General features: G+C 42.5%; 51 protein-coding genes, 2 tRNA genes and 1 pseudogene. 34 read left to right on the top strand and 20 right to left on the bottom strand.

Annotation, left to right across the window (positions count from 1 at the left end):
• The first annotated feature begins 47 nt into the window (after nucleotides 1-47).
• From MHN79_RS14860 to MHN79_RS14885, 6 genes are all read left to right on the top strand, one after another.
• Nucleotides 48-623, top strand: a complete 576-nt coding sequence (locus MHN79_RS14860; RefSeq protein WP_239173520.1) for an ACP phosphodiesterase — start codon at nucleotides 48-50, stop codon at nucleotides 621-623.
• 36 nt (nucleotides 624-659) lie between these two features.
• Nucleotides 660-1,931, top strand: coding sequence for a DEAD/DEAH box helicase (locus MHN79_RS14865; RefSeq protein WP_239173521.1), 1,272 nt, complete (start codon nucleotides 660-662; stop codon nucleotides 1,929-1,931).
• A gap of 33 nt (nucleotides 1,932-1,964) precedes the next feature.
• On the top strand, nucleotides 1,965-2,471 hold the full coding sequence (locus MHN79_RS14870) for a GNAT family N-acetyltransferase (protein WP_239173522.1): 507 nt from the start codon (nucleotides 1,965-1,967) through the stop codon (nucleotides 2,469-2,471).
• Nucleotides 2,472-2,718: 247 nt separating this feature from the next.
• Nucleotides 2,719-3,492 (top strand): ABC transporter substrate-binding protein, encoded by a 774-nt coding sequence (locus MHN79_RS14875; RefSeq protein ID WP_239173523.1) that lies wholly within the window; start codon nucleotides 2,719-2,721, stop codon nucleotides 3,490-3,492.
• Between the two features lie 153 nt (nucleotides 3,493-3,645).
• Nucleotides 3,646-4,974: a hypothetical protein gene (locus MHN79_RS14880; RefSeq protein WP_239173524.1), complete on the top strand. Its 1,329-nt coding sequence runs from the start codon at nucleotides 3,646-3,648 to the stop codon at nucleotides 4,972-4,974.
• 198 nt (nucleotides 4,975-5,172) lie between these two features.
• The gene (locus MHN79_RS14885; protein WP_239173525.1) at nucleotides 5,173-5,739 is read left to right on the top strand and encodes a GNAT family N-acetyltransferase; all 567 of its coding nucleotides are present in this window, start codon (nucleotides 5,173-5,175) and stop codon (nucleotides 5,737-5,739) included.
• 78 nt (nucleotides 5,740-5,817) lie between these two features.
• Here MHN79_RS14885 and MHN79_RS14890 read toward each other — a convergent pair whose 3' ends face one another.
• Nucleotides 5,818-6,711, bottom strand: a complete 894-nt coding sequence (locus MHN79_RS14890; protein WP_239173526.1) for a LysR family transcriptional regulator — start codon at nucleotides 6,709-6,711, stop codon at nucleotides 5,818-5,820.
• 145 nt (nucleotides 6,712-6,856) lie between these two features.
• On the opposite strand from MHN79_RS14890, the gene accD reads away from it, so the two are divergent.
• From accD to MHN79_RS14935, 9 genes are all read left to right on the top strand, one after another.
• Nucleotides 6,857-7,726 carry an acetyl-CoA carboxylase, carboxyltransferase subunit beta gene (accD, locus tag MHN79_RS14895; RefSeq protein WP_239173527.1) on the top strand — a complete coding sequence of 290 codons (870 nt, stop codon included), beginning with the start codon at nucleotides 6,857-6,859 and terminating at the stop codon, nucleotides 7,724-7,726.
• 425 nt (nucleotides 7,727-8,151) lie between these two features.
• A complete protein-coding gene (locus MHN79_RS14900) occupies nucleotides 8,152-8,679 on the top strand; it encodes a hypothetical protein (RefSeq protein ID WP_239173528.1) in 528 nt (175 codons plus the stop codon).
• A gap of 45 nt (nucleotides 8,680-8,724) precedes the next feature.
• Nucleotides 8,725-9,213 (top strand): hypothetical protein, encoded by a 489-nt coding sequence (locus tag MHN79_RS14905; RefSeq protein ID WP_239173529.1) that lies wholly within the window; start codon nucleotides 8,725-8,727, stop codon nucleotides 9,211-9,213.
• A 9-nt stretch (nucleotides 9,214-9,222) separates the two neighbouring features.
• Nucleotides 9,223-10,122, top strand: a complete 900-nt coding sequence (locus MHN79_RS14910; protein WP_239173530.1) for a hypothetical protein — start codon at nucleotides 9,223-9,225, stop codon at nucleotides 10,120-10,122.
• The gene (locus MHN79_RS14915) at nucleotides 10,113-10,460 is read left to right on the top strand and encodes a hypothetical protein (RefSeq protein WP_239173531.1); all 348 of its coding nucleotides are present in this window, start codon (nucleotides 10,113-10,115) and stop codon (nucleotides 10,458-10,460) included. The genes MHN79_RS14910 and MHN79_RS14915 overlap by 10 nt, the downstream gene beginning before the upstream one ends.
• Entirely contained in the window at nucleotides 10,424-11,221 is a 798-nt protein-coding gene (locus MHN79_RS14920) for an OmpA family protein (protein WP_239173532.1), read from the top strand. Before MHN79_RS14915 ends, MHN79_RS14920 begins: the two co-directional genes overlap by 37 nt.
• 84 nt (nucleotides 11,222-11,305) lie before the next feature.
• On the top strand, nucleotides 11,306-11,557 hold the full coding sequence (locus MHN79_RS14925; RefSeq protein WP_114786396.1) for a DUF6482 family protein: 252 nt from the start codon (nucleotides 11,306-11,308) through the stop codon (nucleotides 11,555-11,557).
• A gap of 199 nt (nucleotides 11,558-11,756) precedes the next feature.
• The gene (locus tag MHN79_RS14930; protein ID WP_239173533.1) at nucleotides 11,757-12,464 is read left to right on the top strand and encodes an AraC family transcriptional regulator; all 708 of its coding nucleotides are present in this window, start codon (nucleotides 11,757-11,759) and stop codon (nucleotides 12,462-12,464) included.
• 114 nt (nucleotides 12,465-12,578) lie between these two features.
• Nucleotides 12,579-13,514 (top strand): EamA family transporter, encoded by a 936-nt coding sequence (locus MHN79_RS14935; protein ID WP_239173534.1) that lies wholly within the window; start codon nucleotides 12,579-12,581, stop codon nucleotides 13,512-13,514.
• Here the strand turns inward: MHN79_RS14935 and MHN79_RS14940 are convergent.
• Genes MHN79_RS14940 through MHN79_RS14960 form a run of 5 tightly spaced genes read right to left on the bottom strand, consistent with a single transcriptional unit; the run spans nucleotide 13,494 to nucleotide 18,435 of the window.
• Nucleotides 13,494-14,387 (bottom strand): hydroxymethylglutaryl-CoA lyase, encoded by an 894-nt coding sequence (locus MHN79_RS14940; protein ID WP_239173563.1) that lies wholly within the window; start codon nucleotides 14,385-14,387, stop codon nucleotides 13,494-13,496. The two genes, MHN79_RS14935 and MHN79_RS14940, sit on opposite strands and share 21 nt — an antisense overlap.
• Before the next feature lie 8 nt (nucleotides 14,388-14,395).
• Nucleotides 14,396-15,208, bottom strand: a complete 813-nt coding sequence (locus tag MHN79_RS14945) for an enoyl-CoA hydratase/isomerase family protein (protein ID WP_239173535.1) — start codon at nucleotides 15,206-15,208, stop codon at nucleotides 14,396-14,398.
• A 9-nt stretch (nucleotides 15,209-15,217) separates the two neighbouring features.
• The gene (locus tag MHN79_RS14950) at nucleotides 15,218-16,822 is read right to left on the bottom strand and encodes a carboxyl transferase domain-containing protein (protein ID WP_239173536.1); all 1,605 of its coding nucleotides are present in this window, start codon (nucleotides 16,820-16,822) and stop codon (nucleotides 15,218-15,220) included.
• A 10-nt stretch (nucleotides 16,823-16,832) separates the two neighbouring features.
• Entirely contained in the window at nucleotides 16,833-18,002 is a 1,170-nt protein-coding gene (locus MHN79_RS14955; protein WP_239173537.1) for an isovaleryl-CoA dehydrogenase, read from the bottom strand.
• A gap of 55 nt (nucleotides 18,003-18,057) precedes the next feature.
• Entirely contained in the window at nucleotides 18,058-18,435 is a 378-nt protein-coding gene (locus tag MHN79_RS14960; RefSeq protein WP_114786443.1) for a MerR family DNA-binding transcriptional regulator, read from the bottom strand.
• A gap of 246 nt (nucleotides 18,436-18,681) precedes the next feature.
• Between MHN79_RS14960 and MHN79_RS14965 the strand changes: the two genes are divergently transcribed.
• From MHN79_RS14965 to MHN79_RS14995, 7 genes are read left to right on the top strand one after another with little or no spacing between them, the layout of a single operon-like run.
• Entirely contained in the window at nucleotides 18,682-19,893 is a 1,212-nt protein-coding gene (locus tag MHN79_RS14965; RefSeq protein ID WP_239173538.1) for an acetyl-CoA C-acyltransferase, read from the top strand.
• Between the two features lie 19 nt (nucleotides 19,894-19,912).
• The gene (locus tag MHN79_RS14970) at nucleotides 19,913-21,406 is read left to right on the top strand and encodes a CoA-acylating methylmalonate-semialdehyde dehydrogenase (protein ID WP_239173564.1); all 1,494 of its coding nucleotides are present in this window, start codon (nucleotides 19,913-19,915) and stop codon (nucleotides 21,404-21,406) included.
• An 11-nt stretch (nucleotides 21,407-21,417) separates the two neighbouring features.
• On the top strand, nucleotides 21,418-22,572 hold the full coding sequence (locus tag MHN79_RS14975) for an acyl-CoA dehydrogenase family protein (RefSeq protein ID WP_239173539.1): 1,155 nt from the start codon (nucleotides 21,418-21,420) through the stop codon (nucleotides 22,570-22,572).
• Between the two features lie 18 nt (nucleotides 22,573-22,590).
• Nucleotides 22,591-23,379 (top strand): enoyl-CoA hydratase, encoded by a 789-nt coding sequence (locus MHN79_RS14980; protein WP_239173540.1) that lies wholly within the window; start codon nucleotides 22,591-22,593, stop codon nucleotides 23,377-23,379.
• Nucleotides 23,380-23,387: 8 nt separating this feature from the next.
• Entirely contained in the window at nucleotides 23,388-24,518 is a 1,131-nt protein-coding gene (locus MHN79_RS14985; RefSeq protein ID WP_239173541.1) for an enoyl-CoA hydratase/isomerase family protein, read from the top strand.
• A 17-nt stretch (nucleotides 24,519-24,535) separates the two neighbouring features.
• Nucleotides 24,536-25,438 carry a 3-hydroxyisobutyrate dehydrogenase gene (mmsB, locus tag MHN79_RS14990; protein ID WP_114786408.1) on the top strand — a complete coding sequence of 301 codons (903 nt, stop codon included), beginning with the start codon at nucleotides 24,536-24,538 and terminating at the stop codon, nucleotides 25,436-25,438.
• Between the two features lie 12 nt (nucleotides 25,439-25,450).
• Nucleotides 25,451-26,209 (top strand): SDR family oxidoreductase, encoded by a 759-nt coding sequence (locus MHN79_RS14995; RefSeq protein ID WP_160930931.1) that lies wholly within the window; start codon nucleotides 25,451-25,453, stop codon nucleotides 26,207-26,209.
• A gap of 61 nt (nucleotides 26,210-26,270) precedes the next feature.
• On the opposite strand, the gene MHN79_RS15000 is transcribed toward MHN79_RS14995, so the two are convergent.
• On the bottom strand, nucleotides 26,271-27,938 hold the full coding sequence (locus MHN79_RS15000) for an electron transfer flavoprotein-ubiquinone oxidoreductase (protein WP_239173542.1): 1,668 nt from the start codon (nucleotides 27,936-27,938) through the stop codon (nucleotides 26,271-26,273).
• Between the two features lie 216 nt (nucleotides 27,939-28,154).
• Here MHN79_RS15000 and MHN79_RS15005 point away from each other — a divergent pair, with 216 nt between their 5' ends.
• From MHN79_RS15005 to MHN79_RS15015, 3 genes are all read left to right on the top strand, one after another.
• On the top strand, nucleotides 28,155-28,904 hold the full coding sequence (locus tag MHN79_RS15005) for an electron transfer flavoprotein subunit beta/FixA family protein (RefSeq protein ID WP_239173543.1): 750 nt from the start codon (nucleotides 28,155-28,157) through the stop codon (nucleotides 28,902-28,904).
• A 10-nt stretch (nucleotides 28,905-28,914) separates the two neighbouring features.
• Nucleotides 28,915-29,853, top strand: coding sequence for an FAD-binding protein (locus MHN79_RS15010; RefSeq protein WP_239173544.1), 939 nt, complete (start codon nucleotides 28,915-28,917; stop codon nucleotides 29,851-29,853).
• 166 nt (nucleotides 29,854-30,019) lie between these two features.
• The gene (locus tag MHN79_RS15015) at nucleotides 30,020-31,210 is read left to right on the top strand and encodes a GGDEF domain-containing protein (RefSeq protein WP_239173545.1); all 1,191 of its coding nucleotides are present in this window, start codon (nucleotides 30,020-30,022) and stop codon (nucleotides 31,208-31,210) included.
• Nucleotides 31,211-31,228: 18 nt separating this feature from the next.
• On the opposite strand, the gene MHN79_RS15020 is transcribed toward MHN79_RS15015, so the two are convergent.
• From MHN79_RS15020 to pdhA, 3 genes are read right to left on the bottom strand one after another with little or no spacing between them, the layout of a single operon-like run.
• Nucleotides 31,229-32,365: a dihydrolipoamide acetyltransferase family protein gene (locus MHN79_RS15020; RefSeq protein ID WP_239173546.1), complete on the bottom strand. Its 1,137-nt coding sequence runs from the start codon at nucleotides 32,363-32,365 to the stop codon at nucleotides 31,229-31,231.
• Nucleotides 32,362-33,345: an alpha-ketoacid dehydrogenase subunit beta gene (locus tag MHN79_RS15025; protein WP_160930941.1), complete on the bottom strand. Its 984-nt coding sequence runs from the start codon at nucleotides 33,343-33,345 to the stop codon at nucleotides 32,362-32,364. The genes MHN79_RS15020 and MHN79_RS15025 overlap by 4 nt, the downstream gene beginning before the upstream one ends.
• Entirely contained in the window at nucleotides 33,338-34,432 is a 1,095-nt protein-coding gene (gene pdhA / locus MHN79_RS15030) for a pyruvate dehydrogenase (acetyl-transferring) E1 component subunit alpha (protein WP_160930943.1), read from the bottom strand. The genes MHN79_RS15025 and pdhA overlap by 8 nt, the downstream gene beginning before the upstream one ends.
• A gap of 630 nt (nucleotides 34,433-35,062) precedes the next feature.
• On the opposite strand from pdhA, the gene MHN79_RS15035 reads away from it, so the two are divergent.
• The 4 genes from MHN79_RS15035 (at nucleotide 35,063) to MHN79_RS15050 (ending at nucleotide 39,451) form a co-directional block, all read left to right on the top strand.
• Entirely contained in the window at nucleotides 35,063-37,375 is a 2,313-nt protein-coding gene (locus MHN79_RS15035; protein WP_239173547.1) for a methyl-accepting chemotaxis protein, read from the top strand.
• 202 nt (nucleotides 37,376-37,577) lie between these two features.
• Nucleotides 37,578-37,664, top strand: a tRNA-Leu gene (locus tag MHN79_RS15040).
• 36 nt (nucleotides 37,665-37,700) lie between these two features.
• Nucleotides 37,701-37,774, top strand: a tRNA-Cys gene (locus MHN79_RS15045).
• 300 nt (nucleotides 37,775-38,074) lie between these two features.
• Nucleotides 38,075-39,451 (top strand): cytochrome P450, encoded by a 1,377-nt coding sequence (locus MHN79_RS15050; protein WP_239173548.1) that lies wholly within the window; start codon nucleotides 38,075-38,077, stop codon nucleotides 39,449-39,451.
• Between the two features lie 83 nt (nucleotides 39,452-39,534).
• Here the strand turns inward: MHN79_RS15050 and MHN79_RS15055 are convergent, their stop codons facing one another.
• Together MHN79_RS15055 and MHN79_RS15060 are read right to left on the bottom strand one after the other, a co-directional pair.
• Nucleotides 39,535-40,695: an MFS transporter gene (locus tag MHN79_RS15055; protein ID WP_239173549.1), complete on the bottom strand. Its 1,161-nt coding sequence runs from the start codon at nucleotides 40,693-40,695 to the stop codon at nucleotides 39,535-39,537.
• A 256-nt stretch (nucleotides 40,696-40,951) separates the two neighbouring features.
• Nucleotides 40,952-41,080 (bottom strand): annotated as a pseudogene (locus MHN79_RS15060) (thioredoxin domain-containing protein); the annotation flags it as partial.
• 235 nt (nucleotides 41,081-41,315) lie between these two features.
• Between MHN79_RS15060 and MHN79_RS15065 the strand changes: the two are divergent.
• Entirely contained in the window at nucleotides 41,316-41,801 is a 486-nt protein-coding gene (locus MHN79_RS15065; RefSeq protein ID WP_239173550.1) for a GNAT family N-acetyltransferase, read from the top strand.
• Nucleotides 41,802-41,858: 57 nt separating this feature from the next.
• Here the strand turns inward: MHN79_RS15065 and MHN79_RS15070 are convergent, their stop codons facing one another.
• Nucleotides 41,859-42,038 carry a hypothetical protein gene (locus tag MHN79_RS15070; RefSeq protein WP_239173551.1) on the bottom strand — a complete coding sequence of 60 codons (180 nt, stop codon included), beginning with the start codon at nucleotides 42,036-42,038 and terminating at the stop codon, nucleotides 41,859-41,861.
• A 232-nt stretch (nucleotides 42,039-42,270) separates the two neighbouring features.
• Nucleotides 42,271-42,705, bottom strand: coding sequence for a thioredoxin TrxC (gene trxC / locus MHN79_RS15075; RefSeq protein WP_239173552.1), 435 nt, complete (start codon nucleotides 42,703-42,705; stop codon nucleotides 42,271-42,273).
• Nucleotides 42,706-42,855: 150 nt separating this feature from the next.
• Here trxC and MHN79_RS15080 point away from each other — a divergent pair, with 150 nt between their 5' ends.
• From MHN79_RS15080 to MHN79_RS15090, 3 genes are all read left to right on the top strand, one after another.
• Nucleotides 42,856-43,944 carry a ketoacyl-ACP synthase III gene (locus tag MHN79_RS15080; RefSeq protein ID WP_239173553.1) on the top strand — a complete coding sequence of 363 codons (1,089 nt, stop codon included), beginning with the start codon at nucleotides 42,856-42,858 and terminating at the stop codon, nucleotides 43,942-43,944.
• A gap of 80 nt (nucleotides 43,945-44,024) precedes the next feature.
• A complete protein-coding gene (locus tag MHN79_RS15085; RefSeq protein ID WP_239173554.1) occupies nucleotides 44,025-45,155 on the top strand; it encodes an exonuclease SbcCD subunit D in 1,131 nt (376 codons plus the stop codon).
• A gap of 12 nt (nucleotides 45,156-45,167) precedes the next feature.
• Entirely contained in the window at nucleotides 45,168-48,209 is a 3,042-nt protein-coding gene (locus MHN79_RS15090; RefSeq protein ID WP_239173555.1) for an SMC family ATPase, read from the top strand.
• Between the two features lie 108 nt (nucleotides 48,210-48,317).
• Here the strand turns inward: MHN79_RS15090 and MHN79_RS15095 are convergent, their stop codons facing one another.
• From MHN79_RS15095 to ylqF, 5 genes are all read right to left on the bottom strand, one after another.
• Entirely contained in the window at nucleotides 48,318-48,968 is a 651-nt protein-coding gene (locus tag MHN79_RS15095) for a hypothetical protein (protein ID WP_239173556.1), read from the bottom strand.
• Between the two features lie 96 nt (nucleotides 48,969-49,064).
• Nucleotides 49,065-50,024: a TDT family transporter gene (locus MHN79_RS15100; protein WP_239173557.1), complete on the bottom strand. Its 960-nt coding sequence runs from the start codon at nucleotides 50,022-50,024 to the stop codon at nucleotides 49,065-49,067.
• Between the two features lie 67 nt (nucleotides 50,025-50,091).
• On the bottom strand, nucleotides 50,092-51,495 hold the full coding sequence (gene clcA / locus MHN79_RS15105; protein WP_239173558.1) for a H(+)/Cl(-) exchange transporter ClcA: 1,404 nt from the start codon (nucleotides 51,493-51,495) through the stop codon (nucleotides 50,092-50,094).
• A gap of 433 nt (nucleotides 51,496-51,928) precedes the next feature.
• Nucleotides 51,929-52,900: a GTP-binding protein gene (locus MHN79_RS15110; RefSeq protein WP_239173559.1), complete on the bottom strand. Its 972-nt coding sequence runs from the start codon at nucleotides 52,898-52,900 to the stop codon at nucleotides 51,929-51,931.
• Between the two features lie 45 nt (nucleotides 52,901-52,945).
• A complete protein-coding gene (ylqF, locus tag MHN79_RS15115) occupies nucleotides 52,946-53,890 on the bottom strand; it encodes a ribosome biogenesis GTPase YlqF (protein WP_114786429.1) in 945 nt (314 codons plus the stop codon).
• 306 nt (nucleotides 53,891-54,196) lie between these two features.
• Between ylqF and MHN79_RS15120 the strand changes: the two genes are divergently transcribed.
• The gene (locus MHN79_RS15120; RefSeq protein WP_239173565.1) at nucleotides 54,197-55,759 is read left to right on the top strand and encodes a PAS domain-containing methyl-accepting chemotaxis protein; all 1,563 of its coding nucleotides are present in this window, start codon (nucleotides 54,197-54,199) and stop codon (nucleotides 55,757-55,759) included.
• A 33-nt stretch (nucleotides 55,760-55,792) separates the two neighbouring features.
• On the opposite strand, the gene add is transcribed toward MHN79_RS15120, so the two are convergent.
• Entirely contained in the window at nucleotides 55,793-56,791 is a 999-nt protein-coding gene (gene add, locus MHN79_RS15125; protein WP_239173560.1) for an adenosine deaminase, read from the bottom strand.
• Nucleotides 56,792-57,044: the final 253 nt, after the last annotated feature.

The raw sequence follows: 57,044 nt of genomic DNA on the forward strand, positions 1-57,044 counted from the left end.
TGGCTTTGTGCTTTTATGTTACTTGTCTTTTTATTTTGTAGAAACTGATGAACTATCTTGCCCATTTGCATATCGCATCGTATTGCCATTCAAGTTTACTAGGTAACTTACTTGGTGATTTCGTCAAAGGCGATCCAGCCTCTCGTTTTACCCCTTCGATAGTGCAAGGTATTAAGTTGCATCGTTATGTGGATAGCATGACAGATGCCCATGACCAAGTTAGAAACGCTAAACAATTATTTCTTGGTAAACGTAGGAGATTTTCAGGTATTGCTCTTGATATGTTTTGGGACCATTGTCTTGCATTAGAGTGGCAGCGATACCATCAGAGTAATCTGAGCGATTTTTGCCAAAAGGCAGAATATAAAGTTCGTGAAGAGTGTGACCAAGTTCTACCCGAAAGATTTATGGTTGTCACCGAGGCGATGTGGAAAGGCCGATGGTTAGAATCTTACCAAAGCATAGAAAACATACACTTCGCGTTGCAAAGGATGTCAACACGCTCACCTAGAATGGCAGAGCTAGTTTCCTGTTCTGATACGTTAGATCTGTACTATGACTGCTTGAAAAGCATTTTCCATGTTTTATATCCTGAGATACTAAACGCTTCGAAAAGATTTTGATAGAATACTAGTCCCTGTTTTATCCGGAAATCTAACATGCCTTCATTTGACCAATTAGGCTTATCTCCAACTTTCACCAAAACTCTAAACAAATTGGGGTTTAGCACTCCGACACAGATACAAGAGCAAGCAATTCCTGTTGTTATGCAAGGAAAAGACGTGCTTGCTGGAGCACAAACAGGAACAGGCAAAACAGCAGCTTTCGGGCTGCCAATACTGAATAAAATATTAGACGCTAGTGATGAGCGAGATCGGCAATCTAACGACGTACTGGCTTTGGTTGTTGTTCCGACACGAGAGTTGGCGCAGCAAGTATTCGAGAGTCTTACCGCTTATGCCGAGTCAACAAAGATAGAAATTGTCACCGCATATGGTGGAACCAGTATCAATACGCAAACTCGTAATCTTGAACATGGGTGCGATGTCCTTATTGCAACGCCAGGTCGATTACTCGACCATCTGTACTGCAAAAATATAAGCTTAAAAAAAACTAAATACTTGGTACTCGATGAAGCTGATCGTATGTTGGATATGGGCTTTATGCCTGATGTGCAACGTATTCTTAAACAGATAAATGCTAATCGTCAGACTCTATTTTTTTCAGCAACTTTTGATAAGAAGATTAAAGCTATTGCCTATCGACTGATGAATGAACCTGTTGAAGTGCAAGTCACGCCATCCAATAGCACTGCGGAAACTGTTAAGCAGATGGTATATCCTGTCGATAAAAAGCGAAAAGCTGAATTACTCGCTTATTTGATTGGTTCTCGAAACTGGCATCAGGTGCTCGTCTTTACCAAAACCAAGCAGGGTAGTGATTCTCTGGCTAAGGAACTAAAGCTAGATGGCATTGTTGCCGCATCAATCAATGGAGACAAAAGCCAAGGCGCTCGTCAAAAAGCGCTTGATGATTTTAAATCTGGCAAAGTGAGGGCATTGATAGCGACTGATGTAGCAGCTAGAGGCTTGGATATCAATCAACTAGAGCAAGTTATAAACTATGATATGCCTTATAAAGCAGAAGATTATGTTCACCGTATTGGGCGGACTGGTCGTGCAGGGTATGAAGGCATTGCTATTTCTCTGATGAGTAAAGATGAGGAGTATCTACTTGCCGCAATAGAAAGGCTTTTAGATACTCGTTTGCCGCAAGAATGGCTACAAGGTTTTGAGCCTAGCTTGCAAGACACGGGAGACAATGAGCTGAAACAAACTAAGCGCAGCAAAAGCCGTTCTGCGGAGAAGCGAAAACTTAAGGCTCAAATGAAAATTCATTCTAATAGAGGAAAGAAGAAGCCAAATAAATAAAACGGCTCGTTGTGATACATCAAAGGACTTGATATGCGTTTAGAACTATTGTCAAAAAAGCATGATAAGAAACTACTTGAGTTTGAACTTGAGAATAGAGACTGGTTCGAGTCAATGATCCCTCCTAGAGAGCCTGAGTTCTATTCTTTACAGGGAGTCACAGAGCATATCCAATTATTTCTGTTAGAGCATCAAGTAAGAACTTTAATCCCAATGTTAATTATTGATGATAAAGGGAACTTAGTCGGAAGGATCAATGTATCTAACATAGACAGCAATAAAAATCAGGCACATATTGGTTATCGCGTCGGTCAAGCGTTCACAAATCGTGGAATCGCCAAATATGCGGTGACTAATATGGTGCGAATAGTAGAAAAGTTTGGCCTTAAAGAGCTACTAGCCTATGCCTCAACAGGAAATATTGCATCGCAAAGAGTACTCAAGACCAACGGCTTTAAAGCCCACAAATTGGTATCAAACTACGCTGAATTGCATGGTGTTCCGATTGACTGTATCGAATTTAAGTTATGCCTGAGTTAGTAAAGCAAGCTAGGATATTGGTTTACATTCTAAAAAATTGCATTCCTAGATAGGGCTTTTCTAGGAATTTTTTTTCGCTGTGTTTTAGTGAACTAAAAATAAAAATTTTAAAAATTATAAAGTTACAAAGATTTAATGGGTTTCCATATGCTCTGTGTGGAATTTCTGGTCTTGACTTAACCTAACCATGCACTATTACTTACCGTTAGTATCTATTAATGCTGAAGGAACAGTGTTCGGAGTCACTATGAAAAAAACCTTAGCTCTACTTTGTACAGTTCTAGCCTCTACCTCAGTCTTAGCAAAAACCAATGTTACCGTTTTTGGGGATGACTCTTATCCACCATACTCTTACATTGATAGCGGTCGCATGACTGGTATATACACGGTTATTCTAGAGCGCATTTTCGAAAAAATGCCTGACTACAATGTAACCATAAAAGGTGTTCCGTGGAAACGAGGACTACTTGAGATAGAAGGTGGGAAAAATTTTGCCTTGTATCCTCCCTACAAACGTCCAAAGCAGCGTCCGTATATGGAATACGACATGTCTATATTGGATGAAAAGCTTGTTGTAGTGTGCCAAAAATCTGTTCTTAGCTCCCCAAGACCTAACTGGCCTGGTGACTATATGGGATTGACTATTGGTAATAACTCAGGATTTTCTGCAGGCGGAGATGAATTCAAAGCTGCTGTTAAAGCTGGAAAGATAAAACTCAGTGAGACGAAAGGAACGCCTAAGAACTTACTTAAACTTATTGCTGGGCGTGTGGATTGTTACATGAACGACGCCCTATCGATACAGTGGGAACTCAAAAAGCTTCAGAAGGAAGGCAAGTATAACGGCTCGACTATTGTAGAAGGTGCGACAATTAGTTCAGAGCAAGGCTTCCTAGGATTTGCTACCAAAGGCGATAAATTCCCATTCAAAGATGATTTCAAGTCACAGTACCACAAAATTCTTTCTGAAATGAAAGCGAGTGGTGAAGTGGATAAAATCATTCAGGAATATGTGAAATAGTGTAAGAGTTTGCACAGACAAGCGGGAGTTAATCTCCCGCTTTTTTTACTTAGATTTCTTTATTTTGTTTATTGTTAATAAACCATTCTTACTGACTATTATTCAACTAAACTTTGTATTGAAATTAAATTTTTTCAGTTGTAGGAATTTAATATGATATATAATAAAGACTTAATCCTTCAATCTATAGACCAATATAATAATTCAAATGGGAAGGGGGCTGAAAGAAGCCGAATGAGTGATTGGTTGCATTTTGAAAATCATGGAAAAGTTGGTCAAGTAAGAGCGAATATATTGAAGAGTTATGTAGAGAAGTCCCAGCCTATATATGTTAGTAGTTTGATATCAGAGTATTTGTCCGCTTCTGTAAAACCAGGAACACTGAATAAAATAATAAAAGACAACAGTCAAAAAGATTGCTTTAAACATGCGAAAATTCTCAATGGCGGAAGTAATAACTCTGCTTCCTTAAGAACATACGTAAAATCTGCGCATAACAAAATAACTTCTGGAGATGCACAATATACCAAACCATATCAGAATAAGTTGCTTGAAGGAAACTCTGTACCACCAGAAAGAATGATTACCAGCGGGTTTAGTATATTTAAAAGTGATTTGAACAAGGTAAAAGACTTAAATTCGTCGGCACATACAGTTACTATGTATCAGCATAAAAGTACAAACGACATGTACTTTGGAAAGTCTTTAACTGATGGTAGTGAAGAAAAAATCAATGCTTTATCAGAAATTTTGTACTCTCTAATATGGCAAAAATTTATTGGTGATCGCTCTTCTAAGTCACTTATCATGCTTGATGATAGTAATCAGATTTGTGGCATTTGTTCAAAGGGGCTAAACCAGTTCAGTGAACTAAAAACGCAGCTAGGAAAAAATGGTTACCCTTCTAAACTAGGTTTACTCTCTATTGCTGTATTATCATACTTGCTTGTTGAGGATGATTTGCATACAAAAAATGTTGGTACATTTAATTATCATGGTGAGACGGTTTTTGGAAAAATAGATCATGATTATATCGTTTCAAAATTTAAAACTCATCAGTCTCATTTTAACAATGACTTCGATCTGGAGTTATTAATTGGATATCTAATGACACAGGATGTTAATTTACTTAAATTAATACTGAAAAGCCTTAGATTTTCTCCTGGTACAAAAAATAGTGCGATGCTTAATTTTGGTCATTATTTAAGAGGGATAAATGGCGGAGCAAATACAACACTGGGAAGAAAAGCAACTCGTGATTTTTATTCAAATTATGTAACCATTCATAACAAGTCTGAATGTGAGTTTTTGAAAAATAAAATAAAAACTTTGAATATCAGAGAAATGGATAAAGACTATGATAGCATTATAAAATTCGCAGCAAGATACAGTATTGTAGGTATAGATAAAATTAATGAGGTTTATTTCTTCATTAAGAACAGGATTTTAATTGCTAAGAATGAGTTATCAAGCCTAAGTTAGAGTTGTAAATAATATAGTTAATCATTACATAATGATAGACTTTCTTTTTCCGAATCGTAGATCAAAATATTGACGTTGAATTTTCGCTATGATCTGGTGCAAGGCGCTATAATCTGACTAAACTTGTCAGGTCGTACACTTTGTGTGCTTAACTGTTTCAGCCTTAATGGATTATGGACAACTTACAGGGTTTTACAGATGGAATTCAAAGTCGCTGCATATGAAGATTATGAACGTTTGGCTTCACTGCAGGCACAAAGTTGGAAAATGTTTTACCGGGGTGCTATGGAATCTAGATATTTAGATCTTGATGTTCTCGCTGAGCGCCGAGCTGTTTGGCAAACTCGCCTCATCAACCCTCCCTATAATCAACATGTTCTAATGCTTGAAGAAGGTGGATTACTTTGCGGGTTTATATGTGCATTCGGTAACCATGACTATGAAAAAGGAACAATTATTGATGCATTACACATCGATGATTATTACTTAGGAAAAGGGTTGGGCGTTAAATTAGTTGGTCATGTATCACAGTGGGTTAAGAAGCACTTCCCTAATAATGGTATTTATGTGAATGTTGTAAAAAGTAATCGCAGAGCGATTACTTTTTGTGAGCGGTTGGGGGGGCATTTTAAACAGGAAAGAACTTGGAATACACCTTGTGGTTCCCAAGTCCCAGAGCTGATTTATTCTTGGAACTCGCCCGAGGAGTTACTTGAATCAACTTCCCAACTCCAGAACAGCGCGCTTAATTTGGTTAAAGAGTAGTCTATTGTCATCGAGACTAAGTGTCTTATGTGCTAGTGAACACTGATTAGAGATCTTAGTTTGGGCTGGCACACCGCTTTAGCGATGAACATATTTCTGGAGGTGTTCGATAAATGCTCCAACTTTTTTGGCTAGATGTTTTCTTGATGAATAAAAGGCGTATAACACGAGATCTTCCGGTTCATGCTCCAAACGCAGTTCAGTGAGTAGGCCAGCATCTATTTCAGTTTGGCAAAATTCTAACGGTAATATCGCAGCACCCAAACCTGAAATTGCACCTTGCTTAGCAAGCTTACCACTGTTGACTCGAAAATTAGACTGGACTCTCTGGGTGACAGTTTGCCCTTTTTGATATTTAAAGACCCAAGGTGTGCCATTTAATACAGAAAATGTACTAATACATGGAAAATGGTTTAAGTCACTTAACTTCTTTGGTTTTCGATAAGTCTGTAAGAGTTTAGGTGCTGCAACCACAGTACTAGTCCAGCAATTAATCTCTCTTGCTATCCAACTACTGTCTGGCAAGCTGCCCCTATGGAAACTGAGGAAAACATCGAACCCGTTCAGCAAATCTTGGTTAGGGGCTAAGTTTGTGTCACAGCACAGTGAAATTGATGGGTTTTCAGCGCAAAAAGATACCACAGCTTCTGCCAATTGAGGCGAATCTGGCATGAGTACTCTTAGCTGACCGAATGCATCATGGCTGTGCTCAGTCACCTTGGTTAATGCATCACTAAGCTGCAAGAGCAAGGGTTGAGTTTGTTCGTATAACTGATCTCCCGCAGGAGTGGGTGAGGTTTTACGAGTGGTTCTATTAAATAGTCGCGTGTGAAGCGTGTTTTCAAGTAAACCAATATGACGGCTAACATTAGATGTCGGTAATCCAAGAAACTCAGAGGCTTTTTTAAAACTATTGTTCTCATAAACACAGTGAAAGCTTTTTAGCCACTGCTGTTCAACCTTTTCTATCATCTCTAATTGTCCCATTTTTTGAGATTATAAATTTAAAAATAGCGACTTTATTACTTAAATTTGCTCGATACAATCCTTTTACCATGTCTGCGTGCCAAGAAGATACTGGCAGTTATTAACTGAAAATAGATGAGCGAAGATAACAATGAGCTGGTTAGAGAAATTAATACCAAGTAATAATATAATTAAAGGACGCAAGGCCGAGATACCAGACGGTGTATGGATGCAATGTCCCAACTGTGCTAAGACATTATATAAAGCGTTTGTTGAACAAAATTTGTATGTATGCCCAGAGTGTACACACCATATGAGGATGCCTGCTCGTGAGCGATTGACATCTTTCTTAGATCAAGGCGAATTAATGGAAATGGGAGGTGATATAAAGCCCAGAGATATCGTTGGATTTAAAGATGTTAAGCCGTACAAAGAGCGTCTAAAAGTCGCCCAAAAACAGACCGGCGAGAAGGATGCACTGATCGTATTAAAAGGTGAGTTGTATGGGTTACCTATTGTCACTTGTGCTTTTGAATTTTCATTTATGGCGGGATCAATGGGGTCGGTGGTAGGGGCTCGGTTTGTTGCCGCTGTTGAAACAGCAATAGCCGAGAAGTGTGGACTGGTATGTTTTTCAGCGTGTGGCGGGGCACGAATGCAAGAGTCTTTGATGTCACTACTACAAATGTCAAAAACCAGTGCGGCTTTGGGGCGCTTATCTGATTTGAGGCTGCCTTATATATCGGTTTTAACAGACCAGACCTTTGGTGGGGTATCGGCAAGTCTAGCCATGTTAGGAGACGTTAATATTGCCGAGCCAAAGGCAAGAATTGGATTCGCTGGCCGGCGGGTTATTGAGCAAACGGTTCGCCAGCAATTGCCCGATGAATTCCAGCGCAGTGAGTTTTTATTAGAACATGGCGCTATCGATATGATTGTGGACAGGCGAGAGATGCGAGAAAAGGTCGCGAGTCTACTATCTAAGCTAATCAATCAGCCACTTGTAAAGCGCCAACAATAAAGAAAATTTATTGGCGACTTACCAAATTTATTTATCTAGTAAATAATGCTATTAGCGATCACTTTATTTTCATAACCCATCAAACATAACCGTGTAAATAATTGATTGTATAATAACCGGCTTAAGTTCAATTTTTACACGCGAGCTGACCATTCAAATTAGTTAACATGCTTAAATTTTGGCACTTGACTACTCTAAGTTAAAAACTTGGCAATCTATTTTAAATTGCTTGTAATTTTAAGTTATTGATAGTATTGTATTTTTAGTTTTTTTTATATAAATCATATTAGATCATGAATGTTTTTTTTGAAAAATTAATATATGGGCCTATCATCTGCGCGGTTCAGGGGATTGACATAACGCTTTTTAGCATAAGCCGTTTTCAATCCCCTCTTTATTTAGAGTAAAAATTCTTTGGAGTATCAATGAAACTCACAAAATTAAGTGTGTTATTTTCGTCGTTGTATTTTGGTTTAGTGGGGAGTAGTTACTCTTCTGATTCGGCAGTTATGACATTTACCGAGACCGTTAATCCTGTTTGTGGGTTTGAAGTTGATAGTACAGCAGCTGGTTCGATCCTTTTTAAAGGCGAAGAGGAATCACGTGAAGATGAAGATTTTGTTACTTTTACGCCGTACAGCAACAACAGTGGACAACAAACTCTCGAACTAACCTTAGATAGACTTGTTTCTACTAATCTGAGCGTCACATCAGGTTCAGGCTCAGCGTCAGCCATAGGTGATAGTCTTAAACTTTGGATTGGAGAAGCTGTTTCCGCAGAATCTACCGCAGCTTTTGGACATGATGGTGCAAAGAGGCAAGGTGAAAAAATTACTGTAGTTCACGGAACATCAATGTCTGCTATTGCGGCTGTTGACCATAAAAGTTCAGAAATTGAGCACACAGGTTCCAATGCGACAGTGACTGCAACTATTCGTCTAGCATGTAAGTAGAACATTCCTGAATAGCTAATTAATCAGAAATTGGATAGTTGTAAAATGTCGCTTAATCCTTTGCTAAAACTAAGTTTGGCTTTAGTATTATTATTGAACTTTTCTAATTTAAGCTATGCACAGTCATTAAGTGGTGGATTATTAGAAAATATATTTTTTAGCAAGAGTGAACGTTTGCAAGTTACTTTCGGTAATTTAAATAAATACTCTGAAAATTATAGAGTGTCTGTTAGCAAGCTGAATTTTAAACCTAGCGATGTCAATAGTCTTGTTAATAAGATCGATAAAGATAATAGCGATAAGCAACTATCCAAGTTTTTTAGTGACGTAAAACCTGAAAGTACGACTAAAAAAAAACTGAATAAAAAAATTAAATTACCTGCAGGAAAAACACGTAAAGTTAAAGTCCCAGTATTTAATCTAGAAAAAAATAAACTGAACTTTTATCGTATTTGTAGTGAGTCTGAACCTAAAGGTGGTTATGTATACGAGGTGTGCACGCACTCTGTTATATACTACTCTTATCCAAACTGATTCTGATATATGAAATACTTGATTTTCGTTTTTTTAATTATGTTTTCAAACTTATCCTTGGCTGATCGATGTTATGATAAGGTTGTTAGAAATACTGTTAACGATAGATACCTAACAGAGGGTACTCGTTATGTTGATATGACTATTTGTACTTATCTAGTTGATGGTAAATCAGAGGGAGATAGTCCCGTACTCATATTTGCTATGAAGCTAAACGAAGCTGATCATGTAAAGTTTAAGCATCGAGTCAGGGTGATTGCTTCTGGAGCTGCGTCTAATCCATGTATTATCGGTAGAAGAGGTGAGTACAGTTCAGCCATCAACTATAATCCTACTGAAAGTGAATGTAACTCAAGTAATAATTACGTCTCTATGAGGTTTAATTTTCGCCCTGAAGGACATGATAATGACTCTAGCGAAACCCCCATGTTGATTATATTCAAGATGGATGCATCGCAAGCAACAAACGATAGATTTGTTGATTTAAAGATAGGAAATGAAATTATACTAGATCAAGTGCTTTATTTTGAGTATGAACCAGAAAAGATTGAAAATGCTCCAGACTCCTGCAGTATAGAAGTTTATGGAAACACTGGTGGAATGATTTTTAATGACACTGATGATATTAACAGTAAATATTTGGACGCCAGGTTGTATTCTTCAGGTGGAAGTTTTAAGTTAACACATAAAAGTAACAATGATCAGTTAAAACAAAGTTTTTTAGGTTATTATGGTTACTTTTATGATTATAATGAAAATAAATTTGTCGATACAAGATGGGTGATGAAAAATGATGATCATCGTCTTGTTGGTAATAATGATATTAGAATCGCCCCAAAATATAATATTAATAGAAGTGATTTATTACCTGGTGAATATATAACCACATTGGAAATCGTGTGCGAGTAATATTTCTAATCGTTAGTTTATTATCATTTCATACTCTGGCACATATGCAAGGCCCAAGAGAATTAAATCAAGTGGTGTATAGTCAATTTCCTCAAGTTGAATTAACACTAGGAAATTTATATGACATCGATAAAGTCTATTCCCTAGAGGTGAATGGATATTTAGTAGAGGAAGCTATTCGTCTGAAAGGAAATCAAGTTACGAAACAGTTAATACAGCTGCCGAAAGTTGAGCCAAATAAAGTGAATCGTTTTAGAGTTTGCTCTATGACTGCAGCGACACAAGAGGTAAGAAGTAAAATATGTTCAAGAGTCAATGTTTATTATCCGCAGCGATAATTCTCACTCTTTGGTTAGATGTTGTTTCGGCGGCAGGCTTTAGTATTCCCGGTGCGTCAGTGCCTGGAGGGTACGATCGCGTAACCACTTCTGATGGCGTGACCTGTGAATCAACCATAGCCAGTAGCTCTTATGTTCAAGCAGGCTTGATGGGTGTCACTGAAGACAGTGACTACAACCGTGTTACCACCCCAAACTATTCGGCCAATATCGAAAATAAGGATGAGGTTGGTGCGTATGTTCAAGTGGTGATCCCCTTTGGTGGCGGAAAGCGTGAACGTTTAAACTGTAATCGCCTTTACAATATTGAAATCGATAGGCTAAAAGCACAGATTGAAAAACTCAAAGCGGAAGCCAGCCTAGGTGACATTTGGGCGCAGGCGAGTGAAGAACAGGAGAAAAGCATTCCTGAGATGATCACAGTTGATGAAACACGCGGGACTGCACTTTTCGATGTCGATGGCTACTCGCTGAACTCATCGTTTACTCATAAGTTTAACGATGTGGTTTTTACACTTCTTGATAACGATCAAGCGAAAGTTAAGGTTATCGTACACACTGACTCTGGTTTACCAGAGAGTGAAGAGCTGGATCTTGCCGAGCAACGAGCAGACTCTATCGCAAAGTATCTAGAGAGTAGAGGCATTGAGAAAAGCCGGATAAAAGTACTCGCAAGAGGTAACCTTTACCCCGTAGAGTCGAGTGATACCCAAGAAGGCCGAAACGCAAATACTAGGGTTGAATTTATCATTAGTAAGTAAGCTGACGACGACAAATCGGGTTTAAGTAATCTATTTTCTGATTCACAACGTACAAAACCATAGACTCACAGTGGAGAAGACAAAATGGAATTGCAAATCGAATCATTGGAAGGTGGCATTTATTTAGCTTACTCGGTGGACGGTGACGAGAAGATGTTACTGCGTGATGGCAATCATGACCCGCTTAAATTCTCGAGCTTATGTCAAGCGAAGGAGCATTTTAAAGACCAGCAGTACCACAGTGCTTGCCTGGTTCACCTCAGCGCTTATGACGAGATGTGTGGTGAAAATATCGCAGCGGGTATCCCTCTCAAAACAGACCTTCAATGGTACTAAGCGACTCCTACCAAAGCTTATTAGGCCAGCACTCTTGCGGTGTTGGCTTTCTTTATATTAGTATCCCACAAACACGATTATTAAAATAGTCGTCCCCCTAAATGTGTATGCTCAGCAAGGTGTATTATTCATAATGCATTTGTCTTTTTTAAATTTTTATTGATTACTCTATTTCAGCATCAAGGAATGTGATTCGATCGTGAAAAATAGCCTCTCTATACGAGCGTATACCCGTCAAAAGCATGGTCACAAACATGACTACCATCAATTGGTACTGCCTGTAGCTGGCGTAATCGATATTGAACTGGAGAGTTACGTAGGAAGCGTTTCTGTTGGCGAATGTATTGTCATTCCTGCGGGAATCTGTCACCACTTTCGCGCCCATGAATCCGCTCGTTTTGTAGTTGCCGACTTAAACGAGTTACCACCAAATTTACTTGATACGGCAAGTTTGGTATTTCCCATATCGGCGCCTCTCTTATCCTACTTATCGTTTGTCGAGTCTCAGCTGCAACATAGGGTCGAAGATACTCTTGAAGAGTCTATGATGTTTATGTTCATTCAACTTATGCTTCAACAATCTTGTGACATGAAGATAGATCGTAGAATTCGACTAGCAATACAAGTTATAGACAAGGATCTCAGTGATGAAATTAGCATTGACTCATTAGCTGCAAAGGCTTGCCTTAGTCCAACACAATTTAAGAAGTTGTTTAAGCTTTCTACAGGCCAAAGCGTGATGCAATATGTTGTCAAGCAGCGTATGGAAAAAGCGAAAGCTTTATTAACTCACACTGATATCCCAGTTCAACTAATCTCGGAAGCGGTTGGGTATTCCGACCTGTCGGCATTTAGTCGGCGGTTTTCTCTGTTTTTTGGTCTTTCACCCAAAGCAATGCGTGGTTGAATGTTTGATTAATTGTTGAGTCTTTAAAGCCAACTTTAGTGTCTTATCTGCAAAGTGTGTCTAATCTTTTTTCATTATCATTTGTGCATTAACCGCATACAAAAGAAAATGGTAATGAAACTCACGATACATCAAAAACAGAGAAAAGTTGGCATAGGTTTGATTTTATTCTCGTCTTTGCTTTGGGGAACAACAGGAACGGCTGCTTCATTGATCCCCAATGTAAGTCCTTTGGCGATTGGCGGATTTTCTATGGGCTTAGGCGGTTTATTATTAGCATTGCTAGCGCGAAAAACAATCATTAGCGATAGGATGATATTGAATGAAAACAGGTGGTTAGTTTGTATTGGAGCCTTAGCCTTAGCGGTTTATCCTCTCGCTTTTTATACCTCGATGAAGATGGCTGGAGTGGCTATCGGTACGGTCGTGTCTATATCTAGTGCGCCATTGTTTGTTGCTATCATAGAACGTCTTTATAGCAAAAATAATACAGTGGATTTACTTTGGACCTTCAGTCTTCTTATCGGCACATTAGGCATAAGTTTACTGGTCTTTTCAGACTCATCTGTCGCTATAGAATCGTCTGAGATAGATCATCATATTGGTATTAGCCTAGGGTTGTTAGCCGGTTTGACTTACGCGATTTATGCATGGGTGGCGAGAGATCTGATTACTAAAGGGGCGCATTCAAAATCTGCGATGGGAAGTGTTTTTGGTTTAGGTGCTGTATTTCTTATCCCTTCACTTATTTTTACTGGCGATGGGCTATTTGACACACAATTAAGCACTTCAGTTGCTTTATATATGGCGTTAGTCCCAATGTTTCTAGGGTATGTCTGCTTTGGGTATGGTTTAAAAGTGGTGTCAGCAAGTCAGGCAAGCTTACTTACGCTTTTTGAACCTGTTGTTGCGACTGTATTTGCAGTAAGTATAGTTGGTGAGCGTATCGAAGCGTCTGGGTGGGTAGGTATAGGGCTGATCATGATATGTTTACTACTGCAATCACATCAGCCCAAGAGCCAGTCTGATCTAGCGTTGCAAGGCGAGTGATACTTTGGATGTTGGCTTTCTACCCAGCGTATCACTGATATCCCAACCAGCTTGAGCAAGCAGGTGTAGATCGATTCCAGTATCTATACCTAAGCCATGGCACAGGTAAACGACATCCTCTGTGGAGACATTACCGGAAGCTCCAGCAGCATATGGGCAACCGCCAAGTCCAGCAACACTGCTGTCTATCACTCTAATACCCATTTGCAGGGATTGGTAAATATTAGCTAATGCCTGCCCATAGGTGTCATGAAAGTGAACGGCGATGCGCTCAAGAGGAACTTCTTTACTCACAGCTTCTATGACTCTAGCTGTTCGCATCGGCGTACCTGTGCCTATGGTGTCGCCGAGAGATACTTCATAGCAACCCAGATCAATGAGGGAGCGAGCTACTTTTGCAACCTCGTTTGGATCAGTTGGTCCATCATAGGGGCAATCAAGGATACAAGATAAATAACCCCTAACAGGAATATCCAGTTGTCGGGCTTGTTCTATTAAGGGTCTAAACCTTTCCAAACTTTCTTCAATGGAGCAATTGATGTTTTTTTGGCAAAACCCTTCAGAGGCCGAAGTAAATACTGCGACCTCATCTGCTTTGGCCGCTATTGCGGTTTCTAATCCCTTTAAATTAGGGGCTAGGGCACTGTAGCAAATATTAGGTTGACGCTTAATTTGCTGCATTACCTCCAATGAGTCCGCCATCTGTGGCACCCATTTGGGTGACACAAATGCGCCCGCTTCAATAAATTTAAGCCCGCAGGATGAAAGCTGATCAATGAGCTTTACTTTAGCTTCTGTTGATACTGCTTTCTCATTTTGCAGGCCATCACGAGGTCCAACTTCAACAATTTTTACTGACTGAGGCAGATCTATTTTTGGGATCATGGTTGCCCCTCACTTACCCAGCTCGCAGAGCGCTTCTCAAAAAATGCGCTCAGCCCTTCTTTCCCCTGTTCTGATACCCTAACTTTTGCAATAAGCTCACTAGTATAATCAATCAGCTCATGCGTCAATGGTTTAGACTCGCATTGTTGAATAAGGAGCTTAGTCTTTGTCATTGCCACAGGGCTGTTAACAAGTAGGTGGGAAAGAATGTGCTCTCGGCGTTCGCTGATTTGCTCTGAAGAGACGACTTCATGAATCAGCCCCATATGCAGGGCTTGCATCGCATCAAATCGCTCAGCCGTCAACATGTAGCGTCTTGATTGGCGAGCACCAATACTACGATTCACGTAGGGGCCAATGGTTGCAGGCACTAAGCCTAATTTTACTTCGCTGAGACAAAAGAGTGCGCTGTCATCTGCCAACGCAATATCACAGCAACAGATTAGCCCTAATGCTCCGCCAAAGGCGCAGCCGTGGACAAGAGCAAGAGTCGGATGCGGGAAATTGTCTAAACATTGCATCAAAAACGCTAACCTAGATGCGTCTTGGCGGTTTTCTTGCTCAGTTTTACTTGCCATAGATTTCATCCATGCCAAATCAGCACCGGCAGAAAAATGTTTGCCGTTTCCTTGCAGTACTAGACATCGAACTGACTCATCATGAGCCAGTGATTCGATGGATTCAATTAATGCTTCGATGACTTCGGCATTAAAAGCATTGTGTTTTTCAATGCGATTTAGCGTCAAGGTTGCAATGCCACGTGAATCAATATGGCAGTCTAGGTATGTCCTATCCTTGGTGTTGTTCATACCGTTTCCTTACATTCTGAAGATGCCAAATTGACTATCAGGAATAGGCGCTTGAGCCGCCGCTTTGAGTGCTTGTGCTAATATGTCACGGGTCTGTTTCGGATCGATAATTCCATCGTCCCACAGTCTTGCACTGGCATAGTATGGGTGGCCTTGCTGCTCATACAATTCGACAATTCCTTTCTTGAATTGATTTTCTTGAATGTCAGACCATGGCTCACCTTGGCGCTTCAACACCTCGCGTTTGACTTGGGTTAGAACCCCAGCTGCCTGTTCACCGCCCATCACAGATATTCTGGCATTGGGCCACATCCACATTAGAGTAGGGTCATATGCTCGGCCACACATTCCATAATTACCTGCGCCGTATGAGCCGCCGATAATAATGGTAAACTTAGGCACATCAGCGCAGGCGACTGCCATAACGAGCTTAGCGCCATGTTTGGCAATACCGCCTTCTTCAACTTTTTTCCCAACCATGAAACCGGTTATGTTTTGCAAAAATAACAGAGGGATCTTACGTTTTGCGCACAGCTCGATAAAGTGAGCACCTTTCTGTGCGGATTCAGCAAACAAAATGCCATTGTTGGCGACGATCCCGATCAGCCTGCCTTCAATTCGAGCAAATCCACAAACGAGCGTTGTACCAAATAAGGCTTTAAACTCATCAAAGTCTGAGTCATCGACGATACGTGCAATTACTTCTCGAACATCGAAAGACAGGCGTAGGTCTGAATTGACGATGCCATATATTTCTTCAGCTGGCAGTCTTGGGGGGAGAGCTGTGTCGACAGGAGCCTGATTTGCCACTTGATTACAGCTTGATAGTGCTTCACGAGCCATGTGCATCGCTTGTTGCTCATTTTCTGCGTAGTAATCGGCAACACCAGATTTCCTACAGTGAACATCGGCACCGCCAAGCTCTTCATCTGTCACAATCTCACCAGTGGCTGCTTTGACAAGCGGAGGACCTGCCAAGAAAATCGTGCCTTGTTTTTTGACGATTACAGACACATCTGCCATGGCAGGTATATAGGCGCCCCCCGCAGTACAAGGACCTAACACAACCGCAATTTGTGGTATGCCCTTGGCTGACATACGCGCCTGATTAAAGAATATCCGCCCAAAATGATCTTTGTCAGGAAACACTTCGGCTTGATGTGGGAGGTTAGCACCGCCAGAGTCGACCAAGTAGACGCAAGGTAGATTGCATCGTTCCGCTATTTCTTGTGCTCTAAGGTGTTTTTTGACGGTGAGCGGGTAGTAAGTTCCACCTTTAACAGAAGGGTCGTTTGCAAGAACCATACAAGGTACACCCTTGATTTGGCCAATTCCTGCCACGACGCCAGCACATGGGACGGACTCTTCGTATACCTCCCATGCCGCAAATTGGCCCACTTCTAAGAAATCTGATCCTGGATCAAGCAGAAGATCGATACGTTCGCGAACAGGCAATTTTCCTTTCTTGCGCTGTCTTTCAACGGCTTTTGGGCCTCCACCTTGTTTAAGGCTCTCTAGATCTGCACTGAGTTTTTCTACAAGCCCTGTCATTGCTTGCTGGTTTTTAACAAACAATGGGGAATCGGTTTTTATTTTAGTTTTAATGACTGCCATAACATCCTCGTTAGCGTGACTCTTCAAACAGCTCACGCCCAATAAGCATCCTGCGAATTTCTGACGTTCCTGCACCAATTTCATAAAGTTTTGCGTCTCTTAATAAACGCCCGGCAGGGAATTCATTGATATAGCCGTTGCCACCAAGTAACTGGATAGCATCTAGGGCAATTTGAGTGGCCATTTCCGCGCTGTATAAGATAGCTCCAGCTGCGTCTTTTCTGGTTGTTTCTCCTCGGTCACATGCGCTTGCTACGGCGTAAACATAAGAGCGCGCGGCATTAGCTCGGGTGTACATATCTGCAACCTTTGCTTGGATTAACTGAAACTCGCCAATAGAACGACCAAATTGCTTGCGGTCATGGACATAAGGAACCACGAGATCAAGACAGGCTTGCATAATGCCAAGTGGGCCTGCTGCAAGTACGACACGTTCATAATCCAATCCGCTCATAAGAACTCTTACGCCTTGATTTACCTCGCCAAGGACATTTTCAACCGGCACTTTACAGTTATTGAATACCAGCTCACAGGTATTCGATCCCCTCATCCCAAGTTTGTCTAGCTTTTGAGCATGACTAAAGCCTTCAAAATCCCTTTCGATGATAAAAGCAGTAATCCCTTTCGATGCTGCGGAAGGGTCAGTTTTTGCGTACACAACAAGAACATGAGCATCTGGACCATTAGTGATCCACATCTTGTTACCATTAAGTACATAGTGATCACCTTTAAGCTCGGCCTTAAGTTGCATGCTTACCACGTCAGAACCAGCATTGGGTTCACTCATAGCCAAAGCACCAATGTGCTCACCACTAATTAGTTTCGGTAGATATTTTTCTCGTTGGGCAGCATTGCCATTGCGAAATATTTGGTTCACACATAAATTTGAGTGGGCACCATAGCTCAAAGCGACGGAGGCTGAAGCTCGGCTAATTTCCTCCATCGCCACCACATGAGCAAGATAGCCCATACCAGCACCACCAAACTCTTCATCAACTGTGACACCAAGCAATCCCATTGCTCCCATTTCAGCCCAAAGATGGTTGGGAAACTGGTTTTCTTCGTCCACTTTAGCCGCTATAGGGGCTATCTGCTCTCGAGCAAAAGCATTGACGTGCTCTCTCAACATGTTGATTGACTCGTCGAGTCCGAAATTGAGAGGGGTGTATTGAGATATCATATCGCCTCCGATTGGCTGATTTTCTGTTAAGCACAACATCCATATTGATGACAGTTCAACTTGCTTTAGAACGCTCTAAAGCCTCTTCACATCGTTTTCGAGCAGTATTCAAATCTTCTAAGACTATCGTGATGTCTTCCAACTGACGTTTGAGTACGGCTTCCTTGTCGTCGATGATTTTGAGCATTTTTATTAATTGAGTATCCAGCTGATTTGTATCGTAAAGCTCCAACAAGTCACGGATCTCGGCGAGCGAAAAACCCAGCCGTTTTCCTCGTAAAATCAGTTTGAGACGAACTTTGTCTCTACGTTGATAGACGCGCATACTTCCTTTGCGTTCAGGTTGAATAAGGCCCATATCTTCGTAAAAGCGGATACTTCTTGTTGTGATATCAAACTCTTTTGCGAGCTCGCTGATTTTGTAGGTTCCCACCAGGTGAAACTCCCCAAGTTTGGTGATAGACAATCACACTGTCCGCTACGACGGTAAAAAAGATTTTACAGTTTGCGAATGTGTTTGTTTACGTTAACGTAAATGTTAGTGCTATGCTTACGTAAACGTCAAGGAATAAACGTGCAAAAATTTAATGGCCTAACGAGTAAAAGTGATGCTTAAGACAGTCGCAACGCAATTGCTTGATGGGCTGAGCCGTTTTTAAACCGTCATGAGGAGTAGGGAATGGAACAGAAAGAGATTTGGATCGTAGCGGCGAAGAGAACCCCAATGGGTCGTTTTCAAGGCATGCTATCTGAATATTCTTCGCCTCAGCTAGGGGCTATGGCAATCAAAGCTGCTGTTGAAGAGCACCCGGAAGTTGCTGGATTGATAAACGAAGTGTACATGGGGTGCGTGTTACCAGCAGGAACAGGTCAAGCGCCAGCAAGACAAGCCGCGCTAGGGGCAGGTTTGGATGAAGCTGTCGGTTGTACGACGGTCAACAAAGTGTGCGGGTCAGGAATGAAATCCGTGATGCTGGCACATGATCTTATCCGAGCTGGAAGTGCTAACTGTGTCCTTGCTGGTGGTATGGAAAGTATGACCAATGCCCCTTATCTTCTCAAAGAAGCACGGTCTGGGATGCGCATGGGGCACAAATCCAGCTACGATCACATGTTCCTTGATGGTCTTCAGGATGCTTATCAAGGTGAGTTGATGGGCGTATTTGGTCAACAAATTGCGGATAAGTTGGAGTTTACGCGCCAGAACATGGATGAGTGGGCATCACTTTCTGTTGGCAGAGCGATGCAAGCGCAGCAGCAAAAGTTATTCGACGATGAAATGGTCTCTGTATCTTTGCGAAATGGTGAAGTACTGGATTATGACGAGCAACCGCCATCTATAAAACCAGAGAAAATTCAACAACTTAAACCTACATTTGCTAAAGATGGAACTATCACAGCGGCAAACTCTAGTGCCATTTCTGACGGGGCTGCAGCGCTTGTCGTGATGGATGGACAGTTAGCTCAGCAGAAAGGCTTGAAACCACTAGCAATAATCAAGGGGCATGCTACTCATGCTCGTCAACCATCTGAATTTACTATTGCACCAGTGCACGCTATTGAGCATTTGCTCTCCCAGCTTGATTGGGATATTGATGAAGTAGATCTGTGGGAAATCAATGAAGCCTTCGCCGTCGTAACTCAGATTGCCGTTAAGCAACTTGGTCTTGATAGTGAAAAAGTGAACGTAAAAGGCGGAGCTTGTGCACTAGGTCACCCGATTGGTGCAAGCGGTGCAAGAATTATCGTGACTTTGATTCATAGCTTGCGTCAGCTTCAAAAATTAAGTGGTGATGGCAGTTCGAAAGAAAAACGTGTGATGAAGGGTATCGCATCACTGTGTATTGGTGGTGGTGAAGCAACCGCTATTGGAATAGAAATACCATTATAATAAACAAGGATAATCAATGATGATTCAGTCAGTTCCCTTATTCATTGGTGGAGAATTCTGCCAGTCTCAAACAACCGAGTGGGTTGAGGTCACAAATCCAGCCACAAGCGAAGTGATTGCTAAGGTTCCATGTGCAACAGAACAAGAAATGGAACATGCAATAAAAAATGCTGCAGAGACCTTTAAATCATGGAAGGACGTGGCGATATCAGAGCGCGCACGTGTCATGCTTCGTTATCAGCATTTACTTAAAGAGCATCATGATGAGCTTGCAGAGCTACTTTCAAAAGAAACAGGCAAAATTTTAATTGATGCGAAAGGTGATGTTTGGCGAGGGATTGAAGTCGTTGAACAAGCAGCCAATATTGCCAGTAACATGATGGGTGAGACAGTTGAAAATGTTGCAACAGATATCGATTCTTACTCAATGATTCAACCGCTTGGTGTTTGCTGTGGTATTACGCCGTTTAACTTTCCAGCCATGATCCCTTTGTGGATGTTCCCACTAGCCATTGCAGCCGGAAATACCTTTGTTCTTAAGCCATCAGAGCAGGTGCCTCTTACCGCGATGAGGTTAGCAGAACTATTTGAACAAGCCGGCGCCCCTAAAGGTGTGTTGCAAGTCGTTCATGGCAGAAAAGAGCAAGTTGATACTTTGCTAAAGCATCCTACCATCCGAGCTGTTTCTTTTGTCGGGTCTGTTCCCGTCGCTCAATACATTTACAAAACGGGTACAGACTATAACAAACGAGTTCAAGCTTTTGCAGGCGCAAAGAACCATATGGTCGTTATGCCTGATGCGAATAAGGCACAGGTAATCAACAACTTGGTTGGCAGCTCAGTCGGTGCAGCTGGACAGCGCTGTATGGCGATTTCAGTGGCTGTATTTGTGGGTAGCACAAAAGAATGGATCGAAGACCTGAAAACAGAGATGGCTAAGATGCAGCCTGGTGCGTGGAATGACGATAAAGCTGCATATGGTCCGCTTATCAGCAGAGAAGCGAAAAACCGCGTGGTAGCGCTCATTGAGGAAGGTAAAGCTCAAGGCGCTGTATGCCAGTTAGATGGAACTCAATGCAATGTTGAGGGAATGCCACAAGGAAATTGGTTAGGTCCGACGCTGTTTACAGGTGCTACGACAGATATGTCCATCTACGAGCAGGAAATTTTTGGACCTGTGTTAGTGTGTATGGAAGTCGATACCCTAGATGAGGCCATCGAGCTAATCAATAACAACCCATATGGGAATGGTACGTCGATATTTACTGCCAATGGTGCAGCAGCACGCAAATATCAGCATGAAATCCAAGTTGGACAAGTGGGAATCAACGTACCTATTCCTGTTCCACTGCCTTTCTTCTCATTTACAGGGTGGCGTGGCAGTTTTTATGGCGATTTACATGCATATGGAAAGCAAGCCGTTAGATTCTATACGGAAACCAAGACGGTTACTTCACGTTGGTTTGATGACGATATCCCGACCGGGCCAAATCTAACCATTCAGTTGCGATAGCGGGAGGCGAAATGGATTTTGAATTAAATGAAGACCAGCGCGCGTTCGCAGAAACGGCGCAGCAGTTCGCCATGGGGCAACTTGCTCCCATGGCGGCAGAATGGGATGAAAAGCAAGTATTTCCTAAGGATGTCATTAAAGCCGCCGGAGAACTGGGTTTTCTAAGTTTGTATACACCGGAAGATGAAGGTGGACTGCAATTAAGCCGATTAGATTCTTCGATTATCTTTGAACAACTTGCCATGGGCTGCACCTCAACCACGGCATTTATGACCATTCATAATATGGTGACATGGATGATTGCGAGCTTTGCTTCTAAAGAGGCCAAACAGTCTTTTTGTCCAAACCTGATTTCTGGGGAATGGCTAGGATCCTACTGTTTAACTGAGCCGAATGCGGGTTCAGATGCAGCATCGCTGACGACAAGCGCAAAAAAACAAGCTGATACTTACGTTATAAACGGTGGTAAAGCCTTTATCTCTGGCGCAGGCGATACGGATGTTCTTGTTGTGATGGCGCGTACAGGAGACCAATCGGCAAAAGGCATTTCAGCGTTTATTGTTCCTGCCGATGCTGATGGAATAAGTTACGGACGTAAAGAGCCTAAAATGGGGTGGAACAGTCAGCCTACTCGCGCGATTACCTTTGATAATGTTGTGGTGCCGGAGTACTTCCGCCTAGGTGAAGAGGGGGAAGGGTTCTCGATTGCGATGAAAGGCTTAGATGGTGGACGCATAAACATCGCGACTTGTTCTATTGGTACAGCGCAACAAGCTCTTAATGAGGCTCTGCAATACGTCAAAGAAAGAAAGCAGTTTGGTAAAGAGCTGGCTCACTTTCAAGGTTTGCAGTTTAAATTGGCTGACATGGTCACCGAGTTGGTTGCGGCCAGACAAATGGTGCGTTTAGCGGCGAGTAAATTAGATAATAAGGACTCGGAAGCTACGGCATATTGTGCGATGGCGAAACGGTTTGCGACAGATGTTGGATTTAAAATTTGCGATCAGGCTTTACAGCTCTACGGCGGGTATGGGTACATTAAAGAGTATCCTATGGAACGCCATTTTAGGGATGTTCGAGTTCATCAAATTCTCGAAGGAACCAATGAAATCATGCGTTTGATTATTGCTCGCCGTGTGCTATCAGAAGGCTCTCAGCTACTTTAATTTTAGGGACAGATTACAATGAATATTTCAGAGAGCGGTGCCATTGAGCACACTATCCAAAATCATGTGGCAATTGTCACCATGAATAATCCACCAGCTAACACCTGGACAGCGGAAAGCCTTACAGAGCTTAAACAGCTGGTTTTAGCGTTGAACGAGAATAAAGACGTTTATGCGTTAGTTTTAACTGGGCAGGGGGAGAAGTTTTTCTCTGCTGGAGCCGATTTAAAACTTTTTGCCAGTGGTGATAAAGCAGTAGCGGTTGATATGTCTCGTCTTTTTGGTGCGGCATTTGAAGCTTTATCGAGTTTTAGAGGCGTCTCCATTGCTGCAATTAATGGGTATGCCATGGGAGGGGGACTAGAAGTTGCACTTGCTTGTGATATTCGTATCGCCGAAGAGCAAGCCGTTATGGCGCTCCCAGAGGCGAAAGTTGGCCTGCTTCCATGTGCTGGGGGAACACAAAACTTAACAGCTTTGGTGGGTGAAGGTTGGGCGAAACGCATGATTTTGTGCGGAGAGCAAGTCACAGCAGAGCACGCTCTAAATATTAAATTGGTCGAGGAAGTTGTCAGTAAAGGCAATGTGCTAGATGCGGCAATAAGTCTTGCAGAAATGGTTGCTAATCAATCTCCATCTTCGGTGAAGGCCTGTAAATCTTTGATTCAAAATACCAGAACCAATCCCTTGGCTCATGGATTAGTCAGAGAACGTGAATTGTTTATCCAATTATTTGATACAGAGGATCAGACGGAAGGCGTGAATGCCTTTTTGGAGAAGCGTCCACCTCAATGGAAAAATAGATAGGGGGAGGTATGACAGCATTGGTTCGTTTTGAAGAGCTAAAGTGTAAAGAAGGAAATGCAAAGATTGGTGTCGCAACGCTTGATAATGCACCTTCGTTAAATGCTCTCAACTATGACATGTTGATGCAGCTTAAAACTCAGCTAGAGGTCTGGCATGAAGACGATAACATAGTTTGTGTTTTCCTTGAGGGGCAGGGAGAGAAAGCTTTTTGTGCTGGTGGTGATGTTCGCACTATGCACGATAAGATGAGTGGTGGTTCTTCTGATGAGATTGCATCGTATTGTACGTCTTTCTTTAAACTTGAATATGAATGCGATTACTTGATCCATACCTACTGCAAACCCATGATTGCTTGGGGACAGGGTATTGTGATGGGCGGAGGAATGGGACTCTTTATGGGGGCTAGCCATAAGGTGGTTACTCCAGAAAGTCGCCTCGCTATGCCGGAGATCAGTATCGGGCTTTACCCAGATGTTGGGGCCACATGGTTCTTGAATAAGTTAGATCCCGGAATTGGACTATTTCTTGGTATGACAGGGGTTATGGTCAACGCCACTGACGCATTGGGTATCGGGCTTGCCGATCACATTGTTCGTGTTGATGACAAAGCGGATTTACTCTCTTGTCTTAAAGACACGCCTTGGTCAGACATTGAAGATGTATATCAAGAAGTGAGCGTACTTCTCAATCAATTGAATGATAGAGTTAATGGACATCAGCCTGACCCACAAATGCTGCCTTTTATAGATGAAATAAAACAAGCATGCAATGCAGAAAATGTTACTCAAGTAAGTGAAAATATTCTCGGGTTGTCTGGAGAGACGAAATGGATGGAAATCGCTAAAAGCAATCATGCTTTGGGCAGTCCGATTACAGCGCATGTTTGTCATCGCCAATTGACACAATATCGTGATTTGTCGTTGGCAGATTGTTTTCGCCTTGAGCTCAGCTTGTCTGTTCGTAGCTGTTTGCTCGGCGAGTTCCGTGAGGGTGTGCGAGCCCGTCTAATTGATAAAGATAACCAGCCTAAATGGCGATATAGTCGAGTCGACAATGTTGATACAGGTACGATCAACAACTTGTTTAGCTCATTATGGGATGAAAATGACCACCCATTAGCGTCACTTGGTCACTACTAAAAATAAGGAAATTACTCATGAACACCATTGCGTTTATCGGTTTAGGTAATATGGGTGGACCCATGGCGGAGAATTTGTTGTCGGCAGGGTTTAATGTGCGAGTGTTTGATCTGATGCCAGAAGCGGTAAAAGTTTTAGAGTCAGCAGGCGCCTACGCAGCATCTTCTATCGCGGATGCAGTAAAAGACGCCGAATCAATCATTACTATGCTCCCCGCTAGCCAGCATGTAAAAGATGTATACCTCGGTGATAATAAAGGCTCGAAAGGGTTATTGGATTTGGTTGAAGATGGGGCATTTCTGATTGATTCATCAACCATTGATCCTCATTCAGCGAAAATGGTTGCTGAGAGCGCTGCACAAAAGGGCCTTGATTTTGTTGATGCTCCAGTATCTGGCGGTGTGGCTGGAGCTAAAGCTGGAACATTAACATTCATTGTTGGTGGCTCCGAGGCTGCTTTTTCTAAAGCTGAGAATGTGCTCAAACATATGGGTAAGAATATTTTCCATGCAGGTAAAGCGGGCGACGGACAAATGGGTAAAATATGTAACAATCTGATGTTAGGTATTTTAATGTCTGGTACTTGCGAAGCGCTGAATCTTGGCATTGATAATGGGCTTGATCCAAAAGTCTTATCTAACATTATGCTGCAGAGTTCTGGTCGCAATTGGGCTTTGGAACTTTATAATCCCTGTCCTGGTGTTATGGAGACTTCGCCAGCAAGTAATGACTATCGTCCAGGATTTATGAGTAAGCTGATGCTCAAAGACTTAGGACTTGGGTTAGATGCGGCTTCAATGAGCCAATCTTCGGTCCCAATGGGATCTCTCGCACGAAATCTGTATGCTTTTCATAACGCAAATGGTAATGAGGAGCTAGACTTTTCAAGTTTGTTCGAGTTTTATCAATCAGAAAAGTAATGGGGTACGCGAATGGAACTAAAACATAGTGTTATAGCTATTACTGGGGCCGGACAAGGTTTAGGTCAGATGATGGCGACAACATTGGCAAAAGCGGGAGCTGAATTAGCTTTACTCGATGTAAATGATGAAGCCTTGCTAAATACCAAGGAACAGTGCAATGTGTTGGGAGTGAAAGCATTGACCTATAAGGTTAATGTCACAAACGAGCAGCAAGTTGAGCAGGTATTTAGTGACATTGTGAGAGATTTCGGTCAACTGGACGGTTTGATTAATAATGCAGGTATCCTTCGAGATGGCCTATTGATCAAGGTGAAAGACGATGAAATGACCAAGATGTCTCTTGAGCAATTTAACTCAGTAATCGATGTAAACCTTAATGGCACCTTTCTCTGTGGCCGAGAAGCCGCTGCGCAGATGATCAATACCCAACGAAACGGAGTGATCATTAATATTTCCAGTGTTGCAAGAGCTGGGAATATTGGTCAGAGTAATTACGCTGCGTCGAAAGCTGCGGTAGCAACACTGGCGACCACGTGGGGTAAAGAGCTTGCTCGCTATGGAATTAGGGCCGCCGCCATTGCACCTGGTGTGATAGAAACATCGATGACGGGAGGAATGAAACCAGAAGCTCGTGAGCGTCTGGAGAAGATGGTTCCTGTTGGTCGTATGGGCTCCCCTGAAGAAATTGCTCAAACCGCCAAGTTCATTTTTGAGAATGATTACGTCAATGCTCGTGTATTCGAGGTTGATGGCGGAATCTTTATGTAAACAAACGTATTTTCGTCGAATAAAAGGCACGCTATGTAGTAGCGTGCCTTACTGTTTTTTACTACATATTTTGGTAGTTGGGGCCACCCCCACCTTCTGGTGGTATCCAAGTGATGTTTTGCGAAGGGTCTTTAATATCGCATGTTTTGCAGTGCAGGCAATTGGCTGCATTGATTTGAAGCTTAGGGTTATTATCGACGGTGATAATTTCATATACTCCAGCCGGACAATAGCGTTGGCTTGGCTCGTCAAACCTTGGTAAATGATTCTCAATGGGTATATTTACGTTTTTAATCACCAAGTGGCAGGGTTGATCTTCCTCGTGTTGTGTGCCAGATAGATAGACAGATGACGGTCGGTCAAAACTCAGCTTACCATCAGGTTTTGGATAGTTTACGTTTGAGCACTCAGAGATTTCTTTCATTCCAAGATGATCTGGCTTGGTGTCTGAGATATTCCATGGAGCCGGTCGTTTAAATAGCTTATGCCAAACATTTTGTTCCAATGTTGCAAGAGCACCGCCAGCAATGGCACCGTATTTGTGAATTGATGAGGCAAAATTTCGACTTAATTGGAGCTCAGTATAAAGCCAAGATTGTTCAAAATCACTTTTATAGTCAGGTGTGGTTTGACTGTTTTCTACTCTTAACTGTGAGAAGACGGCTTCAGCAGCCAACATACCTGACTTCATAGCCGTATGGCTTCCCTTGATTTTGCCTGAGTTAAGGGTGCCCGCATCACAGCCTATTAGCAGGCCACCAGGAAACTGTTGCTTTGGCAGAGAGTGAAGCCCACCCTTGGCGATTGCCCGAGCACCATAAGCTATCCTTTCTCCGCCCTTAAGATACTGACTTATCAAAGGATGGTGTTTGTAACGCTGAAACTCGTCAAATGGACTGAGATGAGGGTTAGAATAGTTTAAATCAACAATAAGCCCCACAACGATTTGATTATTATCTAAGTGATACAGAAAGCTACCGCCGTTTGAATTAGTTTCATTCAGCGGCCAGCCCGCACCATGTAGGACACGACCAGCTCGGTATTTAGGGTGATCATCAGGGACTTGCCATATTTCCTTGAGTCCTAGGGCGTAGTGTTGAGGTTCGCACTCATTGGCGAGCTGGAATTTTTCGATTAGCTCTTTGCCTAGATGTCCTCGCGCTCCTTCCGCGAAAATAGTGTATTTTGCTTTTAGCTCGATACCTGCTTCAAATGAGGACTTTTGCTCCCCCGTCTTATTGAGTCCCATGTCAGAGGTGTTGATACCAATCACTGCTCCACTTGAATCATAATTTATGCTTGTCGCAGCGAATCCAGGATAAACTTCAATCTCAAGTTCTTCGGCTTTTTGACCCAACCAACGACATAGGTTAGCCAAGCTAATAACATGATTTTTATCGCTATTATGCATAAGGTTGGGGGTCAAAAAAGACGGTATATTCACATGATTGTGTTGTGATGTCATGTAGACAAACTCATCCAAGCTCACTGGGTTATTAACCGGAGCTTCTAAATCTTTCCAGTCAGGAAATAATTCATCTAAGGCTTTTGTCTCAAATAGTGCACCAGAAAGAATATGAGCACCAACTTCAGCGCCTTTCTCCACAACGCAAATAGATACAGGCATGTCATTGATTTTACTAAGCTGTGCAAGTTTTATTGCGCTTGATAACCCTGCAGGACCTGCACCTACTACGACAACATCAAACTCCATACATTCTCTTTCCATTGGTGTAAACCTACCTTTCCAACTTTTGAACACTAATCAATATAGTCTAGTTGACGTAAACGTAAACTTTACTAAGCTATGTATATGACAGAATCGGTGACCAATTGTGTTTAATGTGAAGCCGATCGGCAAAATATAATCGAGAAACTCAGTATAAACATTCTGAATATCAGCCTGTTACTGTTGTGTAGTTACTTTTAGCACCAAGGAGGAGATGTGAAAGTACTAGTAGCCATAAAACGTGTGATCGACCCATATGTAAAAGTTAGGGTGAAGAGTGATGGCAGCGGTGTTGAAACGAATAACGTTAAGATGTCCATGAACCCATTTTGTGAAATTGCAGTAGAAGAAGCGGTTCGTTTAAAAGAGTCTGGCAAAGCGAATGAAGTGGTCGTCGTGTCGATAGGAGATGCTGCGAGTCAAGAAAACCTTAGAGGAGCACTTGCATTAGGAGCTGATAGGGCAATACATATCAAACATGATGTATCTCCTGAGCCTCTCGCCGTTGCAAAATTGTTGAAAGCGGTCATGGACAAAGAGAATCCAGCGCTTGTTCTTCTTGGTAAGCAGTCAATTGATACAGATAACAATCAAGTCGCTCAGATGTTAGCGGCGCTAACCAACCGCCCTCAAGGTACTTTCGCCTCTGATGTTAGTTTAGACAATGATCATGTCAGCGTGACTCGAGAAGTCGATGGCGGACTTGAGACCGTAAAACTTCAGTTGCCTGCGATCATTAGTACCGATTTAAGGCTCAATGAACCACGCTATGCATCCTTGCCAAATATCATGAGAGCGAAAAAGAAACCACTGGAGGTTATTACCGCAGATGACTTAGGTGTAGAAGTGGTATCAACTCATGAAATCATTGAGGTAATGGCACCAAAGGCGCGGACGGCAGGGGAAATGGTAGCCAATGTCAGTGAGTTGATATCTAAGCTTAAAAATGACGCTAAGGTCTTATAGGGAGATGGGAATGAATTCAAAAACGTTAGTCATTGTTGAGCATGATAACCAAGATCTAAGTAGTGATACCCTAAAAACGATTTCTGCCGCTACAGCGCTTAATCAATCAATAAGCGCAATTGTTGTTGGTTGTGATTGTCAGAATGTTGTGGATGCTGTCGCTCGTGTTGAAGGCATCTCAGAAGTGCTAGTGGCAGATTCGGAGATTTATCAAAAGCAGCTCGCAGAGAATACGGCGCCATTGATTCAGCAAGTCGCGGCGTGTTATTCACATCTTTTTGCTCCTGCGACAACGTTTGGCAAGAACTTGATGCCTAGGGTTGCGGCTTTGCTTGGTGTAGGTCAACTATCGGATGTTATCAAAATCGAATCTGAGGACACAGTCATTCGTCCTATCTATGCTGGTAACGCGCTGGCCAAAGTAAAGTCATTAGATAAAGTTAAAGTGATGACAATCCGAAGCTCGGCGTTTGATAATGCAGCGGTCACTGATAATGTGAAAGCTGAAATCAAGGTTGTCGACATTAATATCGGTAACGACATGTCTGATTTAATTGAACGTCAAAAAACGCAAAGTGCTCGTCCAGACTTACCTGCTGCGAGAGTAGTTGTATCAGGTGGTCGAGGAGTAGGCAGTAAGGAAAATTTTGCTTTAATCGAGCAATTAGCGGACAAGCTTGATGCTGCTATTGGCGCCTCTCGTGCCGCAGTGGATGCCGGCTTTGTCTCTAATGATTTACAAGTGGGCCAGACAGGGAAAATAGTTGCACCTGAGCTTTATATCGCGGTTGGAATATCTGGCGCTATTCAACACCTTGCTGGTATGAAAGATTCGAAAGTGATTGTTGCTATCAATAGTGATCCGGAAGCGCCAATCTTTGAGGTGGCCGACTATGGTTTAGTGGGAGATCTGTTTGAAATACTGCCAGAGCTAACACAAGCTGTTTAGCACATAACTGAAAACTGTCACTAAAACTCCGATAATTGCTTTTTTAAATTATCGGAGGTTTTCAATTTAAGCTAATTCAACTTGGACCAAATACACGTAAAAGACTGATGAGTCTGGTTAGATTTCCTAAACTTATCCTATTGGGTAAGTTTAGGACGTCCTATCAATGACAATACATTTAGATATTGCCACTTTATCAATTATTTGTGTGTTACTTTCCGTATGTTACTGCATAGGGCTTTTTTTAATTCAGAGACTTCAGCCAAGCGTATGTGGCATCAATACCATAGCGACTTCTTTACTATTACTTTCTCTTAGCTTCTTTTTTCTTAGTTTCGGCAATAATGTGACTCTTTGGATATCCAAAATCCTAGCGAATTCTTTAATGGCATTTAGCTATATTTTGTTGCTCATGGGAATTTGTCAGTTTAGAGGCTTTAGCGTGAAGCTCGCTAATGTCGGATTCTACAGCTTTCCTGTCCTTGTTGTTGGATTAACATATTTTACTTTTTTCATGCCTTCGACTAACGCGAGGGTGATTTTGATGTCGATTTACATCTCGACCATGTGCTTTGTCTCTATTATTGCCAATCACAAGGGCAAAAGCATTGACATATCGCCTTCGACAGTTTTACTTTCTGTTGGGCTCGCGATTCAGTCTAGTTATAACTTGTTTCGTTTTGGCTGGAGTCTATTTGAAGGTGTGATCGATGACTTTATGCGTGCAGGAACTGTGCATCAATTAGCCTTTGTTAGTACTCTCCTCATGATTATCCTAATCTTTTTTTCAGTGACTTGGATGCTGACAGGGCGCTTAGTGGCGACACTGCATGATACTGCGATTAAAGATGAACTAACTCAACTATATAACCGCCGTGCACTTGAGGAGTTGATTCCAACAGAGGTCGCTAGAGCTCTTAGGCATGGTCAACCTTTATCGATAGTCTTACTTGATATCGACCATTTCAAACAAGTGAACGATACTTATGGCCATCAGATAGGGGATAAGGTACTACGAACAACCGGCCGTATACTCAAATTACACACTCGTAGAGATGATCTGAGTTTTCGCTATGGTGGGGAAGAGTTCATGGTATTACTACCCAATACCGACATCGAGAAAGCACTGATTGTGGCAGAAAAATTAAGGGAGGAGATAGAACACTCTCGAATGTTGCCAAGTAAAAAAGATCGCTGTACAGCAAGTTTTGGGGTTACACAGTTACGTGATGAAGAGTGGCAAAGCGCTGTAGAGCGTGCCGATGTTGCACTCTACAACGCCAAAGAAAACGGCCGTAACCAAGTTGTTGAAGGGAGAGTTAATCTTGTCTCGACTGTTGATGGAGAAGAAAGTTAACGCCCCCTTTTACTTATGTTATTTAAGCTTCATTTCCAAATGTTCGACCATGAATTTAGTAAAGCGTGCTGCTTCACCACCAGTACAAGCCCTGTGATCAAAAGTCACTGATAGTGGCATCGCTTTCACTGCAACAGCCTCATTGTTTCTCATCACCACCTTTTCTATGATGCGTCCTGCACCAACGATAGCCACCTGAGGGGGAGATACGACAGGAGTGGCATATAGCCCTGCTATTGCACCAAAGTTAGATAGGGTAATGGTTGCGTGCTGTAACTGTTCACGGCCGATTTTACGGTCACGTATTCCAGCGACGGTGTCATTAAGCCATGAGCGAATATCGGCTGTTTTCACTTCGTGTGCGTTGCGAAGCACAGGAACATACAGCCCGTGACTACTGTCTACAGCGATGCCAATATTCACTGCGCTGTGTACACAACGCGTCATTGTTTCAGCATCAAACCATGCATTAAGAGCAGGCTCTTTTTGACAGGCATGAACGACAGCCTGAATCAAACGTCCCGAAATATCTTCACCCCTCACCCAATTTTCTAAAAGTGCTTCTTCCGTAATAGTTACAGATGCCACATTATGATGAGACTCAGACATGGTGCCAACCATGGTTCGGCGAGCACCTTTAAGCACCTCAGTTCCGGGCTGCTGTTTTCCAGCCTCTTCATAGATATCGGCGTCGGTGATCATGCCGTCGTGTCCGCTGCCTTTAATTTTAAGTAAATCGACTCCTAACTTCTTAGCCAGAAGCCTTGCAGAGGGCATAGCGGTGATCGGTGAGTCATCATCAGTATTGCGAGAGGCACCGATCCAAAAATCATCAACATCGACTTTATGGGTTTGATTAGAAACGTTACCTACAACGGTTGCAGCGTCTTTTTGTTTCTCCTTACTGCTTTCAGTAGCACCTTCTTCTTCGATTTCTAGTAAAAGGCTACCAATGTTGATCACATCACCTTCTTCGCCATGGCGGCTAACTATTTTACCACTATATGGAGCGGGAACATCGACCACAGCTTTGGCTGTCTCAACCGTCAAAATAATTTGGTCTAACTTGACCATATCTCCTACATTAACATGCCATTGCACAATTTCTGACTCGGCAAGTCCTTCACCAAGATCTGGTAGTAAAAACGATCTCATTTCCAATCCTCCATGAGTTCTTTCGCTGCAATAACAATGTCTTCTTCTTGAATCATAAAATAATCTTCATTTCGGTAATATGGCATTACCGTATCCATACCTGTCACTCGTTTCGGTGGCGCTTTCAGCTTGCACATAGACTGTTCGGCAACACGTGTAATGATTTCGGCGCCAACACCACAGCTTCTACTTGCTTCATGAACGACGAGCAAACGCCCAGTTTTGCTGAGTGATTTGAAGATAGTGTCCATATCAATCGGCTTTATACTTGCTAAATCAATTACTTCTGCCTCTATGCCTTGTTCTGATAGTCGTTGAGCCGCTTGCAACGATTCGACAACAGATGCTCCCCAAGTAACAAGTGTGAGGTCTCTACCTTTTCGCAGTGTAAAACATGTATCTATAGGTAGGGCTTCACCATTATCAATCACATTCGATTTTACTGTTCGGTAGATCCTTTTGGGTTCGAAGAACATCACAGGATCATTGCTTCGAATTGCGCCAAGAAGTAAACCGTATGCACGCTGAGGCGATGAAGGGATAACGACTCTAAAGCCAGGAATGTGAGCAAATATTGCTTCAACGCTTTCTGAGTGGTGCTCTGGCGCATGAATACCGCCACCAAATGGTGCTCGGAACACGGCAGGGCATGTTAATCGTCCACGTGTTCTATTACGCATTCTTGCCGCATGACAAATGAGGTGTTCTAAAGCTGGAAATACGAATCCTTGGAATTGGAACTCAGCAACAGGTCTTAGCCCTTGTGTTGCCATACCGACACTTACACCACCAATCAGCGCTTCCGCCAATGGTGTATCAATAACACGTTTAAAGCCAAATTTATCTTTAAGCCCAACGGTGGCTCTGAATACGCCGCCGTTATCACCAACATCTTCGCCTAACACTATAACATTGTTGTCTTTTGACATTTCATGGTGCAGAGCAAGGTTGACCGCTTCAACAAGTGTAATCTCAGACATGTTTGCCTCCCTGCATACGCATTGCTTTAGTTATGAGTTCGTCACGTTGTTTGTTTAGCTCTGAAACAGGCGACTCATAGAGGTAATCAAATGCGGCTTCAGGTGCCTGAGGGGGAAGGTTCAGATAACGCTCTACAGCTTTTTCAACTTCGACTTTTGCGCTTTCTAGTAGGGTTTGCTCGTCTTCTTCAGACCAATGCCCTTGCTCCGTCAAATACGTTTTGAGCCTTTTAATTGGTTCATATTGCCAAGCTTGGTTTAATTCATCTTTACTTCTATAGCGCGTTGCATCGTCGGCTGTTGTATGGTCGCTTAGACGGTAACTGACGGCTTCAATTAGGGTCGCCCCTTTACCTTTTCTTGCTCTGTGCAAAGCGGTTTGAACTGCATCGTACATAGCAACAACGTCGTTACCATCCACTGTGATACCAGGGATACCTGCGCCTTTTGCTTTCTCCGATAGAAAATCAGCAGCACATTGCAGTGCTCTTGGAACTGAGATCGCCCATTGGTTGTTATTGACAACAAATACCAGAGGTATGTTCCAAGTCCCAGCACAGTTGATGGATTCAAGGAAATCACCTTTTGAAGTAGCACCATCACCGCATGTCACTAGTGCTGCGTTGTGGTCTCCAGCAATCTTAAGAGCAGACGCAACGCCTACAGCATGAGTACACTGAGTAGCAATAGGGACACAATAAGGTAAATCGCGACACTCTATTTCACTATTTTCAAAAGTAAAGTCACTGCCTCGCTCATCGCCACCCCAGTACTGAAGGTTTTTTTCCATACCGATTCCTCGAACCCACATAGCAGGCATATCTCGATAGTATGGGATGAATACATCCTGGGGCTTCATTGCGTGACCTATGGCAATACCAAAGGCTTCGGCGCCAAGATGAGAAGGGTAGGTACCTAGCTTTCCGGTTCGTTGTAATGCGACAGCTTTGTTGTCGTAGGTGCGTGCGACTACCATGTCGCGATAGAACTTTTTCAGTGTTGTAACATCGGCCCACTCAGGAAGTGGTTTGACGACTTGGCCATGTTGGTCGATAAATCGATTCATGGGTAATGCCTGAACGTTCATCTCAAGCTCCTTATTGTGCTGCATTTTTTGGCAGCAATTGATTAACATCCTCCTGATGTGGCCATTTTAAATATTCTGAGTTTTTTCTCAAATTGAAATACTATTCTGAATAGCCGGATAAAGTTGTTGTTAAGTACTGATATATTGTTCTTATCCAGTTTTGAATGTTGGCGACATCAGTTGGCTTAAGTGTAACCAAATTGTTAAATAATTGCCTACTGTAGAATGGATGATGAGAGTAAACTAATCCTTACAAAGTTTAAAAAACAGATGAAAGTGCTGGTTTTTTTATCGCTCACAGACTGGATACGAAAAGATCCACTAATGATGAAGCAAAAAAAAATAGAATATTATCTGGTTTTTTTGTAAAAAACGCCAAGAAAAGTTATGTAATGTAGAAAAATTAGAGTCATAGCGGCGTTAGGTATCATTGTTTAGCACGAGTATAAAGTATGGTATCCGTGGTTTAATAAAGAGATAACCGCTGGGCACTAGCTTAAAGATACTATGTATAAACTTAGATAATGCAAGGTTGTTAAGTTATAATATTGTCATTGAAATGTTTAACGTCACTTGGTCTGGGCCCATCATAAAAAACAGCGGAGACGGACTACCGCATAAGGGCTTACTATGAAAATTGCTACCAAGATAGTTATTGCTTCGACTTTATTATGCAGTGTGGCGGTTGTAGCCACGGGTGCATTTGTTGGATGGAGAGCGTCGACCTTATCAGAACAAGCTTTATATCAGAGAGCGATGAGTCAATTGACCTCCATTCGTGAGAACAAAAAAAGTGAAATAGAAAACTACTTCCAACAGATCAGAGGTCAGATGGTGACAGTTGCCAACTCCATCGGTGTTAGAGATGCGATGGTGGCGTTTTCTGATACCTTTGAACGATATCCTGTAGAGCTCGTGAGCCCCTCTGATATTAGCCAACTTTCAAGTTACTATTCGTCGGGTTTCGGTGAGACATATCGTGGAGCTAATGGTGGTCAATCGGCCAATGAGCAAAATGTTTTGTCGAGTTTATCTGACAAAGCGAAAGCCCTACAGGCGAGGTATATTGGCGTCAATCCGAACCCCCTAGGTGAAAAGCATCAGCTTATGGCTGATACTCTGGGCACTGAGTATGATGATGTCCATAGAAAGTATCACCCGAGTATAAAAGGCTTTTTAGAAGAGTTTGGTTACTATGACATTTTTCTTGTCGATACAAGTGGCAATATTGTTTATTCAGTTTTCAAAGAATTGGATTATGCGACAAATTTAAACACTGGCCCCTATTCATCCACAGGTATCGCCAAGGCATATAAACAAGCCTTAAATATAAGCCCTTCTCAATATTACTTAGAAGATTTTGCTCCTTATTTCCCATCATATGAGGCGGCGGCTTCATTCATCGCTACCCCTATTGTTGTGGAAGGGCGGTCAATAGGTGTGCTTATTTTTCAAATGCCGGTTGATAAAATAAATAGCATTATGACGTTCGGACAGAACTGGAGCTATGCAGGCTTGGGTCAAACCGGTGAGACTTATTTAGTCGGTCCAGATAAGTTACTCAGAAGTGAATCTCGCTTTTTACTCGAAGAGCCGGAAAAATACTTCTTAGAACTAAAAACACTTGGTGTTCCAGTCGAGACAATACAACAAATCGAGGGAAAATCATCAGCGATTGGCCGCTATAAAGTGAGTAGTGATAGTGTCAATGCTGCTTTGTCGGGTCAAAGTGGTACAGACGTTGTTGTGGGGAAAAGGGGAGTTGAGGTGCTGTCTGTATACGCGCCCCTTGATGCGGCAGGTCTGAAGTGGGCGATTGTTACGGAAATAGATAAAAATGAAGCCTTATCCGATTTACAAGCACTGATTCGTTCGAAATTTACCACAGTGGTTGTCAGTATTGTGGTTGGGGTAATTGTAGCGGTATGCGTATCTTACTTTCTCGGAAGAAGTATTGCCAAACCTATCAGTCGGGCAAGTAATAAAATCCAAAACATCAGTAAAGACAATGATCTTACCGAACGTCTTGATGAGGATGGAAAAGATGAAATGACCGAATTAGCCGTTTCTCTCAACTCTTTGTTTGCTCATCTTCAAGATATCATCCGTAAGTTCGCCCAAGCAACAGATGACCTGAACAATAATATTCATAGTATGAGTGGTAGCATGCATAGTACGCGTTTAGCCGTTACAGATCAGAATGAACGTGCTGAGTCTGTTGCTGCAGCAATCAATCAGATGGGTAGTTCAATTTCTGAAGTTGCCGAGTTCGCCAGCCGAGCAGCCGAGTTTGTTAAAAATGCAAACGACACTGGTAGCCAAGGTGTCAGTGTTGGTAGAAACTTGGGAGGAGAGATATCTCAACTCAACGAAGAGATGCAAACAGCTGTGGATGCGATTAGCCGTCTAGACAATGAGAGTAATTCCATTGCTGAAGTTTTGGATGTGATACAAGGAATTGCAGAGCAAACGAATTTGTTAGCACTCAATGCTGCTATTGAGGCCGCTCGAGCCGGTGAGCAGGGCCGAGGTTTTGCAGTAGTGGCTGATGAAGTGCGTAATCTTGCTGGAAGAACTCAGTCTTCTACAGAAGAAATCAGAGAGAAAATCGAATCTTTGCAAAAAGAAACCGGTGATGTCTCGACGAGTATAACTAATGCCAACGAAACGGTATCAAAAGGGGTTGAAACGTGTGACACAAACGCCCAGATGCTTGAGCAAATAGTGACTATGTTGAATGACCTTAATGAAATGAATGTGCAAATAGCTGCTGCGACTGATGAACAACAGTCTGTAACAAGTAAAATCACCAGCAGTATTACGTCAATTGCGGACTCGTCATCACAAGTGTCTAGCCAAGTTCAAGATGTTGATGAGGTACTGAAAGGCCTTTCTTCTCAAGCTGAGCAGCTAAACTCGGAAGTTTCACAGTTTAAGTATTAGGGCGGCGAGTCGGTAACTTGCTTTCTCGCCTTTGACGAAATTTCACCCCGTTTGGTTGCCAAACACGCTCCCGAGGCGGGTTTTTAACCATCTGAATAAAAAAGATAAAAATTTTGTTGACCTGACATCACAATAGGTTAAAGTACGCCTCGTTCCAGCGGCACAGCCCGCTGAGATGGTGTTACCATCGCATAATTGCGTTGCCCTGGTGGTGGAATTGGTAGACACAAGGGATTTAAAATCCCTCGGCGTTCGCGCTGTGCCGGTTCAAGTCCGGCCCGGGGCACCATCTAAATTTTCCTTGTGGAAAAGAGACATAATGTAAGGCGCGTTGGCAGAGTGGCTATGCAGCGGATTGCAAATCCGTGGACCTCGGTTCGACTCCGGGACGCGCCTCCATTTAACTTCAGCATCAAAGCCATAATCCTCTTGATTTTACATCACAAAGTCCCATAACAAGAAAACTTATCTTATTGCTCACTTTACAAAGGTCCCCAAAACAAACCGAATTCAACCTTTATGCTCGTTCTGTAAATCTCATAGATCCAGTTTTTATTCCTAGTCTTATTCTAAATAGATAAATTATTTAATGGCATTTCTATCATTATTTTTTCATGATTTTTATAAATTTGTTACTGAATGTATTGGGTATAATTGTGGCCAGGTTAGTAATATCTTGATGAGACAAAGGAAATTGAGATGCAAAAAGTTGGGCAACTACCAATGCCACCCACAGCGGGTATTTTTGGACACGTTAGCTATTTAAAGAAAACCAATGTACATCAGCAGATGTTGGCGTGGATACAAGAATACGGCGCTCAGTTTCGTTTAAAACTAGGCCTAAAAGATGTTTTGGTCTTGTCTGATCCTGTTCAAATTAAGTCGATATTAAAATCTCGGCCGAGCGAGTTTCGCCGTTTAAAAAGTATTGAAAGTGTGTTTGATGAAGTTGGCCTGAACGGTATCTTCTCTTCTGAAGGTGAAAAGTGGAAACACCATCGAAAGCTGACAGAACCAATGTTTCAGCCTAGTCATCTGAAGCACTTTTACCCTCACTTACGCATGATTACAGAACGTTTACGAAAGCGCTTTGAAGCCTTGTCTAAATCTGGAGAGGTTATTGAATTAGTAAATGAATTTAAAAAGTATACCGTGGACGTCACTTCACTCTTAGCTTTCGGTGAAGATTTCAACTCGATTGAGAGAGGAGATACATCAGTTAGAGATTGTATTCAGCGTGTTTTCCCTGTGGTAAATCTACGATGTAAGTCTCCTATACCTTTATGGCGTTTTTTTAAAACCAGTAAAGATAAGGAGTTTGATGCCAGTGTAGACGAGATCAGGCAGTTTGTCTCCGAATGCATAGGGAAGCAACGTGTTCGTTTGAGAGAAGAACCTGATCTTAAAGATTCACCAGAAAATATGCTGCAAATTATGTTATTGGAGCAGCAACAGGACGCGTCCTTAACTGATGAAGATATCATCGCGAATGCGATCACTGTCTTGCTAGCTGGTGAGGACACTACTGCGAACACGCTCGCGTGGATGGCATTTTTAGTCAGCAACGATAATGATAGCGAGATTGCTCTGCATAATGAACTTGAACAGACAGGTAATACTAAGGTACTAGACTGGCCAATTGCACGGCTACCTTATGTAACCGCGATCATGTACGAAGCAATGCGTTTGAAGCCTGTTGCACCACAGCTTTATTTAGAGCCTAACCGTGATACTGATATTGATGGATTAGAGGTTAAAGAGGGCACAGCCATTTTTGCTATGCTTCATGCTAGTGGTTTTGACCCTGAGTTATTTGAAGACCCTAGCTCGTTTAATCCTAGTCGTTGGATAGAAAAGACAGGCGCTTCTTTTTCGAATCTGCAACCATTTGGTGGAGGCTCCAGACTATGCCCAGGGCGATCATTAGCGATTATGGAAATGAAGTTAGCCTTTCATGCATTATTTAAAGAATTTAGCGTTGAGCCACAGCAAAAGCCGGAAAGTGTTACTGAGCAATTTGCTTTCACTATGTCACCTGTTGGGTTTAAAGTGAAAATAAAGAAAGCTAACGAGTAATGCACGAGTTGCTGAGCAATGATTCATCGAAAATTTACTGATGAATCATTGCTCCATTTTAGAGTAGAAGGAGATAGTTCAACTTATTCTCCGGCTACCACATGATTTTTGAACTTTAAGCTTGCAGCAAGCATGTACAAACAGGTTGCAAGCAAAATTGAGAACAAATATCCCAGTAAAGTATGTTCTTGAGACATATACTGGTCAGCAATAACAGGGCCTAATACTGAGCCTATGCTGTAGCTAAACAACATGACTTGAGTTGCTGATACTATGTATTCTGCGTCTAAATTGTCACAGCCAAGGTTGATGGCGATTGGATACAAAGCAAATGCTGCCATACCAAGCAAAAATAGCCCTAATGCCATTAAGCGCAGATCGTCATCAAACATAACTAAGCTAACCGCTAGAGTGCCTAGTAGGCAGAAAAACGCCATCAATAGTGTACGACCTAAATATTTCGACATCCAAGGCACTACGGGTTGCACCAACATACCGCCGAGTATGATAAGCGCCATCAGCGAGCCTATATCGGAGTTTTCAATTCCCTGTTCGGCAAGCTCAAGTGGCATCATGCCATAAACAGCGCCTATAACAAGCCCAGATACTATGCTGCCAATAATGGCGGCATGATTTAGCTTGAAAATTTGCTTAGCTGTTAAATGTGCAATGGACTCGGACTGAGGCTGATCACATCGTCCAAATAAAACAACAGCAATAGATGAGCAAACCAAGACGCCAATGATGAGAAAAGGCAAATACCCACCGATACCCACATAGCTTATCCCCAGTTGTCCAATTGCGCTGCCACCATAAAGCGCTGCCATATATAACCCGAGACGTTTAGCTCTAGCCTTTGGAGAGCCTTGCAGTAACCAAGATTCTACGACGACAAAGATACCCGCAACAGAGAAGCCAGCCACAAGACGAGCGACCAACCAGACCGATGAATGTGTCAAGATCGGCAGAACTAGACTTGTAATGGAAAATACTGCCAGACATAGGGCGAGTGTATACTTATGGCCCAATCGACTCACTATAGGCTCAATAATGATCGCACCTAGCAAAAGCCCGACATAAAACACACTTGCTAGCCAACTCGCTAATGAGCTGTCTAGCCCATAGTAAGGTAGCATCAGTGGGATCAGGCTCATTAAATAGCCTGATGCTACCGCATAAAGAGCCAGCGCAATAACAGGGGTTGAAATGCGAGCTTTTGCTGCAGGAGCAAGAATGTTTTCCAATGTCGTAGCCTCTTAATATAAGTCATAGTTAATAAATTTGGCGCGACTATGAGGTTATTTGTGCTTTGGGTAAAACGAAAAATTTTGGTCGTTTCGATAAAAATTTTTTTTCGAAGCGTTTTATGATTCAAAACAAAGAAAAGACCGTATAAATTAAACTTTATTTGACCCTCTCTAGGATAAATTATGGTATTTTTAACTTCTTGAAATCCGCGATAAGCCATTGCTCATATTGATTTTTAGGCAGTACAGCATTTTAAGGGTTGACTCTTTTCCCACGTTTGAACAGCATTATTGTTGGAATGCTTCTAATCTTGTGTCTAGATGCTAGGTTTCTCTGACTTTCAGTATCTATTTTTACAAATCGAACGTTTTTTGCTCGCTCGTTGTAATATTAGACATATTAGATGATGTGACTCGTATCAAAAACGTCAAAACTATTTATAAATCAGGTGCTTTAACTATTGGTTTGATAATTTTAACCCCCACTATACTCCTGAGAGTTTGTCTTGTTTTCAAGCGCCTCGATGTATCGGCATCTGCTGGATGGACAAACAATAGATAGGGCTAGGCCGCGTTGCTCGCACTTTAATGCGGCGTGATATTATCGGAGAAAATTCATGATTAGAGAAATAACAAAAGCCGACTTTGAGTCATTTTGGCCAACATTTTCAGCGGTAATTCAGTCTCAAGAGACCTATGCCTTTGACCCAGATATGACGCTAGAACAAGCATTCGCTCTATGGTGCGAATCCCCATTAAAAGCTTATGTTTTTATTGAAAATGATGTTGTTCTTGGCTCTTACTACATTAAGTCAAATGCTATGGGGCCAAGTAGTCATATATGTAATTGTGGATACATGGTTTCACGCGAAGCTAGAGGTAAGGGTATTGCACGCCTTATGTGTGAACATTCGCAGAAAACCGCTTTAGAACTTGGTTTTGACGCCATGCAATTTAACAGTGTGGTATCGACCAATAAAGTCGCGGTGAATCTATGGCAGAGGCTAGGTTTTCACATCATAGGCACAATTCCTAAGGCATATAAGCATGCTCATCTAGGGTTAGTTGATAGCTATGTTATGTACAAGTGGCTAAGAGCATAACGAATAGTTCTATAGTGACTGTCAACGCTCACGCTCTATATTCGGGTAGTTTTAAATTTAGCGCTTGTGGTGATTACCCTTTAATTCGTCGTTAGGCCCAGGACAATCCCCCACATTCGTAACATCGCATGCTTTACAACAACCTCCGCCTTTAATTGGCTTGCGAGAAAACATCACACCAATGGCGAGCATCGCAATACAGCTCAGGAAAATAAGAACGGTAAGAACTAAAGTCATAACACCACCTCCTGTCAATCGCTATGGTGGTATCTTTCTCCAATTTTACAATCAAAGCAATGGTTGTTTTGTAACCAATTGTTGATAATGCCAATAGCCAGGTCAATGTGTGTGGTGATAGCTTATGAGATACAAATAACAAAAACATTGGGGATTTTTGGTCACCTTGCAGATTACAAGGCCATATCAGTTAAACTCATTATGGCCTTACTTGGGATGACGGCGGGTATTTTTACTTCTGTAAAGCTTCGCTAAGCCATTGCTTAAATTGACTTTTAGGCAGTGCACCATTTAAAGAATCGACTCTTTTACCATTTTTAAACAGCATTATTGTCGGAATGCTTCGAATTTGATACCTAGCTGCTAGGTTGGTTTGGCTTTCAGTATCTATTTTTACAAATCGAACCTTTTCTGCGTACTCCAGTGCAACATCTGCAAAAATGGGAGCAAAGCCTACACAAGGATTACACCACGGGGCCCAGAAATCGACAACCACGGGTTGATCACTGTTTAAAATCGCGTCGAAGTTGGAATCCGTTCCTTCTATTGGAAAACCATCAAGCAGTGTGCTTGAACATTTCCCGCATTTAGGGCTTTCAGATACTCTGTCCGTTGGGATTCGATTCATACTCTGGCAAGAAGGGCAGCGTGTATTAAATGTCGGCATTATTTATTTCTCGTTTAGTTTTCTGCACAAGTGTGACGTTGATTTTATCAATGAGGTGACACAGAAGATAGTCGCTCGTTATACTTTGAAAATATAAATATTCCAACCGACTATGTTGGCTATCTAACACAATAAAAATAAAGGTTTCGAATGACTACAACATACGCAGAAATTACCGGCTGGGGTAAGTGCCTTCCGCCCTCCATACTCTCCAACCAAGATTTAGGCACTTTTCTTGATACCTCAGATGAGTGGATTCGAACCAGAACAGGGATTGAGAATCGTAGAATTAGTCATGTCGATACTTCAGAGCTTGCCACGGTTGCGGCAAAACATGCCGTCGCATGTGCTGGTTTGGAAGTGAGCGATATCGATCTTCTTATTATCGCAACCTGTTCACCAGACTCTCTTATTCCTAATATGGCATCTAAGGTGTCACAAAACTTAGGTATGGAAGGGACAATGGCGTTTGATCTAAACGCAGCGTGTACCGGCTTTCTTTATGGTTTAGAAACCGCAACTAGGATGATGCAATCGGGAAGTTACCGTCATGCCTTGGTGATTGGTGCAGAGCGCCTGTCTTTTTTTATTGATTGGTCGATGAGAGATACAGCGGTTCTATTTGGTGATGGTGCAGGGGCAGTAGTACTGAGTCAATCAGAAAGCGCAGTGGGTTTACAAAATGCGCAGCTAGGCTGTGACTCTCAAGGTAGAGACATACTGTCGGTGCCTAAATTTGGCAGTTCGATGGACCGTTTTGCCGCTGATAATGGATACTGGGAATTCAATTTCGTCGGTAAAGACATCTTTAAGCGAGCCGTTAAAGGCATGGGGGCAGCAGCCCATAATGTGTTAGAAAGAAGCCAGTTATCGACAAAAGACGTAGACTTGGTTATTCCTCATCAGGCGAATATACGTATTATTCAAACCCTGTGTGACTTATCTGGTATTGGGCAAGACAAGGCATTTATCAACATCCAAAAGTATGGCAACACATCAGCTGCGACCATTCCCATTGCCTTATGCGAAGCGCTAGAGCAAGGGCGCATTAAAGCCGATGACAATATGTTGCTGGCAGCTTTTGGCGCAGGGTTAACTTGGGGAGCCGCACATGTAAAATGGGGGAATCGTGTTACGCCAATAAGTGTCAGTGATGCGGCATTGCCAGAGTGTGATAAGCCAGTGCTTGAGTTGATCGATGAGGCGGTTAAATTCTGCAAGAAACATACTATTTACTGATCACCTAACCCTTACTAGTGAATTGGCGTGTCGAGATGATATGATGCGCCCTGAGCTATTTAAATGAATCTAGGAACAAAATGAAGTTTCTTCACACCTCTGACTGGCATCTCGGACGTCAGTTTCACAGTGTTTCTCTCCTTGATGACCAAAAGGCGGTATTGGCTCAGTTAGTTGAGTATTTGCGAGAAAACCCAGTTGATGCGCTTATTATTGCGGGCGATATTTATGACCGTTCGGTTCCGCCAACTGCTGCAATTGAGCTAATGAATAATTTTGTTAGTCAGGTTTGTGATGAACTTAAAGTGCCTATCATTCTTATCCCAGGAAATCACGATGGTGCACAAAGGCTCGGTTTTGGCTCGTCGCAAATGAAAGGAGCTGGACTACATATCTTATCGAGTTTTGAGGACATGTGTCGACCCGTTGTGATTGATACAGATGTTGGAGAAGTGGCCTTTTACGGCATGCCATATAATGATCCTGAAATGGTACGCCACTATTTCAAGCAATCCGTTTCAACGTTTGATGATGCGCACAAATTCTTGGCTGATGAAATTAAGTCTAGATTTAGCCCAAAACAGAAAAATGTATTGATCAGCCATTGTTTTGTGGATGGGGCGATAGAATCTGAGTCGGAAAGACCACTTTGTATAGGTGGATCAGAGCGAGTTAGTCACGAGCATTTTGTCGACTTTGATTATGTGGCACTCGGGCATCTCCACCAACCACAAAAAAAAGGTCAAGAGTTCATCCGGTATTCCGGCTCTCTAATGAAGTACAGTTTTTCTGAACAACATCAGAAAAAGGGCGTGACCTTAGTTGAATTTGATAATAATGGCTTTAAGTCAGCGACACACATTGATCTAAAGGCGCCGCATCAGATGCGAATTATCGAAGGTGAACTGAATAATATCATTGAGCAAGCTAAAGAAGATCCTAATCATGATGACTATTTATTGGTTCGTTTAATGGATACTCACGCCACTCTAAACCCGATGGAAAAGCTTCGCTGTGTATACCCCAACGTATTACATATTGAGAAACCGGGCATGTTAATTGGTGTAGAGAAAGAATTGGCGGCCGCTACACTGTCACGCAGTGAAGTTGATATGTTTCGTGACTTTTTTAAAGAAACGCAGAGTGTTGATTTAAGCCACGAGCAAGATGAGGCGATTTCGGACCTGATCATGCAGTTAAGCCGTCAATAACAGGGGAAACGAATGAAACCACTATTGTTAACCCTGCAGGCCTTTGGTCCCTTTGCAACGACGCAATCTATTGATTTTCGACTATTAGGCAGCAATCCTCTTTTTTTAATTAATGGTGCAACAGGGTCGGGTAAAACCTCAATTTTGGATGCGATTTGTTTTGCCTTGTATGGAGAGACGACAGGCAATGAGAGACAAGCAACTCATATGCGGTGTGATTTGGCCGATCTCTCGACACCAACAGAGATAACATTTGAGTTCTCGCTCCATGACAAACGTTACCGCGTAACTCGACTGCCAGAGCAGCAAGTACCTAAGTCGCGTGGAGAGGGTACAACAACACGCAAACATACAGCGTCGCTCTATGAAATCACCGAAAGTGACCGATTAATTACCAGCAAAACGGCTCAAGTGAAGGTGGAAGTGACTAGTCTACTTGGTTTAAATGAAAGTCAGTTTCGTCAGGTAATGGTGCTACCGCAAGGAAAATTTCGTGAATTATTGCTTGCAAGCTCAAAAGACAGAGAAGCGATTTTTGGTCAGCTGTTTCAAACCGATATCTACAAAAAAATCGAATTCGCTTTAAAAGACAAAGCCTCGTCTATTGTTACCGCTAAAGAAGAGTTTGATAACCAAATACAGGGCGCGCTGAAAGTTGCTGAAGTGTCTTCAGAGCAAGAATTGAATATTCAAATCGAAGACATCACTCAACAACTGGCTAAAGCTAAGCAAGCGGAACAGTCCAGCTTGGAACGCCTTAATCAAGCGAAAATTAAACTTGAGCAGTCGAAGATGCTTGCTGGTCAATTTTCTAAGCGAGAGCACAGCCAAAAGAGCCTAAACCTTCACTTAGAACAGCAAGATAAAATAATAGACATGACTTCGTTACTTGAGCTTGCTGTAAGCGCGGAAAAGCTCAATGTGCCGTATCAACATTGGCAATCATGTCTTAATCAAGTGAAAGCGCTCGAAAATAAAGTCTCGACTTTAAATATTGAAAGGCAACAAGCTCAAACTCACTTAACTTTGTGTGAGCAAGGATTACAAAAAGCCATATTAAACGCAGAGCAACTACCCAAATTAAACGAACAACTGTTTCATTTAGAGCAAAGTAAAGAAAAACTAAAAGAGATAAACTCGCAGCAAACTAACCTAAAAATGCTTGAATCCCAAGGTAAAGAGTATGTTCACACCATGGCAAAGTACCAAGCGTTAAAAGCTCAGCTTTTCGAAGAGTTACAGACAAGTGAACGCAATTTAGATAATGCAAGGAAAGGGACTGCGGAGAAAGCCTCTCTTGAAGCTGATATAGCGAAAACCCAGCGTTTATTGGCCGACTTGAGTAAGTTGAGATCTTTGCTCACTGAGCAGGTACAGCTTACCAACCAAACCGGTGCTATTCGTATAACTAAGCAGCAGTTAGAGAAAGAGTTAGCAGAGAAACGCCAACATGCGGACAAGTTGGAAATGCATTGGCATAGTGCTCAGGCAGCGGTACTGGCTAAACGACTTAAATCGAACCAACCTTGCCCAGTTTGTGGCAGTTGTGAGCACCCGAGCCCAGCTGAATTTGAAGGTAAGGAAGTATATAAGCAGGATGTGCAACAAGCTCGTCAAGTTGAAACGGTGGCATTAGAGCAATTTAATACGGCACTAAACGAATTGGAGCGTCATCACTCCTTGTGTGAGCAGCAGGAAAAACTGATTCAGTCATACAAACTTGAATTGGGTAATGATGCTGTTCTCAATATTGAATCGACAGAGCAAAAACTTTTGCAGTTAAATGCAAGATACCATGAACTTGATGCCATTGATGTACCTAAGTTAGAAAGTGTCGCTGCGGAACTTAAGCAAAGGTGTGAAAACGGCGAGGCGAAAATAAACGCTCTTCGAGAAGAAATATCAGCCAATGACGCAAAACTTGAGGCACAGAACAAACAGTTGAACCAGCTCCGTGCCTCAATCTCTGGCTCATATGAATCAATCGCCCAAATTGATGCAGTGTACCTAGATCTCCAACAGAATATTGAGCGGCTTAATGTAGCATTAAAAGGTGCTCAGGCCTCACTGCATAACGCCACAGTAAGCTATTCCAATATTGAGTCTCAGATCTCTTCTCACCAAGAATTACTGGCTGTAGCGCGGAGCAATACGCAATTGGCTGAGACAGAGTGGGATTGTGCTTTAAAGGCCACTTCCTTTTCCTCATTGGAGCATTTCTTGGAATGCCGTTCTAGTTCAGAACAAATACAACAATGGCGTGAGCAAATAGAGCAATATAGTTCGACCAAGTTAAAACTAGAGCAAACCATTCATGATATTGAGCAAGAACTTGCCAACACTTCTCGGCCAAATCTAGAAGAAGAGCAACTTAATGTTACGCTTCTTGAGTCAGAACACGTTAAGTGTCGAGGTGAACTTGATGCTGCTCAATCGCTTTTCCATCGCTTGGAAAAGGTCGCTGCGGACATTGCCCAATTACGGTCTAAAAACAGCAAACTCGATGACGAATACAAAGTTTATGGCACACTTTACGATGTCGCGAGCGGAAAAACGGGCAGTAGAATTAGTTTACATCGCTTTGTGTTGGGTGTGTTACTTGATGATGTATTGATTCAAGCTTCTCAAAGGTTGAGAGTGATGAGTCAGGGGCGTTATCAACTGGTACGCAAAACCGAGGGCTTTAAAGGTGTCGCTGGCCGAGGGTTGGACTTATCGGTAGAAGATGGACACACAGGTAAAACGCGTGATGTAGCCACATTGTCAGGTGGAGAATCTTTTATGGCGGCACTGGCACTCGCACTGGGTCTGTCGGATGTTGTTCAGTCATACAGTGGTGGGATAAGACTTGATACCTTGTTTATCGATGAAGGCTTTGGCAGTTTAGATCCTGAGTCATTAGATTTGGCTATGCAAATTCTAGTAGAGCTTCAGCAAACTGGGCGTATGATTGGCGTCATATCTCACGTGTCAGAGCTCAAAGAGCAGATGCCGCTGCGGCTGGATGTGAACTCATCAAGATCGGGAAGCAAGATCTCGCTTGTTGGCGCATAACAATTAACTAGAGGCTGTCACAAGCAGTATATCATAGGCTTAATACCTGAAATTGCCTCAGTGTGCGCTTCTTGTAATCAAAGACTTGGCTAGTAAAAATACGGCGTTTTAAACGCCGTAATCTACATCGACTTTTTCAATATCTGAATAGCTTGCGCGCTGTTTTATGATAGTAGGCAGGCGTGTGACAAAACGATGCTCTGTTTGTAACCCTTTCCAAAGCTGATCCAGACAATAATGGTGGTTAACAAATTTACCTAATTTTGGCGGCAGCGTTAAGGTATGTTCTAGCCCTAATGCGGACTCGAAAAAATTGCTCATTAGCTTGACGGCAAATGATCGTTTTACGATATAACCAGATGAAGTCTGTGAGTTTATTACCCGTGAAAAGCCCTGTTCAGCATCGATAAGACTGATGGGAATCGGACCACTACACCCGAGAAGAAACACATCCCATTCGTTAGAGCAATCCAAAATTCTCTCTAAGTTTGAGAGAAACAGGTCATATTCTTGGACTTCAAAGTCGTCTTCCAGTACTAGTAAGTACGGACTGGAAGAGTGAGATAAATAGTGGGCAATTAAGTTACCATGGCTCAGGCTGCAGCCTAACGCACCACATTCTGGTTTATAGTAAGCTTCAAAGAATGACTCATCATCAATAGTAATACCGCATTTTTTTAATTCAGATATGCTTTCTGCTTTGCGGTCTGTTCTATGAGTTAAATTGATGATTTGTAGTTGGACTTTGTCATTAAACATTGTAAGCACCTTAAGAACCTAGATCCCGATATGCTACGCATCATCAGCACAGATAGCTATAAAGTCCGGTTTGAATTCCGTTTAATTCAGATTACTTCAAGCTGATTTTATAAGTTTTAATTCAGGCCAGTACATCTTGATATATCTGAGGGTAACCCAAATGACCAAACCTGTAGCGATAGTCAGTTCGAAAAAACCAAACTTATGTAGCCAATGCCAATGTGGATGATATTGCTCGAAAAAGCTGGTTAATCGATGCATGGCAATCGCGCTAATTACGGATGGGAAAGTTACAGCGGCAATAGAGGGCTGGAACTTAAGCCGAATGAGACGGAAGTAACATAGGTATATGGTTAATGTCATGGTAATGGCTATACCCGCCAAGGCTCCTGTGAGAATGGGATCTGGTTGGCGAAAGTTTACCAAGTATGCCGCAAGTGATAGGTTGATTGGCGCCGCCATGATAGCGAGAGTCGGCCGCGCTCTTCTTGGCAATCTGCCTAAAAACATCAGTCTGTAGAGAACGACAGGCAACATGACAAAATAGGTTGCTATACAGATATTGACTAAAGATTCAGAAAACACGGTGTGGCCAAATTTAGTGCCAGCTAATGAACTACTGATAAGACCGACAGGGTACAAAAACCAACTCGGCACAATATTAGCAAGCTTAAAGTTTTTAGCTTGGAAAAAGAAGAACAGAACCATCATAGTAAGGTGTAGCGACAATGCAGCAAACCATAATGGATAGGCGATAAAGGGAGAAATCACCGCCAAATAATCACATAGTACCAGCAGTGCCATACTCATGGGCGCAAGTAAACTTCCGTTAAGAGGATTACGCAGATCGTTTAAAAATAGTCGATAGTTACTCAGGTACCTAATTAATACCGGAATAAGTAATAAGGCACCGATTGCAGCAAGGTAGGGCCGGATAAAAATACCCACTTCAGGAATATACAGCGCCCAAGCATGCCCCAAGCCAATGATGCCCAGCGACAATGCTGCTTGAGATGGAGGGACATTATGAAACTTAAGAAAGCGTCGCCAGTTCAACTGCGTAAATCCTAAATAAAATCTGATTAGCCTAATAATGATATCAATTCAGTTGCTTAATTAGCAACTATGATTTGTTCTCACAAGGGAGATCTTCTTGTCGTAATTTTTCATTTTTTAACGTTCGATGTAGAAGCTGGCTATAAATAGGTTGGCCTCCCAGGAGTTGAGCCACAATGACAGCGCCAAGACACGTGATAATAAGAGGCAAAATTAGGTAGTAATTATTCGTCATTTCAATAACTAATAATATCCCTGTGATAGGCGCTCTTACTGTGGCGGCAAACAGCGCTCCCATACCTGCAATTGCGAACATGCCTGGAGAGATTAAAAGCTCTGGAAACAAAGTTTGTACGATAAGACCAAATGCGTAGCCAAATAGCGTCCCAAGCGCCAGCATAGGAGCAAAAATGCCACCTGGCGCACCAGAAGCAAAGCAAAGTAGGGTAGTTAAAATACGAGCGATAAAGAGAATGATTAAAACCCCAGCACCATAACCTCCATTGGTAATGGTAGGGATGAGACTGATCCCCCCTCCGGTTATTTCGGGCAAGTAAAGCAGCATAAGACCGAAAAAACCGCCCAAACAGCTGCCTGTAATCAAATATCGCTTACGATCATTTCGGTGCAGCTTTACAAACAGATCCTGAGAAAGATTGATCAAACGATTAAATGCGACACCAAATACACCAAACATTGCGCCAAGCAACAAGAAAAGCCATAGCGCTGCCAATTCAGGTCGTTGATATTGAGGCATAGTGATGACGGCATCCTGCCCATTAATGTATCGAAAGACGATGTTGGCAGAAATTGCCGAAATAATAACGGCGCGGATTGAAATAAGCGAATAACGAAACTGAGGTCGCATTTCTTCGACCACAAACATAATACCTGCCAGTGGCGCATTAAAGGCGGCGGCCAGTCCTCCTGCGGCGCCAGATGCTAGTAATGAGTGCTGTGTATCATCATTTTTGACCTTAAATATGTCAGTAACCATACGGCCAATCGCACCACCCATTTGCACAGTAGGGCCTTCTCTACCCAATACCATACCCGAGCCCAATGCGCCCATTCCGCCAAAAAACTTAACGGGTAGAACTCGCCACCAACGAACTGGTCGTATTCCATCCATGGCACCTTCAATTTCAGGTATGCCTGAACCTGCGGCTTCGGGAGCAAAACGATGAACTAAGTAATATCCTATAAAAGCGAGTGCAGCACTAATCAGAATTGCTGCGAGCCAAAGCGGTAACAAACGACCAATTGCTTGTTTTAACCAATCAGTTCTTGTGTCTGAAACAAAGTGAACCGCCATCTCAAATAGGGTGCCTACAAGGCCAGATAATATTCCTACTATCAAAGAAAGGGCGAGAACAGAGAGAGGTGTTTTGTCTTTCGAGAGAAATTGATTAATCGCATCCTTTGGTACCTTAGATAAAAAGGATTGCTTGATCTTCTCTCTGGTGTTCATTTGTATTTTGGTCCCTGTTATGAGTGAGTATCAGTGCTGCGCCCGATATTCAAGCAAATTCTTGCTTGGGATGTTAGGGATCAGTGGGCTGATTATACGCTTGATAAGGACAATCTTTATCTATCAAAAATGAAAATTTGAATTTCAAATATGTAATAAAATTGTATGCATTAAGTTTCATTTTGTTGGCAGAGGATCACACTTGTTTTCTTGATCTCTGAGCGATATAAACCACAATTAAAGGGCAAGGAAATCTGAACTATTCGCATAGAGAAAGTTAACCTTGCACACAATATGGAAAGTTTTACCCAAATATGCAGAAATCCTCGTATTAATATCAGAATGTCGAAGATGAAGGCACTGATTCGCAAGCTCACGATTGAGTCACGAGGGACAAGGCGCACTGATTTGTGCGCCTTTTGTTGTTTAGAGTTTATGAAAGGCCAGCGAGCTGCTGAAGGATGGCATCGAGTTGCTCCCAAGGTAGTTGCTGGCTATCGATGACTTCGATTCGACTTTCCTTGGCTGACATTGACGCTTCTGATACCGATACAACACCATAAGAGATATTCAGCGTCATAACCCCTTTATCCGTTTTCATTACCCCTTTGATACGCTCAGCTGATAGATCAGATAACATTGACAGCAATTCATCAAAGCAAAATTCCACCTGTTCACTAAATAGCCAACCACAACTGTAATAGCCTTGGCCGCTATTTTCTCGCATAAGAACATGCTGCCCAGCATCTAGTGTTAGAGGGGGAGCCATATCTTGGTCATGAGTATGTAAATTAGCCGCCTTAGGTGAAACATTACCTCTAATGTTGTCGAGGGTTTCAATCGGGAACTGGCCATCTTTGACAAGGTGTGCATTGATCTTTGGCGGGTCTTGCTTAGCTATCCAATCATTGAAGGCGTTTATGTCTTCCGTAGTACATAGGTCTACCTTGTTTCCTATTACTACGTCAGCAATACCGAGCTGTTCAATAAAATTATCATTAGAAAGATATTTTGGATTGGAAAGATTACGCGGGTCGACCAAGGCAAGAGTTGCCTTTAAGTCAATATGCTCGCGAAACTGTTCAGACATAAGAGTAGCGAGGATCTTGTCTGCGTGCCCCAATCCTGTCGGTTCTATGATCAACCTGTCCGGCTTACTGCGTAACAATGAGGTGATAGCGACAGAAGTCGGCACGCCAGCCGCGCAGCACATACAGCCGCCTGGCACCTGTTTTACGAGCGTTCCTTGCTGTGTGAGTATCGCGCCATCAATGCCGATTTCACCAAATTCATTGACCAGCACAGCCCAATTTTCATTGGCAGGCTTGTTTTTGAGCAAGTTAAGTATGGCGGTTGTTTTACCTGAACCTAAAAAGCCTGTGATTATGTTTGTTGGTGTTTGCATATCAATTGTTCGTCAGTCCATTTCTAAATCTATTCAAGAATTCGATCAGCGCTTGTTTTTCAAATAGCGTTTACGACGTTCTTCTTTCTTTTGTGCTTTAAGCTCGGCTTTACGCGTTGCTTCGATTTCGACTTCAACCAACTCTTTAGTAATCATTTCAGGACGTTCAAGCGTGACTTGCCCCAAGGTGCCATTACGAAGCTCATGGAGCAAAATCTCTGAACATTTGTGCAAATCGACACGGCCACCTGATCGCAATGCGCCGCGCTTACGACCAATTTCTTCCATCAACTCAATGTCGCTTTGCGGTAACTCTTCGATTTGGTAACGCTCTTTCAAGCGTTCTGGATAGGCTTGGGCTAAGTATTCTACCGTATAGAAAGCCACTTCTTCATATTCCATCGCAGTGTCTTTTACTGCGCCTGTGGCTGCAAGGCGAAATCCGCTGTGTGGGTTTTCTACTTTCGGCCACAAAATCCCCGGCGTGTCAGAAAGCACAATACCATTTTGTAAGTTGATCCTTTGCTGACGGCGAGTGACAGCGGGCTGGTTTCCCGTTACTGCGATAGTTCGGCCTGCAAGCGTATTGATGATGGTTGATTTGCCCACATTTGGGATGCCCATGATCATGGTGCGAATATTTTTGCCAATTTCTTCGCGATGGGGAGCAAGCTTGCGGCAAAGGTCCAAAATCTTATTCACTTCTTGCGGATTAGACGTGGTAATTGCCATCGCTTTGACATCTTGCTCTTTTTCGAAATGGTCTATCCATAATTGAGTTAACTCAGGATCAGCAAGGTCTCTCTTGTTTAGAACTTTTACAACCGGCTTGCCAGCGCGGATTTCAGAGATCATCGGATTTTCACTGCTAAATGGAATGCGAGCATCCAATACTTCGATGATGACATCAATTTGTGGAATGGCTTCTTCGATCTCTTTACGGGCTTTGTGCATGTGGCCCGGAAACCATTGGATTGTGTTGTTAACCATGTGAATATTTGGCCTTTGTAAATAGGGATGGCTGGCGGCATAACGCTAATCGTGATGGTTGATACCCACGATAACGCTCAGTTGCCGTAAAGCACTAAGTTATAGCTAATCTTAACATTGAGTTTGAGTTTCTCATAACTTAGTCATTGGTTTTTTCAAAAAGGCCTAAACCACAATAAGGCTCTGATATACAGTGAAAGTTATGATAATTAAAAAGTGTTAAATGAAACTGATTTAATACTTTGCCTTAGCTGTGTTTGTTGTTTATATTTCGTGTTTCATATGGATAATTCGAAAAATAAGTCTATGGCAGCTACCCAACATTCCCAAGAACATGAAACCTTATTGGAAACCAATGAACAGCTCGTTTCCACTACCGATTTAAGTGGTGTTATTACCTATAGTAATGAAGCCTTTTGCCGCATTGCAGAATTTAGCCAAGATGAATTGCTTGGGCAGCATCACAACATTGTCCGTCACGATTCTATGCCCAAAGCGGCATTCGCTGATATGTGGGCGCATTTGAAAAACGGTCAGGCGTGGCGTGGTATTGTTAAAAATAGGACCAAATCGGGTGGCTTTTACTGGGTAGATGCTTATGTGACGCCCATTTATGATAATGGCGAGATGGTTGGTTACCAATCAGTTCGGGTTAAACCCAAAAGAGAATGGGTAAATGTTGCCGATAAGGCATACAAAAAATTGCGAAAAGCGGAAAAATCAGGACGTCGCCAATTACTTCCTCGTTTCGATGCGCTGCGCTACGTCATTGTGTTTGGTGCCCTCATTGCGCCGCTACTAGCAAAAACGTTTGCCGTTGAAGGCGCGCTTAGCTGGATTTTGAATCTGCTTCCACTCGCTGGCTTGATGCTCTTTAAACAAGAGCTTGTCGATACACCAAGACAGCTAAAGCATTTAAGAACAGTTTATGACAGCATCAGTCGTTTGATTTACTCTGGTCAAGGACAGTTTTCTGTTGCGGATTTTCATATTAAGTTGCTTTCAGCGCGTATTCGCACAGTCTTAGGACGAATGACAGACTCTGCAAAGCCGCTTTTGAGTCTATCAGACAGTTTAAGCGCGACGACCAATGAGGTGTCGCAAGCGCTTGAACAACAAACCCGTGATATTCGCCAAGTGCGAGTGGCATCAGAAGAGGTGGAATTGACGGCTAATGAAGTTTCAACCAGCACTCATGAAGCCCATGAACTGATCGATGATACGCTTAATACTTGTTTATTAGCCAAAGAGACGATAGATAAAACACATGCCAACCTTGAGCAGTTAAGTCTTCAAGCAGAGCAGGCCACGCAAGCCACTTTTCAACTGAGCGAACAAGCGCAAAATGTCAGTCAAATGATGGAAGAAATCGGCGGGATCGCAGAACAAACCAATTTACTGGCACTTAACGCAGCAATTGAGGCTGCAAGAGCCGGAGAGCAAGGAAGAGGGTTTGCGGTTGTCTCAGATGAAGTTCGAGCGCTTTCAGGTCGCACTGCTAATGCCACTGTGCAAATTAAAGACAGCATCGGCACTATGTTAGAGACAATTGAAAAGTGGCAGAAAGATATTATTGAAAATCGCGAGCAAACCAATGCCTGTGGTGAAGTGGCTCAAGAAAGCGCAAAACGTCTATCAGATGTTGAAGCTATGATGCATTCGATGGACAACTTGATGAAAGTGGTCGAGGATGCCTCGATGAAGCAGCGCCGATTATCAGAGGATGTGAATTTGCATATCCAGTCGATTGCGTCAGCGGCGGAGAAAAATCTGATAGCAACTCAATCAGTTAACCAACATTCCCATGAACTGCGTAATCAAGTGAACGAGTTTTATCATCTTGCGCAGCGGTTTGAAGAAAAACAATAGCCGAGAAATATCGGCTATTGTGGCTAGACAGCTCTACGCAGGTATAAAGCTGCGTAGGTGTTGTTTAACCTGCTCAGAAGTAAACGCAGACTCAACACTGTATGAGTAAATCTTGAAGTAATCATCAAGTGTTAGCGCAAATTCTTGCATGACTTTTTCCACTTCTGCCGTCATTGTCGTATTCGACACAGTGCGATTATCGGTATTGATTGTAATGGCGATACCATCTTTTAAAAATACCTTTGCAGGGTGGTTAGATAAGGCAGTAACTGCCTTAGTCTGAACGTTACTGCTTGGGCATGTTTCTAAAGCGATATGCTGATCTTTGACCATGTCATAGGCAGCTTGATGGCCGGTAATGTGAATACCATGACCAATACGTTCAGCACTTAGTAAGGTGATTGCATCATAAACGTTTTGCCCAACACCTTGCTCGCCAGCATGAATCGTGACGTGATAACCTTTATCTCTAGCGTACTCGGCATATGGGACAAACTCGGCGCAAAATCCAGCGGCTTCTCCACCGGCGAGATCAAAGGCAGCAATACCATTGCCTAAATACGGCTGACCAACATCTAATACTTCTTTGATTCTGTCTTTTGGTGCATGGCGAAGAATCGAAAGGATGTAGTTTCCTTTAATATCGTAAAGCGATTCTGCGCGTTTCATGCCGTTGACAACGCTTGATAGCACTTGCTCAAGTGTTAATCCGCTTTCAAGATGTAATAGAGGGCCGAAACGTACTTCAAGGTATTTGACGTTCTCTTTTGCCGCATCTTCATAAAGTTCGAAAGAAATTCTCTCGAGTGCGTCAGCGGTTTGCATCACAGATAGGGGCAAGTCAAAACGCTTTAAGTATTCATCAAGGTTTGGGCAAGTTTCAGGTGCGATCATCAGCTCGCGTATCTGCTCAATATCTTGAGTCGGGAGGCTAATACCTTGCTGATTGGCAAGATCAAGAATCGTTTCTGGGCGCACACTGCCATCAAGGTGGCAATGTAAATCAATTTTAGGAAGATCAATAAATTGCATCAGTCTCTACCTTTATTGAAAGGTTAAAGTATCGTTATTCATTCAAAAAAGCCCCGCATCGCGAGGCTTTGTTAAGCGCAAGAAGAATTAGTCGAGTAATTCTTTGGCTGTGTTTACCACATTTTCAGTGGTAAAGCCGAACATCTTAAATAGTTCGCCTGCTGGTGCTGATTCACCAAAGGTTGTCATACCTATGATGCGGCCGTCAAAGCCAACATACTTGTACCAGAAGTCAGCAATACCCGCTTCAATA

The sequence above is a fragment of the Vibrio sp. Of14-4 genome (genome assembly GCF_022347625.1).
Classification (GTDB): Bacteria; Pseudomonadota; Gammaproteobacteria; order Enterobacterales; family Vibrionaceae; genus Vibrio; species Vibrio pristinus.

What these genes read in the sequence shown, in the direction of transcription:
- MHN79_RS14860 (WP_239173520.1), top strand. Translation starts at nt 48, where the DNA reads ATGAACTATCTTGCCCATTTGCATATCGCATCGTATTGCCATTCAAGT.
- MHN79_RS14865 (WP_239173521.1), top strand. Translation starts at nt 660, where the DNA reads ATGCCTTCATTTGACCAATTAGGCTTATCTCCAACTTTCACCAAAACT.
- MHN79_RS14870 (WP_239173522.1), top strand. Translation starts at nt 1,965, where the DNA reads ATGCGTTTAGAACTATTGTCAAAAAAGCATGATAAGAAACTACTTGAG.
- MHN79_RS14875 (WP_239173523.1), top strand. Translation starts at nt 2,719, where the DNA reads ATGAAAAAAACCTTAGCTCTACTTTGTACAGTTCTAGCCTCTACCTCA.
- MHN79_RS14880 (WP_239173524.1), top strand. Translation starts at nt 3,646, where the DNA reads ATGATATATAATAAAGACTTAATCCTTCAATCTATAGACCAATATAAT.
- MHN79_RS14885 (WP_239173525.1), top strand. Translation starts at nt 5,173, where the DNA reads ATGGAATTCAAAGTCGCTGCATATGAAGATTATGAACGTTTGGCTTCA.
- MHN79_RS14890 (WP_239173526.1), bottom strand. Translation starts at nt 6,711, where the DNA reads ATGATAGAAAAGGTTGAACAGCAGTGGCTAAAAAGCTTTCACTGTGTT.
- accD (WP_239173527.1), top strand. Translation starts at nt 6,857, where the DNA reads ATGAGCTGGTTAGAGAAATTAATACCAAGTAATAATATAATTAAAGGA.
- MHN79_RS14900 (WP_239173528.1), top strand. Translation starts at nt 8,152, where the DNA reads ATGAAACTCACAAAATTAAGTGTGTTATTTTCGTCGTTGTATTTTGGT.
- MHN79_RS14905 (WP_239173529.1), top strand. Translation starts at nt 8,725, where the DNA reads ATGTCGCTTAATCCTTTGCTAAAACTAAGTTTGGCTTTAGTATTATTA.
- MHN79_RS14910 (WP_239173530.1), top strand. Translation starts at nt 9,223, where the DNA reads ATGAAATACTTGATTTTCGTTTTTTTAATTATGTTTTCAAACTTATCC.
- MHN79_RS14920 (WP_239173532.1), top strand. Translation starts at nt 10,424, where the DNA reads ATGTTCAAGAGTCAATGTTTATTATCCGCAGCGATAATTCTCACTCTT.
- MHN79_RS14925 (WP_114786396.1), top strand. Translation starts at nt 11,306, where the DNA reads ATGGAATTGCAAATCGAATCATTGGAAGGTGGCATTTATTTAGCTTAC.
- MHN79_RS14935 (WP_239173534.1), top strand. Translation starts at nt 12,579, where the DNA reads ATGAAACTCACGATACATCAAAAACAGAGAAAAGTTGGCATAGGTTTG.
- MHN79_RS14945 (WP_239173535.1), bottom strand. Translation starts at nt 15,208, where the DNA reads ATGAACAACACCAAGGATAGGACATACCTAGACTGCCATATTGATTCA.
- MHN79_RS14950 (WP_239173536.1), bottom strand. Translation starts at nt 16,822, where the DNA reads ATGGCAGTCATTAAAACTAAAATAAAAACCGATTCCCCATTGTTTGTT.
- MHN79_RS14955 (WP_239173537.1), bottom strand. Translation starts at nt 18,002, where the DNA reads ATGATATCTCAATACACCCCTCTCAATTTCGGACTCGACGAGTCAATC.
- MHN79_RS14965 (WP_239173538.1), top strand. Translation starts at nt 18,682, where the DNA reads ATGGAACAGAAAGAGATTTGGATCGTAGCGGCGAAGAGAACCCCAATG.
- MHN79_RS14970 (WP_239173564.1), top strand. Translation starts at nt 19,913, where the DNA reads ATGATTCAGTCAGTTCCCTTATTCATTGGTGGAGAATTCTGCCAGTCT.
- MHN79_RS14975 (WP_239173539.1), top strand. Translation starts at nt 21,418, where the DNA reads ATGGATTTTGAATTAAATGAAGACCAGCGCGCGTTCGCAGAAACGGCG.
- MHN79_RS14980 (WP_239173540.1), top strand. Translation starts at nt 22,591, where the DNA reads ATGAATATTTCAGAGAGCGGTGCCATTGAGCACACTATCCAAAATCAT.
- MHN79_RS14985 (WP_239173541.1), top strand. Translation starts at nt 23,388, where the DNA reads ATGACAGCATTGGTTCGTTTTGAAGAGCTAAAGTGTAAAGAAGGAAAT.
- mmsB (WP_114786408.1), top strand. Translation starts at nt 24,536, where the DNA reads ATGAACACCATTGCGTTTATCGGTTTAGGTAATATGGGTGGACCCATG.
- MHN79_RS14995 (WP_160930931.1), top strand. Translation starts at nt 25,451, where the DNA reads ATGGAACTAAAACATAGTGTTATAGCTATTACTGGGGCCGGACAAGGT.
- MHN79_RS15000 (WP_239173542.1), bottom strand. Translation starts at nt 27,938, where the DNA reads ATGGAAAGAGAATGTATGGAGTTTGATGTTGTCGTAGTAGGTGCAGGT.
- MHN79_RS15010 (WP_239173544.1), top strand. Translation starts at nt 28,915, where the DNA reads ATGAATTCAAAAACGTTAGTCATTGTTGAGCATGATAACCAAGATCTA.
- MHN79_RS15015 (WP_239173545.1), top strand. Translation starts at nt 30,020, where the DNA reads ATGACAATACATTTAGATATTGCCACTTTATCAATTATTTGTGTGTTA.
- MHN79_RS15020 (WP_239173546.1), bottom strand. Translation starts at nt 32,365, where the DNA reads ATGAGATCGTTTTTACTACCAGATCTTGGTGAAGGACTTGCCGAGTCA.
- MHN79_RS15025 (WP_160930941.1), bottom strand. Translation starts at nt 33,345, where the DNA reads ATGTCTGAGATTACACTTGTTGAAGCGGTCAACCTTGCTCTGCACCAT.
- pdhA (WP_160930943.1), bottom strand. Translation starts at nt 34,432, where the DNA reads ATGAACGTTCAGGCATTACCCATGAATCGATTTATCGACCAACATGGC.
- MHN79_RS15035 (WP_239173547.1), top strand. Translation starts at nt 35,063, where the DNA reads ATGAAAATTGCTACCAAGATAGTTATTGCTTCGACTTTATTATGCAGT.
- MHN79_RS15050 (WP_239173548.1), top strand. Translation starts at nt 38,075, where the DNA reads ATGCAAAAAGTTGGGCAACTACCAATGCCACCCACAGCGGGTATTTTT.
- MHN79_RS15065 (WP_239173550.1), top strand. Translation starts at nt 41,316, where the DNA reads ATGATTAGAGAAATAACAAAAGCCGACTTTGAGTCATTTTGGCCAACA.
- MHN79_RS15070 (WP_239173551.1), bottom strand. Translation starts at nt 42,038, where the DNA reads ATGACTTTAGTTCTTACCGTTCTTATTTTCCTGAGCTGTATTGCGATG.
- trxC (WP_239173552.1), bottom strand. Translation starts at nt 42,705, where the DNA reads ATGCCGACATTTAATACACGCTGCCCTTCTTGCCAGAGTATGAATCGA.
- MHN79_RS15080 (WP_239173553.1), top strand. Translation starts at nt 42,856, where the DNA reads ATGACTACAACATACGCAGAAATTACCGGCTGGGGTAAGTGCCTTCCG.
- MHN79_RS15085 (WP_239173554.1), top strand. Translation starts at nt 44,025, where the DNA reads ATGAAGTTTCTTCACACCTCTGACTGGCATCTCGGACGTCAGTTTCAC.
- MHN79_RS15090 (WP_239173555.1), top strand. Translation starts at nt 45,168, where the DNA reads ATGAAACCACTATTGTTAACCCTGCAGGCCTTTGGTCCCTTTGCAACG.
- MHN79_RS15095 (WP_239173556.1), bottom strand. Translation starts at nt 48,968, where the DNA reads ATGTTTAATGACAAAGTCCAACTACAAATCATCAATTTAACTCATAGA.
- clcA (WP_239173558.1), bottom strand. Translation starts at nt 51,495, where the DNA reads ATGAACACCAGAGAGAAGATCAAGCAATCCTTTTTATCTAAGGTACCA.
- MHN79_RS15110 (WP_239173559.1), bottom strand. Translation starts at nt 52,900, where the DNA reads ATGCAAACACCAACAAACATAATCACAGGCTTTTTAGGTTCAGGTAAA.
- ylqF (WP_114786429.1), bottom strand. Translation starts at nt 53,890, where the DNA reads ATGGTTAACAACACAATCCAATGGTTTCCGGGCCACATGCACAAAGCC.
- MHN79_RS15120 (WP_239173565.1), top strand. Translation starts at nt 54,197, where the DNA reads ATGGCAGCTACCCAACATTCCCAAGAACATGAAACCTTATTGGAAACC.
- add (WP_239173560.1), bottom strand. Translation starts at nt 56,791, where the DNA reads ATGCAATTTATTGATCTTCCTAAAATTGATTTACATTGCCACCTTGAT.